This is a genomic window from Bacteroidota bacterium, assembly GCA_016718825.1.
Lineage (GTDB): Bacteria > Bacteroidota > Bacteroidia > J057 > JADKCL01 > JADKCL01.
Genome location: JADKCL010000032.1, coordinates 1 through 54097, shown reverse-complemented (window position 1 = coordinate 54097; position 54097 = coordinate 1). Strand labels below are relative to the sequence as shown.

Annotated in this window: 40 protein-coding genes and 1 pseudogene; 25 read left to right on the top strand and 16 right to left on the bottom strand. The window is 51.3% G+C overall.

The genetic code is table 11. The features are described 5' to 3' along the window. The coding region (locus tag IPN95_24225) for a hypothetical protein (protein MBK9452474.1) at positions 1-294 on the top strand (294 nt) is incomplete at its 5' end. A 68-nt stretch (positions 295-362) separates the two neighbouring features. Here the strand turns inward: IPN95_24225 and IPN95_24220 are convergent. Continuing rightward, complete coding sequence (locus IPN95_24220) at positions 363-1457, bottom strand: hypothetical protein (protein ID MBK9452473.1); 1095 nt, start codon at positions 1455-1457, stop codon at positions 363-365. A 132-nt stretch (positions 1458-1589) separates the two neighbouring features. Between IPN95_24220 and IPN95_24215 the strand changes: the two genes are divergently transcribed. From IPN95_24215 to IPN95_24200, 4 genes are all read left to right on the top strand, one after another. Beyond that, complete coding sequence (locus IPN95_24215) at positions 1590-2066, top strand: DUF1573 domain-containing protein (GenBank protein ID MBK9452472.1); 477 nt, start codon at positions 1590-1592, stop codon at positions 2064-2066. Between the two features lie 206 nt (positions 2067-2272). Further along, positions 2273-2815: a DUF1573 domain-containing protein gene (locus IPN95_24210; protein ID MBK9452471.1), complete on the top strand. Its 543-nt coding sequence runs from the start codon at positions 2273-2275 to the stop codon at positions 2813-2815. Positions 2816-2888: 73 nt separating this feature from the next. Further along, positions 2889-4433 (top strand): aryl-sulfate sulfotransferase, encoded by a 1545-nt coding sequence (locus tag IPN95_24205; GenBank protein ID MBK9452470.1) that lies wholly within the window; start codon positions 2889-2891, stop codon positions 4431-4433. 39 nt (positions 4434-4472) lie between these two features. Continuing rightward, entirely contained in the window at positions 4473-6098 is a 1626-nt protein-coding gene (locus IPN95_24200; protein MBK9452469.1) for a DUF3458 domain-containing protein, read from the top strand. A 6-nt stretch (positions 6099-6104) separates the two neighbouring features. Here the strand turns inward: IPN95_24200 and IPN95_24195 are convergent, their stop codons facing one another. Continuing rightward, positions 6105-8078 carry a T9SS type A sorting domain-containing protein gene (locus IPN95_24195; protein ID MBK9452468.1) on the bottom strand — a complete coding sequence of 658 codons (1974 nt, stop codon included), beginning with the start codon at positions 8076-8078 and terminating at the stop codon, positions 6105-6107. A 169-nt stretch (positions 8079-8247) separates the two neighbouring features. Here IPN95_24195 and IPN95_24190 point away from each other — a divergent pair, with 169 nt between their 5' ends. Then, positions 8248-8961 (top strand): SH3 domain-containing protein, encoded by a 714-nt coding sequence (locus IPN95_24190; GenBank protein MBK9452467.1) that lies wholly within the window; start codon positions 8248-8250, stop codon positions 8959-8961. A 56-nt stretch (positions 8962-9017) separates the two neighbouring features. Here IPN95_24190 and IPN95_24185 read toward each other — a convergent pair whose 3' ends face one another. After that, complete coding sequence (locus IPN95_24185; protein ID MBK9452466.1) at positions 9018-9227, bottom strand: DUF2892 domain-containing protein; 210 nt, start codon at positions 9225-9227, stop codon at positions 9018-9020. Between the two features lie 208 nt (positions 9228-9435). Between IPN95_24185 and IPN95_24180 the strand changes: the two genes are divergently transcribed. After that, complete coding sequence (locus tag IPN95_24180; GenBank protein MBK9452465.1) at positions 9436-11490, top strand: glycoside hydrolase family 97 protein; 2055 nt, start codon at positions 9436-9438, stop codon at positions 11488-11490. A gap of 90 nt (positions 11491-11580) precedes the next feature. Here the strand turns inward: IPN95_24180 and IPN95_24175 are convergent, their stop codons facing one another. Further along, a complete protein-coding gene (locus IPN95_24175; protein ID MBK9452464.1) occupies positions 11581-14217 on the bottom strand; it encodes a T9SS type A sorting domain-containing protein in 2637 nt (878 codons plus the stop codon). Positions 14218-14443: 226 nt separating this feature from the next. On the opposite strand from IPN95_24175, the gene IPN95_24170 reads away from it, so the two are divergent. Next, complete coding sequence (locus IPN95_24170) at positions 14444-15451, top strand: hypothetical protein (GenBank protein ID MBK9452463.1); 1008 nt, start codon at positions 14444-14446, stop codon at positions 15449-15451. On the opposite strand, the gene IPN95_24165 is transcribed toward IPN95_24170, so the two are convergent. From IPN95_24165 to IPN95_24150, 4 genes and pseudogenes are all read right to left on the bottom strand, one after another. After that, the gene (locus IPN95_24165; protein ID MBK9452462.1) at positions 15441-15986 is read right to left on the bottom strand and encodes an ORF6N domain-containing protein; all 546 of its coding nucleotides are present in this window, start codon (positions 15984-15986) and stop codon (positions 15441-15443) included. The two genes, IPN95_24170 and IPN95_24165, sit on opposite strands and share 11 nt — an antisense overlap. Before the next feature lie 809 nt (positions 15987-16795). Continuing rightward, positions 16796-17119, bottom strand: a complete 324-nt coding sequence (locus IPN95_24160) for a hypothetical protein (GenBank protein MBK9452461.1) — start codon at positions 17117-17119, stop codon at positions 16796-16798. A 15-nt stretch (positions 17120-17134) separates the two neighbouring features. Further along, positions 17135-19149, bottom strand: a pseudogene (locus IPN95_24155) (YgiQ family radical SAM protein). Between the two features lie 89 nt (positions 19150-19238). Continuing rightward, positions 19239-20108 carry a hypothetical protein gene (locus IPN95_24150; GenBank protein MBK9452460.1) on the bottom strand — a complete coding sequence of 290 codons (870 nt, stop codon included), beginning with the start codon at positions 20106-20108 and terminating at the stop codon, positions 19239-19241. A gap of 243 nt (positions 20109-20351) precedes the next feature. On the opposite strand from IPN95_24150, the gene IPN95_24145 reads away from it, so the two are divergent. Next, positions 20352-22379: a T9SS type A sorting domain-containing protein gene (locus IPN95_24145; protein ID MBK9452459.1), complete on the top strand. Its 2028-nt coding sequence runs from the start codon at positions 20352-20354 to the stop codon at positions 22377-22379. Positions 22380-22491: 112 nt separating this feature from the next. Here IPN95_24145 and IPN95_24140 read toward each other — a convergent pair whose 3' ends face one another. The 3 genes from IPN95_24140 to IPN95_24130 all read right to left on the bottom strand — a co-directional run bounded on the left by IPN95_24140 (position 22492) and on the right by IPN95_24130 (position 24710). Beyond that, positions 22492-23142, bottom strand: coding sequence for an SGNH/GDSL hydrolase family protein (locus IPN95_24140; GenBank protein MBK9452458.1), 651 nt, complete (start codon positions 23140-23142; stop codon positions 22492-22494). 176 nt (positions 23143-23318) lie between these two features. Then, on the bottom strand, positions 23319-24017 hold the full coding sequence (locus tag IPN95_24135) for a hypothetical protein (protein MBK9452457.1): 699 nt from the start codon (positions 24015-24017) through the stop codon (positions 23319-23321). 66 nt (positions 24018-24083) lie between these two features. Beyond that, on the bottom strand, positions 24084-24710 hold the full coding sequence (locus IPN95_24130; protein MBK9452456.1) for a DUF2306 domain-containing protein: 627 nt from the start codon (positions 24708-24710) through the stop codon (positions 24084-24086). A 242-nt stretch (positions 24711-24952) separates the two neighbouring features. Between IPN95_24130 and IPN95_24125 the strand changes: the two genes are divergently transcribed. The 9 genes from IPN95_24125 (at position 24953) to IPN95_24085 (ending at position 39325) form a co-directional block, all read left to right on the top strand. Further along, positions 24953-25300: a hypothetical protein gene (locus IPN95_24125; protein MBK9452455.1), complete on the top strand. Its 348-nt coding sequence runs from the start codon at positions 24953-24955 to the stop codon at positions 25298-25300. 25 nt (positions 25301-25325) lie between these two features. Next, positions 25326-27698, top strand: coding sequence for a T9SS type A sorting domain-containing protein (locus tag IPN95_24120; protein MBK9452454.1), 2373 nt, complete (start codon positions 25326-25328; stop codon positions 27696-27698). A 226-nt stretch (positions 27699-27924) separates the two neighbouring features. Continuing rightward, the gene (locus IPN95_24115; GenBank protein MBK9452453.1) at positions 27925-29826 is read left to right on the top strand and encodes a T9SS type A sorting domain-containing protein; all 1902 of its coding nucleotides are present in this window, start codon (positions 27925-27927) and stop codon (positions 29824-29826) included. Positions 29827-30075: 249 nt separating this feature from the next. Then, on the top strand, positions 30076-30519 hold the full coding sequence (locus tag IPN95_24110) for a hypothetical protein (protein ID MBK9452452.1): 444 nt from the start codon (positions 30076-30078) through the stop codon (positions 30517-30519). Beyond that, on the top strand, positions 30474-31448 hold the full coding sequence (locus tag IPN95_24105; GenBank protein ID MBK9452451.1) for a hypothetical protein: 975 nt from the start codon (positions 30474-30476) through the stop codon (positions 31446-31448). The genes IPN95_24110 and IPN95_24105 overlap by 46 nt, the downstream gene beginning before the upstream one ends. Next, entirely contained in the window at positions 31445-34312 is a 2868-nt protein-coding gene (locus IPN95_24100) for an ankyrin repeat domain-containing protein (GenBank protein ID MBK9452450.1), read from the top strand. The genes IPN95_24105 and IPN95_24100 overlap by 4 nt, the downstream gene beginning before the upstream one ends. Positions 34313-34516: 204 nt before the next feature. Then, the gene (locus IPN95_24095) at positions 34517-36499 is read left to right on the top strand and encodes a right-handed parallel beta-helix repeat-containing protein (protein MBK9452449.1); all 1983 of its coding nucleotides are present in this window, start codon (positions 34517-34519) and stop codon (positions 36497-36499) included. 597 nt (positions 36500-37096) lie between these two features. Further along, on the top strand, positions 37097-38443 hold the full coding sequence (locus tag IPN95_24090) for a DEAD/DEAH box helicase (protein ID MBK9452448.1): 1347 nt from the start codon (positions 37097-37099) through the stop codon (positions 38441-38443). 213 nt (positions 38444-38656) lie between these two features. Beyond that, entirely contained in the window at positions 38657-39325 is a 669-nt protein-coding gene (locus IPN95_24085) for a dienelactone hydrolase family protein (protein ID MBK9452447.1), read from the top strand. 439 nt (positions 39326-39764) lie between these two features. Here IPN95_24085 and IPN95_24080 read toward each other — a convergent pair whose 3' ends face one another. After that, on the bottom strand, positions 39765-41579 hold the full coding sequence (locus IPN95_24080; protein ID MBK9452446.1) for a WG repeat-containing protein: 1815 nt from the start codon (positions 41577-41579) through the stop codon (positions 39765-39767). Between IPN95_24080 and IPN95_24075 the strand changes: the two genes are divergently transcribed. Beyond that, positions 41579-41791: a hypothetical protein gene (locus tag IPN95_24075; GenBank protein ID MBK9452445.1), complete on the top strand. Its 213-nt coding sequence runs from the start codon at positions 41579-41581 to the stop codon at positions 41789-41791. The genes IPN95_24080 and IPN95_24075 overlap by 1 nt on opposite strands. Positions 41792-41858: 67 nt before the next feature. After that, positions 41859-42083: a DUF3820 family protein gene (locus IPN95_24070; GenBank protein MBK9452444.1), complete on the top strand. Its 225-nt coding sequence runs from the start codon at positions 41859-41861 to the stop codon at positions 42081-42083. 122 nt (positions 42084-42205) lie between these two features. Here IPN95_24070 and IPN95_24065 read toward each other — a convergent pair whose 3' ends face one another. Next, on the bottom strand, positions 42206-43459 hold the full coding sequence (locus IPN95_24065; GenBank protein MBK9452443.1) for a glycosyltransferase family 1 protein: 1254 nt from the start codon (positions 43457-43459) through the stop codon (positions 42206-42208). Next, entirely contained in the window at positions 43456-44088 is a 633-nt protein-coding gene (locus IPN95_24060; GenBank protein ID MBK9452442.1) for a TetR/AcrR family transcriptional regulator, read from the bottom strand. The genes IPN95_24065 and IPN95_24060 overlap by 4 nt, the downstream gene beginning before the upstream one ends. Positions 44089-44548: 460 nt before the next feature. Between IPN95_24060 and IPN95_24055 the strand changes: the two genes are divergently transcribed. The 3 genes from IPN95_24055 to IPN95_24045 all read left to right on the top strand — a co-directional run bounded on the left by IPN95_24055 (position 44549) and on the right by IPN95_24045 (position 49563). Beyond that, positions 44549-46441, top strand: coding sequence for a tetratricopeptide repeat-containing sensor histidine kinase (locus IPN95_24055; GenBank protein ID MBK9452441.1), 1893 nt, complete (start codon positions 44549-44551; stop codon positions 46439-46441). A 344-nt stretch (positions 46442-46785) separates the two neighbouring features. After that, a complete protein-coding gene (locus IPN95_24050) occupies positions 46786-48600 on the top strand; it encodes a T9SS type A sorting domain-containing protein (GenBank protein ID MBK9452440.1) in 1815 nt (604 codons plus the stop codon). 534 nt (positions 48601-49134) lie between these two features. Next, on the top strand, positions 49135-49563 hold the full coding sequence (locus IPN95_24045) for a PD-(D/E)XK nuclease domain-containing protein (GenBank protein ID MBK9452439.1): 429 nt from the start codon (positions 49135-49137) through the stop codon (positions 49561-49563). 516 nt (positions 49564-50079) lie between these two features. On the opposite strand, the gene IPN95_24040 is transcribed toward IPN95_24045, so the two are convergent. Both IPN95_24040 and IPN95_24035 read right to left on the bottom strand, forming a co-directional pair. Continuing rightward, a complete protein-coding gene (locus IPN95_24040; GenBank protein ID MBK9452438.1) occupies positions 50080-51093 on the bottom strand; it encodes a hypothetical protein in 1014 nt (337 codons plus the stop codon). Beyond that, positions 51090-51557 carry a hypothetical protein gene (locus tag IPN95_24035; GenBank protein ID MBK9452437.1) on the bottom strand — a complete coding sequence of 156 codons (468 nt, stop codon included), beginning with the start codon at positions 51555-51557 and terminating at the stop codon, positions 51090-51092. Before IPN95_24035 ends, IPN95_24040 begins: the two co-directional genes overlap by 4 nt. A 147-nt stretch (positions 51558-51704) precedes the next feature. Here IPN95_24035 and IPN95_24030 point away from each other — a divergent pair, with 147 nt between their 5' ends. Then, positions 51705-53303 (top strand): T9SS type A sorting domain-containing protein, encoded by a 1599-nt coding sequence (locus IPN95_24030; protein MBK9452436.1) that lies wholly within the window; start codon positions 51705-51707, stop codon positions 53301-53303. A gap of 223 nt (positions 53304-53526) precedes the next feature. Next, positions 53527-54097: hypothetical protein (locus tag IPN95_24025; GenBank protein MBK9452435.1), on the top strand; the 571-nt coding region annotated here is incomplete at its 3' end.

Below are 54097 nucleotides of genomic sequence, written 5' to 3'. Positions count from 1 at the left end.
AATTTTGACGACCTTGCAAGGCAACTTGACCAGAAACTTGCTGCTGCGGGTTATTCCCTCAAGGAAGGCAAACCCGGCGACGGCGTTTATGAACGCGGAAATCGTGTGATGCGCATCTTGTTTGGCGCATTTGTGAAATATTTCAAGTTTGGTGTGCGCATCGAAGATGGCGGCAACGGCAACTTGAAAGTGCGTGTGCACAAGCTCACTTCGGGCATGTCCGGCGGCTTGATCGGCATGGGTCAGGTCAAAAACGAAGTAAAGCGTTTGGTGGCCGACTTGTCGGTGATCTGAACCACGGATTTTGCCAAATGAATCGGTCGCAGCCGCGTTAATCGCTTGGCTGCGACCGATTTTGATGTTTATGCACTTTTCAGCTTGTACCTGCGAATCAGAAAATCTACAAGCAGCATCACAGCGCCGTGGAGGATCAGGTAAACGGGATAAAAGATGATGATGAGAAAGCTATAGCTTCCAAACCTCGAAGCGGCCGGGCCGATGGCATTGTCGATCCAGGATTCTGAGGCGACGTAAACAATGCAGGCGATCAAGGGAATCAGGATACTTCCTACCAACCATACCCAAGAAAACCATTTCTGAAAGTGTTTGCGTCGCCATGCCCAAATGGCAATGAGGTGAATCACGGCTAAGATGCCCCAGACTGCATTCATGAAACCGCTTTGTCCCAAGGAAATGAAGAACTTGCCGGTGGACCCAACCTCCGGCTTCGAGCTGATTTGAATCACGTCCAGTGCTGGAAGGCTGTCAAAATGCCATTTTGTCTCACCCGAGAGGTCGCCCATGACAGGTTTGCCAAGGTTGGTCACCACTGGGAAAGGTAAATCGCTTGCTTCCAAGGTGATGTCGAGCGCGCCAAACGATTTCCAGTATTTGGCTGGCGACAGCGTGTAGACAAAATACTCCTTTGCAACTTGCTCGCTACGGTCGCGCCATTGGGTTGCCTCGTATTCTACCTTGATTTGATGTGCACCTGCGACAAGGTCAAACTCGAAGTAATGAAGATCCTCCAGGTCGTAGACGCGGCGTCCGTCTTCGCTCCACGCAACCTCGACTTCAAGGAGTTCCGACCCAAAGCGACGGTCTAAAAAGCGTGATTTCGGCGAATTGTTACGGAGATAGGCCGCCTCGGGCAGTTTTGCCAATTCAACAGGAATACCATCCACCGTGATGCGCATGCCTCCTTCATAGCCTGTCGCAACGAAGAGCATGGGAATCCGAATGCCTCCGGAATCTGCAAAAATGTCATAGACAACATCAAAGCGGCAGGTTTTGAAATCTTTGCTTGGAACGATGCGAATGGATTCGTGTTGCACACGGACATATTCGCAGACAAAAGGGAGCCCGGTAGCCGACCCGTCGAGAATCGGCGAAGCCATATTGGCTTTGAGTGCGAGGCCCGGAAGCAGACAAAAAAGAAGCAGAAGAATTTTTTTCATAGAATCACACTGAACAAACGTTGCGAAAAACAACCTTTGGCACGAAATTTGGAAATCCTTTTTTAGATAAGGAAAAGATTTCCTAATTTCATCGTTCAAAGTACGGAAACGTCAATCACAAAGGATTAGAAAATGAAAAATCTGGTACTCAACACATTCGCTGCACTTGCATTGCTCCTGTGTTTTTCTGCAAGTGCCTACGCACAAAGCCCTGTTGATCCTGCTGCTCCTGCTCCAACAGAGGGACCCATGATCAAATTTGAGGAAGAGACCCACGACTTTGGTGATTTGATGCAGGGTGGCGACGCCTCCTACGTGTTTAAATTCACCAACAACGGCTCAGCGGATCTTTTGATCTCCGGTGCAAAAGGAAGCTGCGGTTGCACGGTTCCCAAGTGGAGCACAGACGCAGTACCTCCCGGCGGTGAAGGCGAAATCCGCGTTCAATACGATTCCAACCGTATCGGCGGTATCAACAAGTCGGTGACAATCAACAGCAATGCTGTCAATGAGCCTGTCAAGACGATCTTTATCAAAGGCAATATCCTCGCCAAGCCAGCTGAGCCCAACTACTTGGCTCCTGCAGAAGGCGCGCCGGTCAACCACTAAAAACGGATTGATCCAAAGAAAAGCCATTCGAATGTATTGAAAGTACATTCGAATGGCTTTTTTCAATTCACGATCTTCGTTTTTTGTTGAACTGACATTTTCTGTCCGTCGTTAGGCTTTTTTCACTTTTGGAAGGCTTGTATTTCACATGCGTTTTCCTCAATTTTCACTTTCCGTTTTCGGATCAACTTATGATAGGTAATACAATGAAACGACTCTTTACTACTTCAGTTTTTGCTCTTGGACTTTTGGTATCTTTTGGTGGCCCATTGATGGCGCAAAACGCCGTAGCCACACCTCCTTCTACCTCTGAGTTGAAGCCTGCCGTTGCCGCACAACCCTCACCAGCACCAGCGGTCGAGGCTGCGAAGCCAGGCGGCGGGATTTTCAAATTTGAAGAAGAAACACACGATTTCGGTGAAATGATGCAAGGTGGCGACGCTTCCTACACCTTCAAATTTCAAAACGTTGGCACCGAAGACATCGTCATCACTTTGGCAAAGGGCAGCTGCGGTTGCACCGTTCCAAAATGGAGCACTGAGCCCGTACATCCAGGTGAATTCGGCGAAATCGCTGTCAAATATGATTCCAACCGCATTGGCGGGATCAACAAGAATGTAACCTTGATTTCCAACGCTGCAGGCGGCGAAAAGCTGATCTACATCAAAGGAAATATCAGCCCAAAGCCAGCTGAGCCTGATTACACGGCTCCAGCGGCCACGCCAGCTGTACCTGCCGGAGGCCACTAAGCCTTCCCAGCAACCTTCAATGTCCAGTCAAGCCTGTGTTTGACTGGACATTTTCGTTTGTCCATCATCGACAATGCCCCAAATCTACCTTCCCAAGGTTGCCGATTCGCCGATTTTGCCCGAAATTAGGACCATGTTCAGAGCGAAGACTTGGCTGTTGTGGTGCTTGCTGCTTCCTTTTGCAAGGGTTCCTGCCCAAGCGATGCCACCCGGATTGCCCGATCTGCACATCGATTGGTACGAGGACACGACGATGTGCGATTACATTTTCCTGAGCAATGTCCGTTTCGTGCTGCCCATGACACTCTCTTCCGCTGGGATGATTTTTGACCGTCGCGGCGAATTGGTTTGGTACCTGCCTTCGACGGACAATCTCTACAATTTTTCCCCGCAGCCCGATGGTCAAATCACATTCAACGTCAATGATACTTGGTATGCACTTGACAGCTCGTTGATGCTGAATATGTTGCCAACTTGTGATGCCTCCTTTGGCGATTTTCATGATTTGATCCTCCTGCCCAATGGTCATCGTTTTGAACTTTGTTACGGCGATACCACCATGGATTTACGCAGTATCACCACCTCTTCGGGGCAAGCCGGTGACAGCGCCGCCAATGTGAGGTACAACGTCATCGAAGAACGCAACGCCTTGGGGCAATTGCTCAAACGTTGGCGCGGAATCGACCATTTTTCGCCCGCTGACGTCGATCCGGAATACTTCAGCTTTCCTTGGTACCTCGAGCTGCTGCATACCAATTCGATGGACTATGATGGTCAAAATTTACTGCTGAGTCATCGGAGCAACCACGAAGTTACCCTTGTAGATTGGGCTTCAGGCCAGGTGAAATGGCGATTGGGCGGCAACAATTCCGATTTTGTGTATATCAACGATGGTGGATTCAAGTCCCAACACGATGCCCGATTCGCAGGCAACAACCGGATTTCCATATTTGACAACCGATCCTTGGGAACCGTCACCACGCCACGGGCAGTGGTCTACACTTTGGATACAGTTTTGGGATTCGCAACCAAAGTTTATGACCGCGTCGAAGCCAATTCAGAAAGTCCAAGCATGGGATCATTCCGCGAATTGCCCAATGGCGACGGATTGGTGTGTTGGGGACAAATACTCCCTGAAAATCGCCCCAACATCAGCTATTTTCATGCAAATGGGCAAAAAGTTTGCGATTGGAGATTCCAAGACCCGCATTTGACCTACCGTGCGATGTGCTCCGAATTGCCTTTTGACATCGATCGCCCCGAAATCGTCTGCAACCAACAAAACGGGAACTTGGTTTTGAACGTTCAGGGCACCTTTTCCAATTATTTGTGGTCCAGCGGAGAGACCACGGGCATCATCCAAGCCATGGACACAGGGTATTATCAAGTTTATGTGCCCTCGGGTGCAGGTTTTGCAGGTAGCAACGTCTTGCATATCACCGATTTGAATTCGGATTGCCCTTCAACGCCAGTGGATGATCCGCGTTTGGGAGGACGTCCGCCAAAGTTGGTCGGGACCTTTGATTTGCTGGGAAGGCCAATCCAGCTGCGTCAGGCAGGACAAATTTATTTGGAGCGCTATGACAACGGGCTGTCCCGCAAAGTGCTTGAGCTATGAATTTTCCGCGAATCAGATATTAAGATCTAACTGGAATCAATGAAAAATCACCTTTCCAAAGTCCTGTTGACGCTTGCGTTGACCTTGCTTCGAATCGTTTTGCCTGCTCAAGGCGGCAATGACCGGCTCGACCTCATGGATGTGTTGCGCTACGATTTCGAATTGACCCTGAGTGACACGACGGATGAGATCAAAGGGAAAGCCACAATTCAATTGCAATTGTTGAAAGCTGCCGCTTCTGTGCGGTTGGATTTGGTGGCAGTGGGTGCAAGCAAGAAGGGAATGAAGGTGAAAGAGGTGCTGTCAGCGGGAAAATCGCTGGAGTTCAGGCATTCCGGGGAATCGTTGGAGATTTTATGGCCCGAAAATCAGCCTGCCTCCACCGAATTCAAATTGGAAATCGTCTATGCTGGTATTCCGGCAGACGGGCTGATTATCAGCAAAAACGAGGAAGATGGCCGCAGCTTTTTCGGGGACAATTGGCCCAACCGCGCCCACCATTGGTTACCGACGGTGGATCACCCAACTGACAAGGCCCCCGTCGGATTCACCGTATTGGCACCGGCACATTATCAAATCGTCGCCAATGGGAAGTTGGTGGAGCAAAAAGTGTTTCCCGATGGGCACCAAATCAGCCGTTGGAACAATGAAGCGCCGTTGCCCACCAAGGTCATGGTGATCGGTGCTGCCGATTTTGCCATCCAATCCGTCGGAAACGTGGGTGAAATTCCGGTGAGCACCTGGGTCTTCAAAAAGGATGAAGTCGCTGGTTTTCATGACTATGCCCAGGGGAAAACCATTCTGGAATGGTTTGTCAAGCAGGTCGCACCATATCCTTGGGACAAACTCGCCAACGTGCAGTCGCGCACGCGCTATGGCGGCATGGAAAACGCCTCCTGCATCTTCTACGCCGACAATTCGGTGACGGGAGACGGCAGCTGTGAAGCCTTGATGGCCCACGAAATTGCCCATCAATGGTTTGGCAATTCAGCGTCGGAGGCCAATTGGTACCATATTTGGTTGAGTGAAGGCTTTGCGACGTATTTTACCCATGTCTATTTTGAAATGGTGCATGGTAAGGAGGAGGCGGTGAAGCGTTTGAAGCGCGACCGGGCAGCCATTTTGAGTTGGCCGATGGCGGAACAATTGGCAGTTGTTGATTCTCGCATCGCCGACCTCAATCAATTACTCAACCTCAATTCCTATGAAAAGGGAAGTTGGATCCTGCACATGCTGCGCGATCGCGTAGGAGATGAGGCTTTTTTCCAGGGAATCAAGGACTATTACGCCGCATTTAAGTTTGGAAATGCCCTTTCGGTTGACCTTGAAAATGCGATGGAAAAAGCAAGCGGGTTAGATTTGGACGCCTTCTTCAAGCAATGGCTATACCGTCCTGGCTTCCCGAAGTTGGATGTCGAATGGAAATGGAGCAAGGGCAAAAAGACGGTGAACATTCAGCTCACGCAAACGCAGAAGGGCGACCCATTCGTCTTTCCGTTGGATATTGCCTTCCTCGATGCCGACGACCAAATGATTCAAACATCAACGATAGAAGTTACTTCCATGTCGCAGAAGGCAAGTTTTACGTTACCCAAGGCACCTGCATCACTTGTTTTGGACCCGAATGTCAAGCTGCTCTTTCAAGGAACTGCCCACAAAAAATAGGACGACCTACCTTTTCACGACTTTGATGGCCTTTCTCCACCCTTGGCCTTGGAAATCAAGGAGGTAGTTCCCTGCGGCTGCCGGTAACTGCAACTTCTGCACGGTACCGCTTGCCGAAATGACTGGCATCACCATTCGGCCACGCATGTCATAGACCCTGATTTCCGTTGTTTCATTACCAACAGGCAGCAACACGTTGATCCAGCCATCATGCGTCGGATTTGGATACAAGGTGAGGCTTGGCTCCGCAAATTGTTGCATTCCAATGATCACGTCTTGGGTCAGCAATTCGGCCACCAAATCCACCGATCGGTCGCTGCTGTTGTACCAACGCTCAAACCGGTCAATGTCGGGGCTGCTGTTGGCAAAAGTCTCATCCAACCATCCCGGCCGCACCGTCTGATACCAAACGCGGGCGCTTACCTGCAAGTTCCCGGCGTACCCGTTGAGCGGAATATGGTAATGCACGATGTCGCCTCCCGTACCTTCGGTAGCACCATTGTGGTTGAAATCCGGGTCCGTTTCTGCTCCGCCTGCAATTTCGGTAGTATCCGTATAGTTGGGGTGACTGCTCGAAAACCCTTGAGGCACAAGGCGATTGTCCTTGATATGGGTCACGGCGCGCTCCAAGGTGGTCGTCACGTTGCCATTCACATCCCCCATGATAAACTCATAAATTTGCGCCTGCCCCGGATCGTTGATGATGTTGTGGTGGGGTTCAAATCCCGGATCCTGTCCCTTGACTTCGTAATTGGAGCCCAAAACACCCGATTGAAACAGGGTATCGCCATTTGCCTCTCGAACGACAAATTCGACGAAAATGCGCCTTGAGGGATAGCCTGATGGGAATTTATGTCCCACGCGGTTCAGGAGATTGAGGTCGTATTTGACGGTGTCGGATGTGCGTTGCATCTGTGTCAATGTCATCGTCAGACCATCCCGCAGGCTTCTTTGGGTGCGGGCGATCGTCGTGTCAAAATTGGCTGCCGTCGCTTGAATGTCAAGACTGTCGGTATAGGCCTTCATCATCCTGAGCATAAACGCGTTGCTGCCGACAAAAAAGTGCTTGGAATAGGGGGACCTGGGAAGGGTCGAACTGACATCGGGCCCGGAAAGTAAAACGCCATCATCATAGCGTGGCATGTGACATCCTTGGCAACTGATATCCCCATTTGGATAATCAGAATTGAGCCACTCATGGTATGTGGCCTGTTCGACAAACTCTGAACCGGTGTATTGGCCTTGAAGATCAACGCTTTCCGTGATGAGGGTGTGGCAGTCAGCACAAACTTTGGATTCTTGGATATGGGGACCATAAGCCACCACCAAATGATAACTGGTAAACATCGGTGCCACAATAGGCCCGGGATATTGCCCATAAACCGTGCGACCGGAGTCCAAAAAGAGTTGTCCCGAGAAGGAAATTCCGAACGAATCGGAACGTTGGCTATGGCAAGACATGCAGCTTACACCGTCCAAGCCGAGGGTATCTGATTGCAGCATCGCCATGCTGTAATCGGCTTGCCCGTGGGATTCGAAAAAATGCGTGTAGCGCCCAAGCGGCGCATGGCAGGAGAGGCATTTGTCTTCCAAGGCCGTTTTGTGCGAAGGATTGATCAATCCCTCATGGCTTACTTGCGCCATCCAAAATGGATCTTTTGCCGAAAGCGCCATCATCGTCGCCCGCCAATCATCGACCATGTTGATGTCCCTACCCAGACTGTCGACCAAGGCAACGCCATTCGGATCTTTTCCATGGCAGTTTTCGCAAGTTCCAGCACTTAAAAAGTAATGCCCATCATAGTCGGGAAGGCTGTCAATCGCATGGATTTTGAGCAATTCGGCCATTGTTTCCTTGCTCAACAGGGTGCCGCGCTGTGCTTGCAATTCGCCTTTGGGGCGCAGAATCGGGATCAGTCCTGAGACCAACAGGAATCCGCCAAATGCAAGAAGGATAGGGGAAAGGCGTAACTTTTTCAATTCGGAACCTATTTTGCCCTTAAAGTAATACTCATTCGCTGCTTTTTCAATGTTGAATCTTGAAGACCGCGAGAATTCGTTGCACAACTCGGCATTGAATTTGTTTGTTGCAGCAAGATACATTTTCTTTGAGTGGCCCAAGTAAGGGCCTGAAAACGATTCGAATTCAATGCAAAAAGCAATTTTTTCCCTGTTGGTTTGTTTTTCCTTTGCCCTGAGCCTGCATGCGCAAAAGCCGAAGGGGACCTATTACGTCGGTGCCAATGCCGGGCTGAACTTGCGAGCTGTCGCCACGACGACAGGCGATAAATTGGCGACAGGACTTTATGGCGACGCGGTCGAAATCATCACGCCTGCCAAAGATCAAAGCATGGTCGTCGATGGCATCACGGGCGGAATGGCCCAAGTCAACCACAACGGCAAAACCGGATACATGTTTGACGGGTATTTGTTGGCTTTTCCCGCGCCCAACAAAAGTGTCGAGGTCGAGAAGTATGTTGGTGATCTTTGGACGGCAGAGGCGGATGTATTGCACGAAGTCCTGCGCCGCGATTGGGGTGGCTATGCTCAATACACGCAGACCATATTCTTTAAAGAGATTCGCTGGGCGGATGCCTTTGTCATTGCGAAGAATCTTTTCGGGATTCCCGCGCCGCTCCAATACCATGGCGACAAAGGCAAAGGCGTTGTGACCACCAAAAATCCGAATGCAATTTCGGAGGCTTGGACCGACGAATTGCAAACCACCTACACCGCGAGCGGCACCATCGAGAAGATCGTGTATTCCTACCGCGCAGAAGGCGGAGGCCACGTCATCAGCATCGAGCCGACAACGGAAACGGGCTTCACGCTCAAAATTAGCGAATTGCAGATCGCAGACTGAGCCAAGGCAAACTGATATTCAATTTGCCTTGGCCCAATTTGCCTGAAATCGATGCCTCAAGCCTTTTTGACCGGGCAAGTCGAAAATCCGAAAATGGTGTACAGCGGGCAGAATCCCAGCAGGCTCGTGAGCACGAAAACGCCGCTCAGGCCCAGCAATACATAAGCCAAAACGCCGGAAATGACGTTGGTAACGAACAACACCGTGACGACCAACGCAATGAGTATCCTCACGCCGCGGTCAATGTTTCCCATGTTTTTTTTCATCGCCTTTAAATTTCTTGTGTAGAATTTGGAACAGATACTGCTAGTCCAGCCTGCAATACAATGTTCGGGGTTCCAAGTGAAGGCTTGGGCAACCTATGTTACAACATGGATTGACCTTCGTCAGAAAATTGACTGACAATTCGCATCTTTCGGTTTCAATCACTGTCGAATGAAAACAGAAAAATTCGGTTCGCTTGCCTTGGCGTTGATGATCCTATTGGGATTGGCGGCCTGCAAATCTTCACAATCCAACGATGTGCCGCTTTTGAGCTCGCCCAACGGCCAAATCACGGTCGGATTCGCGCTTTCCGGGATGGGAAAACCGCAATACTGGGTCAAATTCCGGGACACCTTGGTGGTTGACACCTCCTCTTTGGGCTTGTCGCTGAGTGGATTGCCCTCCTTGGAGAATGGTTTTGAACTGGAAAAAGTGCAGGCGGATGCGTTTGACGAAACCTGGGTATTGCCATGGGGCGAACGTGGGCATTTACGAAATCAATTCAACCGGCAGACGATTTTTCTACGGGAAAAAGCTGCTCCCAAACGGCAGTTGCACCTGATATTCAGGGCCTACGACGATGGAATTGCCTTTCGCTACCATATTCCGCAGCAAGACAGCCTCTCCGAATTCAAATTGGCCGACGAAGCCACGGAGTTTGACATCGTGGGTGATCCGACCTGCTGGTGGATTCCCGGCGACTGGGACAGCTACGAGCGCCTGTTCAACACCACCAAAGTCTCCGAAATCAATGCCCTCGCCAAGCAGCGGCATCCCAATTTGGTTTGTTCGACGATTCCCTACAATGCCGTTGCGACCCCGCTGACACTGCGCCTGCCTTCGGGCGTGCACATGAGCATCCACGAAGCCGCCTTGGTCGATTATCCCGAAATGACCCTGCGACTGGACCCCAAAAACCCGGGTTTCGCCACCGAATTGGTCGGCCGCAAAGACAGCCTCAAAGCCGATCTCAAAGCCCCTTTCAGCACGCCGTGGCGGTCCATTCAAATCGCGGAACGTGCAGGTGGCCTGCTGGAATCGGGGCTGATTCTCAATCTGAACGAGCCCAACAAGGTCGGAGACATGAGCTGGTTCAAACCCACGAAATACATGGGTATCTGGTGGGAAATGCACCTCGGGAAGGCAAGTTGGGACATCTCAAGTGGCAAACATGGCGCCACGACCGCCAATGCCAAGCGTTACATCGACTTTGCAAGTGCAAACGGCATTCCGGCGTTGCTCATCGAAGGTTGGAATACCGGTTGGGAGCGCTGGATGGGTTTCCCCGACCGAGAAGGAATCTTTGACTTTGTGACACCTTATCCCGATTACAATCTGGAGGAAGTGGTGGCGTATGGCAGGTCAAAAGGCGTCGAATTGATCATGCACCATGAAACTTCGGCTGCGCCGCGCACTTATGAGCAACAATTGGATACTGCCTACGCCTTGATGCAACGCTTGGGCATTCATGCTGCCAAGACCGGCTATGTCGGGCCGATTCTTCCGGAAGGCGAACACCACGGTGGACAATGGATGGTGCGGCACTACCAGAAAACCGTCGAGGCAGCGGCCAAACATCAAATTGCATTAGACATCCATGAACCGATCAAGGATACGGGTTTGCGCCGTACCTGGCCCAATCTCGTTTCGCGTGAAGGCCTTCGCGGGCAGGAGTTCAATGCGTGGAGCAGCGATGGCTGCAATCCGCCGGAGCATTTGACGATTGTTCCCTTCACTTGTGGATTGGCCGGTCCGCTCGACTATACGCCAGGCATTTTCAATTTGAGTCTCAAGCCCTTCAAGCCTGACAATCAAGTGAAGACAACCTTGGCGCATCAGCTGGCACTCTACGTGGTGATCTACAGCCCTGTCCAAATGGCCGCCGATCTTCCCGAGCATTATGAAAATCAACCCGGATTTCAGTTTATCAAGGAAGTCGGCGTCAATTGGGAGCAAACAAAGGTTCTGCAGGCTGAAATCGGCGATTATGTCGCCATTGCCCGTGAAGAACGCGGTACGGGCGCATGGTTTGTTGGCGCGATCACGGATGAAAATCAGCGCGATATGGAACTTTCCCTTGATTTCTTGAAGCCGGAGGTGCGTTATCAAGTGACCATTTACCGAGACGGTGCAGGGGCAAACTGGAACCAAAATCCAACGGCATTGCAAATCGATTCTGCCTTCCTGACTTCCAAGGATGAACTGAAATTGCATTTGGGCGCAGGCGGTGGCGCTGCAATTTCGATCTTCCCCGTGCGAAAATAGATTGGAAGCCAATCGCTGTTCAAGAGAGCTAAACAAAGCAACGCCCCCGACAACATTGCCGGGGGCGTTGCTTTACAAGTAAATCAAGCCTTAGCGCACAATGATCTTCTTGGAAACCGTTGCGTCGCCGATATTGATTTTCAAGAAGTAGGTGCCTGCTGCGGGACGTTTGATCCGCACAGCTTCTTCGACATCGCCGCGTCCGGTGACTTTGCTGTCAAACACGCGCTGCCCTGCTGCGTTGAAAATCTGCATTTCCACATCGCTTTCCAAGCCTTCGAATTTCACTTTGAAGCTACCATCATTCGGATTCGGATAAACCGAAATTGACAGGCTGCTGGGCAAATTGAGTCCGACAAGGCAGTTGACAGAAACCGATTGCGTCGAGACATCCTGACCGCAGAAACCTGACGAAGTCAGTGTAACTGTATAGGTTCCGTTTCCGCTGTAAATGTGGATTGGGCTCATTGCAGCAGAGGTTCCGCCATCGCCAAAGGTCCATGACCAAGTGTCTGCGCCAACTGAATTGTCGACAAAGACAATTTGTGGACAGAATGAAGTGTCGATGGTGAATGCGCTTTGAACTGCCGCGAATTGTGTGACGACAATCGTATCGGCGCCATCGCAGCCATTTTGTGCAGTACAAGTCACCGTGTACGTGCCTGGCGTGCCGACAGAGATGCTTGGGGTGGTGGCGCCTGTGCTCCACAAATAGGTGTTGTTGCCGGGGAATCCGCCCAAAGTCACTGTACCACCTTGGCAATAGCTCGTGTCGTTGCCCAGCGAGATCGGCAGGGTCGTGACAAAAAATACAGCCACCGTGTCACGGCTGATACAGTTGTTGATGTCAGTCACCTGCAACCACATCAGTCCGGAATCAGGCGTACAAGCAGAGCTTGAAGTGGCCCCGGTGCTCCAGATATAGGAATTGAGACCCGAGGGAGCGTTGAAGCAGGAGGTATCGTTGTCGCAAACGAAGCGGTCCGGACCAAGGCTCAATGTTGGGGCAGCAATCATGGTGATGGCGACCGGAACACGGTTGCTGGTGCAAGCTGTACTTGCATCGGTTACTTCGACATAATACGTCACATTGGCCGTGATGGGCGGTGTACTGTAAGCAGCTGTAGAAGCCAGCAATGTGCCTCCTACGGGCGCATCCCACCATTTGAAGTTCGGTATTGTCGCGCCGCTGCTTGCTGTGAGCAAGGTTTGCGAACCTTCGCATACGTTGACGTTGCCGACGACCGTGGGTGAATTGGGACGGTTGTTGCGGAAGACGATGACCGTATCAATCGATGGCGGGCAGACGCCATTTGAAATCGTCCAAGCAAGCAAAGTGGTACCGATGGGTACGTTACTCAACGTCGTATTCGGGTTGCTGGGCGCAGCAATATTGCCGGATCCGGAAAGGATTGACCATTGTCCGGTTCCAGTGGTTGCAATGTTGGCGTTCAATGTCGTCGTCGAATCGCACATCACGATGTCGGGACCCGCGAATGCCGGCGTCGGCAATGCATCGCGGGTGATCACCACTGTATCATTGCTCGGTGGGCAAACGCCGTTGGTGATCGACCAAACAAAGGTATTGACACCAGGTCCGATTGCAGTAAGACTCGTATTGGGGCCGGCGGGCGTCACAATGGTGCCTGATCCACCCAAAAGGTACCAAAGTCCCGTGCCGACTACCGGTGCATTGCCCGTGACCGACGTGGATTGTGCGCAGATGTCTTGATCTACGCTAGCCGAGGCAGTCGTTGGCACTTGTTGGCGGAAAATCGAAACCGTATCAGCGGTGAATCCGCAAGGACCATTCGCAACCACCCAACGCAGCGTCGTCGTCGAACCAACAACCAGACCGGTAACGGTGGTATTGAATTGATTGACAGAGGTGACTGCGCCTGGGCCCGACAAAATTGTCCAAGTACCCGTACCATAAGTTGGTGAACTTGCATTCATCGTTGCCGTGGCGCTGCAAACGTTGAAGTTGCTGCCGGCATTGGCAATGGACGGTGCACGGTAGACATCAATGCCTTGCGTGGTCGAGCAGTAGCCAAAGTTGTAGGTGACATTGTAAGTCTGCATGCTCGCCGAAGGTTGCGGAGCAGTGAAGATCGAGTTGCTGACCCCCGTGCCGGAAAAGGAGCCGACGTTGCCGGAGTTGGGTTGTGGTACGCCACCCACGGTTGCAGGCGTTGCAGTCAAAGACCGCGACTGACCAGCACACATCGCAGCACCGGAAGAGGTGATTACCAAGTTATTGTTTTGGCGCACGTTGACGGTGATCGAGGAGGTGCCGCCGGCGGAGCAGTTAAACTCGCGCACGTCCACACGGGCATAATCCGTGAAGTTGGGAACCATCGTGATAGAGGCAGCAGTGCCGGCGCAGACAGGGCCATTGTCATCATTGTAGGCAAATGGCCCTGATGTATTATTGCCCTGAAAAGCAAGAACTTGTGTGTTGATCGGCGCGCCGCAGGTTGAGACCGTGTAGCAACCGCCAAGAAGAACCGGAATGCGGAAGTGTGTGCCAGGGCTGTAGTTCACCACGGCCACGAAGTTGCCGCAGCCTGCATTGGGAACAACCTCACCGTAGTAGGTGGCGCTCCTTGTACATGTTCCGCCCGATGTGGTGTTGCCAGCGCATTGCGCCTTCAAACCATGGTTGATGGCCGAAAATGTCAGCAAAAACAAGAATAATGTGAATACAGAGTAAGTGTTCTTTCGCATACCAAACGCTTTGTGGGCCAAGTTCCCCTGCAAATGATTGAATTCAAATCGATAATTTCCCAGCGAACAAGTTACGAAAATAAGACAGATTTTCAATTTCTCCGCTCATTTGATCCCTAAATCCATCAATTATGATTCCCATTTTCCACGATTCGGGCCTATTTTTGACCTAGACGATCCGGGTCTTGCTGGACCGTCAAGGATTCGCTCGATGACATTCATGGCAATGAAAACAATGATTTGGGGAAATAAGGGCTTTTTTGAAGCGCTTTTCGGGATTTTGATGGTGCTTCTCGCTTGCGATACAGCCAATGCCCAAATTGTTGAAAAAGATTCCACCCACTGGGTCGGCGAATGGCGTGACGATGGCAACCTTCAGTACGGTTACAATCTCCATTTGAAGCCGCTCAGCGATGGAAAAATGGGCGGCTACTTCGAATGGAAGCTCATTTGGACCTCACTTCCCGACCACATGTCCAAAGTCGGTGCTGTTGCCCGCGAATACCTCATCGGCACCTATGACCCTGCCACGCACGCGCTTAATCTCAAAGGATATCGACGGGTCGATCCCTCAGACATCATCAGCATGGATGTTTACATCCTCAAAGTCAGCCCTGACAGCAAATCCCTCGAAGGTATCAATGTCAAACCGGGAAACTACCATGGCAGCATGTTTGGCATTTACCTGCCGCCCAAAACCCCGCCTGCGAAGCCGAAACCCACAATTGCCGCAAAAAATGAGCCTGTAAAAACGGTGACCAAGGCGGGAGCAAATCCAGCTTCGAATCCCGATGCAAAACCTTCCGCCAATCCGGTAAAACCCACAAAGCCAACCCCCGTTCAACCACAACCGACCGTGACCACTCCCATCGTGACGGCTGCCCCCGACAAGGAACTGGCTTCTCGCGAAATTGTGACGAAAAAGGAGCTGAAATCGGCTGACAGTCAAGTGCGCATCCGTGTGTACGACGAGAGTATCATCGACGGGGACGTGATTTCCCTGAATTGGAACGGCGAATGGGTGACCCGCTACTACCGCGTGGCCAAAATGCCCAAGGAGATTGTCCTCGACCTGCACCCCGGCGAAAACACCTTGGTCATGTTTGCCGAAAATCTCGGGCGCTATCCGCCAAATACGGCATCGATTTCCGTCCAACGAGCGGGCAAAACAGAGGTTTTTGTGCTCAATTCCGACATGGGCAAAAGCGAGGCCATCAAGTTTTTCAGGGAATAGGCACTGGATGTTGCTTCGTCAAACCTTTTTTGGGCTTGAAACCTTCGACGATCGTGCGTCCGCCATTGCCACCCAAGAGGTGCTGCAAAATCTGAAATACGTCCTGGAACTTCATTCCCATCTCCTGCTCAATGCGTTCCACACGATCATGGAGTTCTGACAAGCCTAGGGCAAGTTGGCGCATCAGAACAAATGCCCGCATGATGCTGATGTTGATTTCGATGGCTGTCGCCGATCGCAAAACGCTGGAAAGCATGCCGACGCCGAGTTCCGAGAATACAAACGGCAGGTATTTTGAGTGTCGCCCGGTTTTGGGTTCTTCGGGATCCATATCGTCAAGGTCGAGTTGAAGAATCTTGAATTCCTCGGGAGTCAATTGAAACATAAAATCTTCGGGAAATCGCTCCATGTTCCGTCGGACTGCCTGTTTCAGCGCCCGTGTTTCCACTTGGTAAAGTGCTGCGAGGTGGTAATCGAGCATCACACGTTGCCCGCGGACTTCGAATATGTTGTTCTTGATAACGGAGACATCCATTTTCTGAAAGTGTTGGTGAAAAGTTGTTTTGAATTTGCTTCACTCAGTGTTGAGAATACAAGATTCGCGATTCATCCAGCCTTGTCAATGGAAGAATTTGCTAAAAAGTAACGCAGAAATGAATGGATTGCGCTGTTTTTACGCCAGAAAATGTTGAGTTTGCTATAAATGAGGTTGTTTTGTGTCTTTTGTTGGTAACGCAGCTTTTCCGTTGCTGGATGTGCAATCATCCTTTAAGATCACAATTTGTGATCTTAAAGCCGTCATCCCCCTCCAAATTGAGCAGAATCGCCGATTCCCGATTCCTCTAAGATCACAATTTGTGATCTTAAAGCAGTCATCCCCCTCCATTTTGGTCAGAATCGCCGATTCCCGATTCCTCTAAGATCACAATTTGTGATCTTAGAGCAGTCATCCCCCTCCAAATGGAGCCGAATCGCCGATTCCCGATTCCTCTAAGATCACAATTTGTGATCTTAGAGCAGTCATCCCCCTCCAAATTGAGTAGAATCGCCGATTCCCGATTCCTCTAAGATCACAATTTGTGATCTTAAAGCAGCGCAACCCTCCAAATGGCGCAGAAGGGCCGATTCCCGATTCCTCTAAGATCACAATTTGTGATCTTAAAGCAGCAGACCCCGCAAAATTGAGTAGAAAAGCAGGTTTCCAAATCCTCTAAGATCACAATTTGTGATCTTAAAGCACCGCACCCCTCCAAATGGCGCAAAATGGCCGATTCCCAAATCCTCTAAGATCACAATTTGTGATCTTAAAGCCTTGCCCCTCTGAATTGCATCCAAGGATTCCCCTCAATGGCCCCGTTGCATCAGGGCCACAAGATCCATCCGACCCGAATTTTCTGCGAGTTCAATCGGCGAAGGACCTTTGCCCTTGCCATGGATGCTGTTGGAGCGGAGATGCGGATCGGCCCCTTTCTCCAGAAGAAAGGTTATTACGGGCATTCGATTGTAACGATTTTGCCTATCCTCGCACGCATAATGCAACAAGGTACAGCCATCCATATCTTGTTGATTGACTCCAAGCCCGTCATTCATTGCCGCCTGAATCTCGGCGATCGAAAGCTTGAGACCGTATTTGCGAATGTTGTAGCTGCGGCTTTTCAGCGGTTTCATGGGGCAGCCGTTGGATCAGCCCCGCTTTCGGGGCGCGTGCGTTTTGGTTTTTACCTTTTCAGGTCGGGTTTTTCCGACACGTTTTCCCGTCGGAGCTTTCACTTTTTTGCCAGTAGGGCCTTTGACAAAAGCGACGGACTTTCCCTTGTGTCCGACCGTTTCCTTCACGGCAGTGTCCGCGGCTTTTGCTTTGGGTTCATCCAACAACCGCTGCGCCAAATCTTCCCGGCCCGCCTTCCGAAGGGTGTTTTTGATCCATTCCCGGTTTTCAGGTTTGTACCAAAAGAAAAATTTATGCTGCAATTCACGTTCATCCTTGGATTTGGGCGTGTAAATCGGCTCCAAAGTATAAGGATGCAATCCTGTATAATAGATGACCGTCGCCACCGTCATCGGGGTAGGGGTGAAGCTTTGTACCTGCTCCAATTGGAATCCCATCGCTTTCGTTTCCGCCGCCAAGTCGGCCATGTCTTCGCTGTTGCTCCCCGGATGGTTCGAAATGAAATAAGGGATCAACTGCTGATTCAGGCCATATTTCTTGTCGATTTCGTCGAATTTTTTCTTGAATTCGTGGAAATGCTTGAAGGAAGGCTTGCGCATGATCTTGAGCGTGGCGTCGCTCGTATGCTCGGGCGCGACCTTGAGCCTGCCGGAAACGTGGCGGCGCAAAACCTGCTCCATGTATTCGTCGAGGCTGTCGTCACCTTTTTTATTGTAGCTCTTGACCAGCAAGTCATAACGAATGCCGCTGCCCACAAAAACCTTTTTGACCAGCGGATGCGCATCTACCTTGCGGAGCAATTCCGTCATGGGGCGGTGATTGGTGTCCAGGTTGTCGCAAATCACGGGGTGGATGCAGCTGGGCGCCACACATTTTTTGCAAATCGCTTCGTCCTTGCCCTTCAGCTTGTACATGTTCGCGGAAGGGCCGCCCATGTCACTGATATAGCCTTTGAAGCCCGGCATTTTGGTGACTTGCTCCACTTCGCGCAGGATGCTTTTCTCGGACCGGCTCGAGATGAATTTCCCCTGATGCGCCGAAATCGTACAAAAACTGCATCCGCCAAAGCAGCCGCGGTGCATGTTGATCGAAAATTTGATCATTTCGAAGGCTGGAATCGCCTCCTTCTTTTCATATTTCGGGTGGGGGAGACGGGTGTAGGGCAGGTCAAAGCTCGCATCCATCTGCGATTCAGTCATCACGTCACAAGGCGGATTTACAATCAACACCTGCTCTCCGACATCCTGCAAAATGCGGCGTGCCTGAAGCTTGTTGCTTTCCTGTTCGACGATCTTGAAATTGCTGGCGTAGTTGCGTTTTTCTTCCTGACAGGCTTCGTGTGAGGCGAGGCGAACGTCTTTCCAAAGTTTGTTTTTGGGTGCTCCTTCTTCCTTCGAACGCAAAATCGCCGTTTGAGGAATGTTGTGCATCGAGCTCACCGGCACTCCCCGTTTCAAGAGGCGGATGACCTCGCGCAGCGGTTGTTCGCCCATGCCATAGACCAAAGATCCGCGCCACTGCTCACCAAAATGCTCGGCAACAAACGATCCTGCCAATAGTCGTAGTGGCTTACCCGCCGCAAGGAGGCTTCGATGCCCCCAATGATCACGGGCGTATCGGGATACAATTCTTTGAGAATCTGCGAATAAACCGTCGTCGCATAGTCAGGTCGGAAACCTGCTGCGCCGCCCGGCGAATAGGCGTCGGTTGTGCGACGGCGTTTGTTGGCGGTGTAATGGTTGATCATCGGATCCATACATCCGCCGGTAACGCCAAAAAACAGCTTGGGTTGCCCGAATTTCTTGAAATCACGCAGGTCATCCCGCCAATTGGGTTGCGGGACGATGGCAATGCGAAGTCCTTCGCTTTCCACAATGCGGCCAATTACAGCGGTTCCAAATGTAGGATGGTCCACATAGGCGTCTCCGCTGATGAGTACCACATCGACTTCTTCCCATCCGCGAAGGTCCAATTCTTTGCGCGTAATGGGCAACCAATCCGTAATCGGGCGTTGCGGGACTTTGATCATGGGGCAAATCTAGGAATAAAAGGTCAGAACCGATGGCTATGCCTTCGGTGCCTCCTTACAACTGCCTCGATCCAAAATTGTTGGCTTGCCTAGCGGCCACCGTCTGAGGATTCTTCCTCGGAATCCCATTCTTCATCAACGGGCTCGGTGCTTTCCTCTTCAACGGGAAGGGGTTCTTCAGCTGGAACCTCTTCTGGCAAGACTTCTGCAGGCGTTTCTTCCACAGCCGGCTCCTCAATTACTTCTGCCGGGCTTACGGGATTTTCAGCCTCATCGATCGCTTCTTCCAGGATTTCAGTTCCTTCGGGGGTCTTTTCCTCAGCAGGTGCGACGCCTTGAAGCACGGAATCCGAAAGCTCCTCTGCCGGCGTCTCCGCGGGTGCTTCCTCGGGTACCACCTCCTCGGTGCTTGTTCTGCCACCCAAAACAATATCGTCTACAAACAAAAAGCAGCAGTTGGTTTCGCCATGCATGTTGCAATGGCCGTTGGGCTGGAACTGAAGATTCACAAAATCGGGAACGCCTGATCCTGTTGCACTTACCGCAATGCTGAACTTGTCATATTTTTTGTTGAGCTTGAGTTCCGTGTCTCCGAATGCCAATGTGTCGATACCACCTTCTGCAGTTCTTGCACCCAAGATATAGCTCACGGAGGCTTTTTCGCATTCGGCCTTGTCACCAATGTACTTGTAGTAACCCGTGACTTCAGCGGCATTGCCGACTTCGGGGCTGATATTGCTGTTCCAAATGCCGGGTTGGTAGTTTTTGTACACCCAAGATTTGGCGGCAAGCTTGCCAATGTTGGCATCCTTGCAAACGGCAGCACCACTTGGGTCTGCGACCGTCCATCCCATCGGGATTCCATTGGGTGCCAATTGTTCAAAACCCCCGTTAAAACCTTGGCCAAAGCCCCAAAAGGGTACAGCCAGCATCAATGCAAGTAGAATTCTTTGCGACATATTCCGTATAAAAGCGTTCGAGCTTCTTAATTCAGGCGTTAAAAAAGCACAAATTCTACCAGATTACAGCAACAATTCTGAGTAAATGATTTTTTTTCATGTCAAACGCCCTTCATCCGCCAAATTACATTGTTGATTCAAGGTCGATTTTCAACCGTTCGGGAAATTAGTTGACACTTGGCATAGACGGTTGCCGGACTTTGTTTAGCTTGAGTTGTTTTAATTTCAGCGCCAGAAAAGTCTATGAAGAAGCTACTTTACACAGTCCTTTTGCTTTTGATTGTTGTGGTTGTGAAAGGCCAAAATTCCTACACGATTACATCGATCCCGTTTAATCCAGATCCGTTTTCGTCGGGCACGTCGGCTAATGTTGCTTACGACGACATGTATGGCAGCGTAGTTCCATTGCCATTCAGTTTCTGTTTTTACGATGCGCCTTACAACTTTATCGTGATCGGCTCCAACGGTATCGTGACTTTTGACACGACCGTCGCCAATAGTTACTGTCCGTGGCCGATCAATACCCCGGTTCCCAACGTGGACATGACCAACAAAAGCATCATGGCGCCGATCCAAGACCTCAATCCTTCATTTGGGGGGACGATCAAGTATGATCTTCAAGGTGTTGCACCTTACCGCCGCTTTATCATTTCCTATTTTGAGGTGCCCATGTTCAGCTGCTCCACAATGTTGTTTTCTGAGCAGATCATCCTTTATGAGACCTCCAATATCATTGAAACGCATATCATGAACAAGCCGCTTTGCTCCACTTGGAATGGAGGTGCAGCTGTGCAGGGCATTCAAATTGACTCTTTGATTGGATTTGTCGTGCCAGGGCGCAACCATCCTTCGCAATGGACCGCAATCAATGACGGCTTCCGCTTCCAGCCTGTTGGCAATTGCGCAGGTCCCGTGCCTTCTGACTCGGTTTCAGGAAAGGTTTTTGTGGACTACAACAACAACTGTCTTCAAGATCCCAACGAATTCCCGATTCAGAACAGGGCTGTCCTTGCCAACAACGGTCAATTTTACGGTTGGTCCAATGGCACAGGCCATTACGCCATCGGCATGGTTCCCGGCAACTACACGATTTCTGAATACGTCACCGGACCTTACTTCGCAAGCAATTGCGTCCCCGGTGGGGCCTACAACGTGACCGTTTCTGGCAATACCTACAACAATGCTGACTTTGCTGACTCAGTTGCCGTGATATGCAGTGACATCATGGTCGACGTCGGCACCGGACCTATGCGTCGCTGCGGTACATCCTACGCGGGCATCACGTACTGCAACAATGGCAATTATCCCGATTCGAATGTCGTGATCAACCTTTTCCTCAACGATTCGCTCACAATCGACACGACTTCGATGCCCTACACTACGACCGGCATCAACGCCTATCAATTTGCCATCGGTACCTTGATGCCAGGCCAATGTGGCAACATACAGCTGGTGCTCAACGTCGGATGCGACAGCGCAGGCACCGAATATTGCCTCTCCGCCCAAATCGTAGGCACCTATGCGACCGACTGCGATCCAATGAACAATTCTGGTTCTGAATGCCAGGTACTCGTCGCTGCTTGTGATCCCAACGAAAAGCGGGTCGCCGCTCAAAATGGCCATGGCTACGTTTTCCAAGACGACATCGATGCCAACGACGAACTCACTTATCAAATCAGTTTCCAGAATTTGGGAACTTCCTATGCTGAGGATGTTGTGATTCGCGACACGCTTGACGATACGCGTTTGCGTTTGGAGACCTTCCAGGCAGGAGCCGGCAGTGCACCTTATAATTATGTGCTGATCGGCAACGTAGTCATTTTCAGGTTTGAAAATATCATGTTGCCTGCGGCCTCGGTCAACGAACCCGGCAGCCATGGCTTCGTCAAGTTCTCGATCCAGCAGGAGCAAGGGCATTTGCCTGGAACGGTCATCCAAAATGATGCCGCCATTTACTTCGATTTCGAAGCGCCGGTATTCACCAATCAGACCGTCAATACCATCCCGCTGAACTCTGCTGTGACCATCGGAATGCAAGATGTGGCCCAGATTTATCCCAATCCAGGTAAAGATCAACTGATCGTGCAGCGGATGATCGACCAAGAAATGGAATTCGTTTTGTATGACCTCGCAGGCAAGGAAGTGCGTCGCGCGACGTTGAACAGCATGCGTACTTCGGTCAACACCGCCGATCTGAATGCAGGAGTCTATCTTTACCGCCTCCAATCCAATGGGCAGCTGTTGGAAGCCGGCAAATGGATGAAACAATAACAGCTTTTAAGGCATGAAAACGGGCAAATGGTGCTTTCCATTTGCCCGTTTTCATTTTCGTTTTCCGGGAAACAGAACGCCCCATAGAAGACCCATGCAGGCTATTTTCCACTCATCGGCCAAGCATTTCCAAAACGATCGGCTCCATCAATTTTACCCAAGCAGAATATTGTTTCCCCGAAGGATGTAAACCATCACCGGCGACCAATGATGGGTCTTCCAGTCCTTTGCGGGAAATTGGCGTGATATCGATGAATTGGACCCCAGAGGCAATGCTCACGCGTTTGGCGATCGTATTAAAGTCGTCGATGCCGCGGCTGATGGATTCGTGGTGGTCCTTGTAGAGCGGTGTGTAGGAATAATCGGGAATGGAAACCACGAATACCCGCTCCTTGCGCCCTTTGGCCAGTCGGATGGCGGTCTCGAGCAAACCCTGAAACCTTTGTTTGTATTCATCGATGCCACGGCCCTGGAAAAAGTCATTAACGCCGATACAAAGGCTCACGAGGTCATAGTCGGCATCGACCGTGGAGGCGGCGATGGCTTCTTTCAAATCCTTGGTTTTCCAACCGGTCCGGGCGATGATTTTGTACCATTCGACTTCAATGCCGGTCGCTTGGAGGCGATCGCGCAGCAGCATCGGCCAACGTTCAGCCTCAGAAACGGATTCGCCAATCGTATAGGAATCCCCCAAAGCCAGGTAGCGGATGGAAGCCGGTACCGCACCGGTGGTATTTCCCGAATGGGGTTGAAAAGCCAACATTCCCAATCCCAAACCCGCCAAAGCCAGTCCGTAAAGGGCAAATCGTAACTTTTTTGAAAATCTTCGAATCGCGATCATTTCCTAAACTAACGGTAATTCCCCGAATTTGGATGACCTGCCCCAACAAAAAAGCCCCCAGCTAAACCGGAGGCTTTTTTTATGTTCGAATCATTCCTTCAAACTTTCGCAGCCTTCAACAACCGCAAAAACTTGTCGATCGGTAGATATCCAAGTTCGCCAGCGTCGGCCTCGACGGTTTTTGCTGCGAAATCGTAGCGGAATTTGGTGACTGGACGGTCCCAACAGCCGGAGTCTTCGGCAATCCAGCCTTCGTTGGTGGGCTGCTCATCTTTGGTAACGACAAATACATGGTAGCCACTCGGGCAACGGCTGAATTGCTCGGCGAGGTTCAGAGACATGGGATTGGAATCCTCGAGCCGTGTTTTGACTTCTTTGAACAGCCAATTTTTCAAATCATCATTTTCCTCATCGTCATAGATGTACATCCGTTGGCTGTAGTCATGCGCGTCATATTCTTCGGCGTCGCGATTTTCGGCGATCAGTTTGCGAATGGAGGCAATGGCGGCTGATTTTTCGTCGGAAACCTTGGAACTTACCGATTGCTGCACGGGTTCCGATGCCGTTTGGGCGGATTGTTCCTCGGATCCTGCAACAACATTTTGGGTTTCACTTTGAACGGCAACCTGTTTAGCCTCCGAAGACAGGATCGCTTCTTCGGTCTGCGCCACGGTTTCCGTCGCTTCAGTTTTACGTTTTTCCTTTCCACCGCCATCGGCGGCTGGACTGGTCAGCTTATCCGTCGCAAAAACTGCAACCGGGATCAACAAAAGCAACGCGAACATTTTGGGATTCATAGGGCAATCAAATTGAAGGTGGATTTGCTGTATAACGTACAGGCTCTCAAAAAGGTACAGTTGCGATCAAATTTTTATTGCCTTCGTGCGAATCAAAATTTCGGCAACGATCAAATTGGGAATCCAACTGAGCCACGCCGAACTTTCAACGACAAATTCAGGATGCCAATGCCAGACGCTTGAGGCCAGGGGCACATAAATACGCAGGGTCACCGCGGCCAATGTCAGGGCAAAACTCCGCGTCATCCAGTCACGGTGTGCGAGGATGTCTCGTTTTCGGATGGTCGCATAGGCCATCCATGTCGTCCAAAGCCAAAGCACCGACATGATCAGGAAGCCAATCGTAGACAAGATGCCGCCTTCTGAATAAAACGCCATGAATTGCCCCGAGGGGCCGGCTACAAGCAAAATGGCAGCGAGATAAACCTTGCCCAACAACCGGTGCACCTGCATGAACTTTCTCCGGAAGGCCCTCAAAAACTGCCATGGCCCCGTGATAATGGCCAGCATGCCGCCCGTGATGTGAATGTAAAATGCTGTGCGCCAGTAGGGATTGAAAACGACATCCTGCTTTTTCAAAAGAAAATTGCAGTCACTGCAAAAGGAAAAGTAGAGCGTCGTGATGCCAAACAGGAATATAGAAAGCAGGGTCAGGGTCGCCCAACCCGAGAACAATCCCAACTTTTGGATCATTTTGCCTCCCATTCGCCCGGAAATTATAAGCCTATCAACGGAAACCTCGAAGGAAAGATACAACCATTCAACACTGCTTACGGACCACTCAAGCAAAATATCTGACAATCTTGGCATTCCACCACTAAAATAATGTCTATTGAATCAATAGAATTATGTATCTTCACATGTAGGTGTTTGTTTACGGATTCGGGCCAAAAGAAGGAATTGGTGTGGCCAAAAGGAACAATTGCAGGTGCATTATGAAGAAGATTGGATTGTCAATTTCAGTTTTGCTATTGCTGACGGGGATTGGAATGGGATTGAATGCCCAAAACTTAACCGTCAAGATCAAGTTGGAGAAGGCGCTTCCAGATGCCAATGAGTTTATCCTTACATGGGAAGGCGGCGATTACAAAACCACATACTACGCTGTGAAAGAGGTGCTTGAGGCTGAGCCAATGGTGCGCCAACAGATATTTCTCTATCAGCAGCAGCGCATCAGTGCGATTGTGAAGCAACCTTGGACCTTTGAACACCTGCGTACGCTGTTTGAATCCAAGGGATTTCAGGTGATGGACAAGTCCAATACCACTGCCGAACACCATTGAGTCTAACCTTAACCCACAATCGACGATGAAAACGTTTAATCATTGGCTTCTCGCAATTTTTCTGCTCCTTCCTTTTGGGCTGGGTGCACAAACGTTTACGCAGACCAACGGAACCGTCAATGCCTGTTCCGGCAACTTCTACGATTCCGGCAATGTCGGCGGAACCTACCTCAACGGTGAAAATTCGACATTCACAATTTGCTCCAATTCGGGAAACTGTGTGCGGGTCTCATTTTCAGCGTTTGATCTGGAAAGCGGATGGGATTACCTCTATATCTACAACGGTCCCTCGACCGCTTCTCCGCTGATCGGCACCTACACGGGCTTGACTTCGCCCGGTGTCGTGACATCGACCACAGGCTGCTTGACCTTTCGTTTTACCTCTGACGGATCGGTCACATATTCAGGATGGGCAGCGTCAATTTCCTGTGTTCCCTGCGGGGGCGGCGGTGGTGGTTGCCTCCCCAACATCGGGAATTGTTCCGATGTGGCCTGCTCCGGCTCCTTTTATGACAATGGCGGCGCTGCCGGAAACTACACCAACGGCGCCAACCTCACCCATACAATATGCGGTACACCGGGAAACTGCGTTCGCGTGGCATTCTCCTCCTTTCAACTCGAATCCGGTTTTGACTACCTCTACATCTATGACGGCCCCAACATTGGCTCGCCTTTGATTGGTACTTACACTGGTACGACGTCTCCGGGGACCGTGACATCCACTTCGGGTTGTCTTACCTTCCGATTTACCACAGACGGTTCCGTGGTCCTTGCCGGATGGAACGCCACCATATCGTGTACACCTTGCGGAGGGGGGCCGTGCCTCCCCAACATTGGCAATTGTACGGCATCGGTTTGCTCGGGGAATTTTTACGATTCTGGTGGCGCAGGGGGCAATTACGGCGTCAACGAATCGTTTACACAAACGATTTGCTCCAATTCCGGGAATTGCGTGCGTGTCAATTTCACAGCATTCAACACAGAGTCCGGGTTTGACTTGCTCACCATTTACGATGGCCCAACCACGGCTTCGCCCGTGATCGGCACCTATTCCGGCGCGGTGTTGCCGGGCGCTGTGACCTCCTCAACGGGTTGCCTCACATTCCGATTTGTGACTGATGGCTCTGTTGTTTCCTCAGGGTGGCAGGCGACAATCTCCTGCGTGACCTGTCCAGGGAATTTTAACTGTTACATCAATCCCGTGAGCAACGGGCATGGATTGCCTGCCGGATTCACCCAAGGTTGTGACGATGTGTGTTCTTCAAGTTTAATTCCTTTGGGGTTCACATATAATATATGTGGCGGTGCCTATACGGATATGTATGTGAACATGAACGGCAACGTCACATTTGGTGCGCCATTCTACACGTTCACATCAACCGGGATGCCCAACAATACTTCGGCGGTCATGGTCGCCCCGTTCTGGGCAGACGTCGATACACGCAGTTGTGGTACGGTGTATCACCGGGCCAATGCCACCAATACGATTGTCTCGTGGCACAACGTCGGGTATTACAGTTCGCAGTGCGACAAGTTGAATACTTTTCAGTTGATCCTGTCCAATGGCACGGATCCTCTCATCGGCGTCGGAAACAACACTGCTTTCTATTATCAGGGAATGTCTTGGACGACGGGGAGTGCCTCCAGCGGCGTCGGCGGATTTGGTGGCGTCCCTGCCACCGTAGGCATCAACGCCAATGACGGCATCAATTATTCGCAGATTGGCGAATTTGATCATGCAGGCGCAGGTTACGATGGCCCACATGCGACGGCCGATGGGGTCGATTATCTCGACAACCGTTGCTTCACATTCCCTGCAGGTGGCTGCAACATCTTGCCGGTCAATTACACAAGCATCACCGCCACACCCGTCGACGGCAGCTACATTTCCGTCGATTGGTCGACCAATTCGGAGTCCAACAATGCCGGATTTGAAGTCGAGCGCTCCACGGATGGAGTCCATTTTCAAATGCTTGAATTCGTAGAAGGGCTGGGACAAAATGGCGATGAAGCTGTTGATTATCAATATGCCGACCACGACGTCCGGCGCGAGGTGATCTATTGGTACCGCTTGCGGCAGCTCGACGAAAATGGCCTTGCGCTGTATTCGCCCGTCGTGCAGGCCATGCTCACAAGTGCCTACAAAGGCCATGTCGAAGCGGCTTATCCCAATCCATTTGAGGACGAGATTTCCTTCGAATTGGATGCGCAAGTGAATGCCGTTTGTGAAATTTCGTTGACGAATTCGATCGGTCAGGTCGTGCACCGCGAAGTCAAGAATGCCTACCAAGGCGTGCAGACGCTGTCGATTTCGACGGAGAATCTTGCATCCGGGATTTACACCCTTTCGATTAAACTCGATGGAAGGCAAATTTCAGCACAGAAGGTAACGAAGTGATCCTTTAAGCGGTAGGGGGGGTATCTTGTCCGTTGCAGGTTGATGCTTTTTCTTCCTGTTGAGGGGCATTCAGTTCCATTGGATTCATCTTCGAAGGACTTTCCGGCAGGCAGCTTGGAATAATTAACCTTTGCGATTTCGTCTGAAATGTCATCCTGTGGAGGGTGTCATTTCGGGAATAATCATTAACTTCAGATTCGCCCTTTCTAAAAATATTTCGACGAAGATGAAATTGAACTCTACGCATCTTTTGCGCTTGGCTTTTGGCCTGTTGCTATTGTCTCCCTTGGCTGGGAAAGCACAATCCACGACTTTCAACTTCACGGGTGGCCCGCAGATGTTTGTCGTCCCGCAAGGATGCAATACAGCTGTGCAGGTAGATGCTTTTGGCGCAGAAGGTGGCGGCAATAGCGTGGCTGCAGGCGGAATGGGCGGGCATACACAAGCAACCATCCCCGTTACGCCTGGCGAAACACTCTACGTATATGTTGGAGGCACGGGTGATGTCAATGGCCCTGCCGGCTACAACGGTGGTGGTACCGGTATTGGCGGCTCGCCTGGAAATCCAGGTAGCGGGGGAGGAGGCGCCTCGGATGTGCGTAAATCGGGGAATACATTGGCAGACCGATGGGTGGTTGCCGGCGGTGGTGGCGGCGGAACCGAAAATGGCGGCGTCGCAGTTGGGGGAGCAGGTGGCGGATTGATCGGCGGCTCGGCAAATCCGGGTGGAAATCCATGGGGCTGCACGCCCTTGGTGGTCGCGACAGGCGGCACGCAATCTGCTGGCGGACTCGGCGGAACTTCCGTTTCATGCGCTTGGGATGGCTTTAACGGTGCATTTGGACAGGGTGGCAACAGTCATAACAATTACCGTTCATCGGGAGGCGGTGGCGGATGGTATGGCGGTGGTGGTGCACACAATGGCACTTCAGGCGCCGGTGGAAGCAGTTATGCCCATCCCTCGGCAACCAGCGTCACCCATATCCAAGGTGCAAGAACGGGCAATGGAATGGTCGTTTTGACATTGATTCAGTCGGTCCCGGTCAACCTTGGGCCTGATACCTTGGCTTGCAACGGATACGTGCTCAATGCGGGGCATCCAGGTAATACCTATCTCTGGAGCAACAACGCAACAAGTCAGACCATTTCCGTCACCAATAGCGGTACTTATTCCGTGATCGTAACCGACTCGTCGGGTTGCACAGGAACGGATTCTGTTATGATCAACGTAGTACCGGCGCCGATTGTGAATCTTGGTGCGGATACGAGCATCTGCGTCACCGCTACCTTGGACGCGGGCAACGCCGGAAGCACTTATTTATGGAGCACCAATGCGACCACCCAATCGATTGTGGTCGCCGCCGGAACTTATGCTGTGACGGTCACCAACGGCGCGGGCTGTACGGGCAGCGATTCCATTACATTGACACAGGCACCGTCCCCGATTGTCAGTCTTGGCGGCGCTTTGACGGGTTGCGACAGCCTGATTTTGGACGCTGGCAACCCAGGGGAAGCCTACCTCTGGAATACTGGCGCGACCACGCAAATCCTTCTCGTGACCGCATCCGGCATCTACGAAGTCACCGTGACGCAAGTAGGTGGATGCCAATTCGAAGCCGAAGACAGCGTGGTAGTAACCCTCGGATCCACATCCAACGTGAGTTTTCAAGGACTCGACAGCACATATTGTACGGTGGATGGGCCGGTAACCCTCAGTGGAATTCCAGCAGGAGGTACGTTTTCCGGAACGGGGATCTCGGGAAATATTTTTAATCCGACCCAGGCTGGTATCGGCTTGCACACGATTACTTACACCTTTTCCGACAGCCTTGGCTGCACAGGAACGGCTGTCAGCACCACCTTGGTGGACGTTTGCTTTGGCATTTCCGATAATTTCCTTGCCGAATGGGTGCTTTATCCAAACCCGAACAACGGGAAATTCAGCATTCAAGGCCTTCCTTCGGAGGCAACGATCGAGGTCTTCAACGTCTTGGGCGTCCATGTTTTGACCGTCAAGGCAGAAGATGCAAAAGTCGATCTGGACCTTACCCAAAATGGCAGCGGCGTTTATTTGATTGAGGTTGTCTCCAACGGAAGTCGATCTACCAAAAGGGTCGTGGTGCAATAACTCAGACGGTACCCGAAAGGGAAATGGAACACTGCTTCTGAACCGCAAAGGAAGGTCGCGCCTGCCGTAGCCTTTCCTTTGCGGTTTTTCTTTTTGCCCGGCGTCAAAAACGAACTTGCGGCCCCGAACGACAAAGCGACCGCAAAATGGACTTTTGTCATCCTTCCCCCTGACTGCCGTCATTCGATGCGCAGGAATCCACGGCCAATTTTGCAGTATCCAAAAGTGTCGATGTCGTTGCTGCCGAATATGAAGAAAATGTACAAAGCCTTGCTGCGGACTGCATGGGTCGCGCTGATGCTCCTGCTGACGGTTTGCCATACCTCCGCGCAATCCGCATTGGGGCAGTTGCAGACCATCTACGGCGGAAGCCTACCGTATTTTGCGCCGCCCGCGATGCCTTCCGGACCTTCGGAACCTGCCGTCAATTCCTATTCGAAGTTTGATGCGGCCGACAACAACCGCAATTTTTCTGGGTCGATGGACAATTATGCCGAGGCATTGCGGCAACGCAGCGCCCAGCAGTTGCGACAAGGCAATTTCGAGGCGGCGGAACGTTTGTGTCGACGGGCTGCCAAGGTTGCAGGACAGGGACGGGGCAATGCACACAATCCGCGGCGAAAAAAGTTGCGGAGCGGAAGGCCGAAGTGGAAGCGCGGCTGGAATCCGCCCGCCAAAACTGGCAGGCTGTAGCTGCTTCGCCGCCGGTCGCAGCACAGCGCATGGACGACTTGAAAAGCCGCGCCACGCCATTGCTCAAGGTTGCGCCACCAATTCCGAATTTGCGTGACGCCGTCGCTTCCGTGCCCGACCGGTCAGGCAATCAGGGACTTGCCTTTGGCACAGGCGCTCGGCCGCAGGCACTCACGAAGGTAGGCGGGCTCACAGCCGCAGAATGGGCAGAGGCCCGCGAATGCCAAAATGCCATCGATCGGCTCGCTGCCGTTTGGCCCGTTCCGAGACAAAACATTGAATTGCTCGAAAAGAATCTCGCTCGCCGCAACGAACTTTGGGAAAAGGCGATCACGGTGGACGGTTTGCAGCCCGAGGACCGCGAAAGAATGCGCTTGCTCCTGCATACGCCCGGATTGATGGCTGCACCACCGCAATATGCCGCCCCTTCCAATGCAGCGCTCATTCAACTCAAAACCACCCCCTCGCCGATGCCTGCCGAAGTCAATCCCATGTTTGGTGGTTCGGAGGCGGACTTCGAAATGTCGCTCAATGATTTCCATGCCGACAAAGCCGTCAAATGGATGGAATACAAGGCGAAAAACTATGTCGAATTCCTGAAGGAGGGCGCCGGGAAAACCTTTTCCAACCTGTTGCCGCTCGGAAAGCTCTGTTATTCAGCGGCCACCAAAAGCGAAGGTGCGGTGCGGGCAGATGCCGCGGATTTTATGGTCGGCATGCTCCAAACTCCTCGCGCCACAATGGCCAAGGAAGGCGGGAAAATTTATGCCAATTACACCCTCCGATTGGCCGACAATTTCTTGCATTCCACCACCGACTTCATCAATGCCAACGGCGGCAGGATGTACCACGAAGACATTCCACTGATTTGGTCAGACGTACAGAAAAAGCAGGAGCCCGTCTTGCGCTACCTCGGAATCGTCAAATGAAAACATCCCTGATCCTTCTTATTGCGGCTTTCATCGCCTTGGGCAGCAGCCTGCACGCGCAAGGCAATGCCGAAATGCCGTTTTATCCGGCCTTTCTAAAATTGCCGGTGAATACGGAAATGTCGGTCGATTGGGTGCTTGCGCCGATGGAATCCGAGACGGTCGAGAAGCTCACTGCCGACGAATGGGGTAATTCGCAAGGTATTCAGGCATTCGAAGTGGACGCCAAGGGGAATCCTTTGTTCTTGTTTCGGGATGATTTGATTTTAAGCCCTTTGCAAAGGCAATTGACGCAGCTTTCCCTGCCTGAGATTCCCGACGAGCGTGACATTCGCGGCATCATTGCCTTGGAATCCGGTGCGACCTTCTACGCCTCCAATACCGAATTGCTCTTTTGTCCCTTTTACCCGAAATCCGATTCCGGCCATATTGTGTTGGAGCTGCAACCGCTCGCACTTTTGCCAAGTCCCGGTAGCAGGGTTTGCAAAGGGAGCGGGAACAATCTGTATTTTATTTCCACGGAGGCAGAATCCGGGCAATATTCCGTGTTTTTGCTCAAACCGGAGCGCCTCAGACCCGATGGTCCGCTGATTCCGCTCGGATATCGCCGGATTTTTTCAGCGCCAACCCCGATTACGGCCGTGACGGGTGACGAGGAGACCACCTGGTTGGCCATGGGGAATGTCATTTTCAAACTCGCGGGCGGTAAGGTACCGGAACCGCTGCCTTTTCGGCCTTCGCAGGCTGTTCATACCCTTTATCCCAATACCACCGGCGTACTTTACGTCACGTCCTCGGAATTTGGCTATGCGAATGCAGATGGGAACTTGAACATCTGCGGCGCTACGGGCGATTTTTTGAGTTTTCAGGGGAGCAATGCCTATTGGATGGATCCTCAGAACCTTGCCGTCATCAAAATTGCGCGGCTCGATGAATTGTCCAAAGTTCCGTTGGCTTGGCAGGAAAACCGAAAGGGTGAGGTTGCTGCTGCGCGCATCGCTGACCTGAAATTGTATGCGACCACAGCGCCTGCCTTCAAACCCGGTACCGATGCGCGGACTTTTCCGACAGAATCCACACAATTTGTCGCCCTCGCCCTGAAGCTGGAAAACCTCCAAAAAGGCAGCCGACACATGCATGAAATCAATGTGCATTGGAAGCGGATCGAAGGCGGGATTTCCTTTTGGAGTTATGCGCAAGGCCTTGTTTTCGAGGCGGGTACGGCGAGTCTCCCTGTCGGATTTTCTTGCGGGGACAAGCGGGCGGGGAATTTGCTTCCCGGTACCTACAAAGCCGAAATTTACCTCGACGGCATTGAAATTCAGACCGTGGAATTTGCCATGTCGGGGAAAGCGGATCCTTATTATTATGTATTTGGCAAGGACAATGCCGGACTTCAGCAGTGGTTGAGAGATGGAGGTTCCCCCGACTATTTGGCGCCGGAAACTCCGCCACTCTTACAATGGGCAGTGATGTCAGGCAATGCCGAGGCGGTGAAAATCTTGCTGGACGCGGGGGCCAATCCGAATATTGTCGACAAGGAAAGTGGCAACACGCCGCTTTTTCGTATCAGCCGCAACAACGGCCTCGCCATTGCCAAGCTCCTGATCGACAAGGGCGCAAACGTCAATCAGGTGAATCCTTTCGGTGCGGAGACGCCGTTTGTACGCGTGTTTACCAATGCACAGGACAATGTCGACCTGGAATTGGCCGACTATCTACTTTCTCGCGGAGCAGATATCGGCGCCTCACCCAATCCTAAATGGTCCGGGATGAACCTTGTGAGCCGGCATCTCAATGCGGTACAATGCGGCCTGGAAAACGCTTCGCCGCAGAAACTGGAATTCCTGCTCTCCCGCGGATGCAAGCCCGCTTTCCCTGGTTATTACCTCGAAGGCATCCGTGAAAATCCCGAATCCTCGATCCTGCAGGACCTTGTCTCCCGCAATCTTCAGCCGAGCTACCTTGGCCTGCTGCTCCAACATGGCCTCGACCCCAATATTCTGCTGCGCGACAATCGCAACGCGGCCAACGAGGAGGTCAGCCTGCTCTACAGCACATTCTTGACCTACAACGAAAATTACATGTTTGACATTCCCAAGGCCCAAAAAGCCCGGGAAATGGCCGGAATGCTTCTTCAAAAGGGGGCCACCCTCCGCGATTCCGAATGGGACGTGCTGCTTGTGACCGACATCCTGCAATGGTTGCCGGATCGCTACATGATTCCTTGGCTAGAAGGGAATCCGACCTTTCGGCAGGAGTTGAAATACACCCCTGACCCGCGGATTCAGCGTTATTGGGTGATTCAGCTGTTGTCGGAGGTGGGCAATCTTTTGCAGCATGCTTCAACGGAAGTCGATTACCGTGCCGCCTTGCTCGTCTGCGAGGACGCCCGCCGTATTGCCGAAGGCAGCTACTGGATCCAAAGCACAACCGTACGCCCAGCAGGACCCAAAGGTTCGCCGACGTTTTTGGGATTCAGCCTCGTACATGTCGGCGACCAAGCGTATGTCTACCAGCTCAATCCTGCGATTCCAGCGCTTTCCGAACGAACCCCAGCCGCCGTTCCCATCCAAATTGGCGACATTCTGATCGATGTGGAGCAATTCGGGACGACCGAAAACATACCTGACCTCCAAGGCAAATTGGCTGTTCTCAAATCGGGTGCAGCCGTCACACTCACGTACAAGCGTCCCTCGGACCTCAGATTCCCTGAAGTCTACTATTATTGCGGCCTCGTCGAATATACCTTGGGCCTGAAGGAACGCGCGATTGTGGACTTTACGCAATACCTCAAGGAAGCAGGGGAGGGCAGTTCCGGCGCCAAGGCGCAGGTGGAGACGATTTTGAAAGGGTTGCATTGAGCGGGGAAATTCAACCCACAGTGTGGTTGGCTATGTTGATTTTCAATTCTGTGAATGAGCTTAGCTGGTCAAAAGACGCTGATTCAGGCAGCTCCCAGAATTCAACCGACGTTTTTTTTCTGAGAATTCTGTGAATGCTGCTCAATTCTGGAAATTCTGTGAATTCTGGTAATTCTGATCCAGATAAAATGTCGAAATTGAAGTATGCAATGGATCCTGCTTCGACGTTGCCTGCTTGCTTGTTGGGTATTTCTACTTTCGGCTGCGGCCGGAAAATCAGTCATTTTTACGGTTACAAGTGCCTACACCTCCGGTGCGGGCTCTTTTCACGAAATGGTCGCAGCCGCGGAGGCGACCTTGGAACGGGATACCATCCGGTTTCAATTGCCGAGCACGGGCCCCTTTGAGATATTCCTCGACTCGGCCCAAATTGTTGGCGAACAATTTACGCGGCCGCTCTTCATCGATGGAAATTCGCAGCCCTTCAGCTCCTTCCCGAATCGGCTTGTGACCTTCAAAACGAATTGGCAGTTTGCGCGTTTCACGATCAGCAGCAGTGATGTCGAAGTCTCCGGCCTCTCCTTTGCCGATTTGGGTTACGCCATCACGTTTGAACATCCGCCCATGCCCATTCCTGAATTTAAGAACATCCGCATTCACGGAAATGCCTTCTTCAGGACTCCCGCGGTTACCGTGCACGTCAACCAAACTTGGGTTCACGGCATTTATTTCGAGCAGAATTACTCCGAGGGCAGCACCGAATTTCTCTACATCGGGCCTTGCTGTGGCAGGATGGATTCGATTTTTGTACGCCATAATTGGGTGCTTAATGACGACCAAGGCAACCATTCCCAGTATCCCGCCATTCAAGTCGAAAGCGTATTGAATGGGGTATTCAGCTATTTTATCGTCGAAGACAATGTTTTTGCGGGACAATCTTACGGCTATCAATCCGCCATCACCATCCACGCAAGCGCTATTACGCCTTCCCCGCAACGGGACACCCTACGGGATATATGGATCACAGACAATCAGTTTCTCAACGATTCGATGATGCCGGGTATGGTAGCCATCGAATTGTTGATCGGCCCGAGCGGCCGCGTGGCGGATTCGGAAATCTCTGACGTTCACATTGAGCGCAACACGATCGGAGGATTCCGCACCGGCATCAGCATTGAAAATGTCGGCGGTGATTCGATTTCCTCTGCCATCCGGAATGTGGTGATCGCCGACAATGACCTCTCAGGGATCAGAACTACCGGCATCAACGTTCATGCCTTGTCTTCTAGCCGCGGATCAGCCTTGATCGAGGGACTCAATGTGCACCACAATCAGATTCATCACGGTGCCGGAACGGGCATCCTATTGCAAGGCGATTGGCGCTTGATTCCGCTGCGCTTTCCCGGAATTTTGAACGATAACCTATTCGCAGACAACGAGATCCATGACAACGGCGGTGTGGGCATTCAATTCTATTACAACTCAACGGATACCGCAACGTGGCCCGGCGAATTGATGCGCAATACCTTCGCCCGCAATCGGATTTACGCGCAGCCACGGGGAGGAATCGCAACCCGCTACACGCCCGTGCAACTCGGCGATAGTTGTGAACTCCCGACACCTGAATTGTCTTTTGTGAGTCCTTTGCCACCCTTCACCGTTTACGGCCGCCTCGCCGCAGCACCTGCCGACAGCTACCGCATCGAATATTTTGCGAATCCCAATGCTGGTGCCGCTACCTGCTGTCAGGCCGAATCCTACCTCGGGGCAGATACCGTTGTCGTGTCCGCCAATGGATTCGCCAACATCGCTTGGCCCTCCGGAGGCAGTCAACCCTTTCACGTGAGCGCGACCGCGACGCGCCTCAGCGACGGCACCACCGGCTGCATCAGCAATTTCGTGGATACCCTCACGGTGGCCATTTTAGATCCCTTGGAGGATTTGCCCAAGTTTCAGATCTACCCCAATCCGCATTCCAAGGGCCCACTTTGGCTGGAATGCAAAGCCCCCATCTCCGAAATCCAGCTCTGGAACAGCCTCGGGCAACAAGTTCCCTGCGAATTGGAACGGGCTGACTTTCCGCATTATCAGTTGAAAATTGGAGCCTTGCCCGATGCGATGTACCACTTCCGCCTCCGATCCGGAATGCGGTGGCACAGCCAAGCCTTGGTCATTCGGCAGGAATAAGCTTTTCCTTGCGCTCACGCTCCCACGCACGCTGGGAATTCAGCCTGCGGTGTGTCCCGATCGTGTTCTGCATCTCCAATTCCTTGATTTTGAAGGCAGCCCGCCAGGGCGGGCTGGAAACTTGGGGGGGGGCAGCCCATCCGGCCGAGCCTGGCGCCTGGCCAACAGACTGGCCCTTCAGGAAAGCAAGGTTCTAAGGTGTTCATTTAGAGTGCAGTGTTTTTTTTGTAATAGCTTTACGCTATAAGAAATGGCGTTCACCGAAGCTAATTCTGTAAGCTTCAAATTCGGACAGTCCCCAGAATTCAACCCACGGTGTGATTCTGGAAATTCTGTTAATCCTGAAAATTCTGATCCAGCCCACCAGAATTCAACCCGCGGTGTGATTCTTCGAATTCTGCTCATTTCCGCTCCAACCTACGCCAGCCGGAGGCTGAAATGCAGCATCGGCGTGTCGGCGGGACGCCGACGCCTCAAAATCCAGAATTCAACCCAAAGTGTGATTCTGCAAATTCTGTAAATTCTGCTTCAGAATACTGCTTACCTTTGCACCCAATTCGGGGCCGAAAATGCCTGTTGCATCGAAAAAACGATTTTATGGAGACTTTTCAGGACCTCAACCTCACCAAATCCCTCGCCAATGCCGTCGCTGACCTAGGTTTGGTGAATCCAACCCCCATGCAAGTCGCTGCTTTTCCGGTGATTGCGGGCGGAAAAAACGTCGTGGGCATCGCGCAGACGGGTACCGGCAAGACCTTGGCTTACCTCTTGCCCATCTTGCAGGGCTTCAAATTCTCCGCCGAACTCGATCCCAAAGTCCTGATTTTGGTGCCGACCCGCGAATTGGTCACGCAGGTGGTCAATCAGATCAATGCCCTCGCCAAGTACATGTCCGTGCGCGTGATCGGCGTTTTTGGTGGCTCCAATATCAATGTGCAGAAGATCGCCATCGCGCAGACCGGTGCGAATATTGTGGTCGCAACCCCCGGACGCCTCTACGATTTGGTCCGTGCCAAAACCATCAAACTGAATGCGGTCAAGAAATTGGTGATCGACGAAGTGGATGTGATGCTCGATTTGGGCTTCCGGTTCCAATTGACCAATATCTTCGAATTGTTGCCCGACCGTCGGCAGAATATTATGTTTTCGGCGACCATGACAGCCGATGTCGATGCCTTGATTACCGACTTTTTTGTGGCTCCCGTCCGCATCGAAATTGCTGTCAGCGGTACGCCCTTGGAGAATATTGTGCAGATGGCCTATCCCGTGCGCAATTACCATACCAAGGTGAATTTGCTCACACACTTGCTTTGGGACCGGTCTAAATTCGCAAAAACCCTCGTTTTTGTGCAAAGTAAACGTATTGCGGACCGCCTGCATGCGACCCTCGCAGATACATTCGGCACGGAAATCGGATTGATCCACGCCAACAAATCCCAGAACTTCAGAACGCAAGCCATTGAGGATTTCCAACGGGGATTTGCTCGGGTTTTGGTGACCACCGACGTGATGGCGCGCGGACTTGACCTCGAAAAGATTACGCATGTCATCAATTTTGACACGCCGATTTTCCCCGAGAATTACATGCACCGCATTGGCCGCACAGGTCGCGCCACAGAATTGGGAACCGCAATCTTGTTTTTCACTGAAAAGGAAATCCCCTTCAAGGAAGCGATCGAGACCCTCATGAAACGTGAAATTCCCCTGATGGAATTCCCCGAGGAGGTCGAAATCGATTTTACACTTGCACCCGAAGAACGGCCGGCAGAAATCAATACAGGGCCTTCGCCGCATAAACTCGTGCAGAAGGGCGCCGCCTTCCACGAAAAAAGCGCCAAAAACCAAAAGACCAATTCCACCCGCGCCGACCGCAAAAAGAAACGCGAATCCAAACACAAAAAGCCCATTTCAAGGGGCGATAAGTTTGCGAAGAAGAAGAAGTAGGAGGGGGCCCCAACGAAGAATGCTGGATCTATCAAAAAAGTTCCAAGCGCCTTGTTGCGTTGAGCAGAGTGAATAGTGAGGGTGTCTTTGAAGCTTAGGGCGTTCCGCCGTCATCCGCCGCAGGTTGACCTTTTGGCAAGATGGATTCCGCGGAAGAAGTTCCCAATCCCCAATAACCCTTATCTTTACCCCATCAATGGATAAGAACGCAAAATGACGCAAAAGCTCAACATCAAAATCTCCCCGGAATTCGGATCCGTCTCGGCCATCTTGCAGAAGCCTGCAGGGGCGACGGCCTTGCTTGTGTTGAGCCATGGCGCCGGTGCGGGCATGGACCATCCCTTTATGCAAGAACTTGCCAATCAATTGGCCCTCCTCAAAGTGGCTACCTTGCGTTTCAACTTTCCCTTCAAGGAAAATGGCGGGGCACCGGACCGTCCACCCAAGGCGCAGGCCACAATTTTGGCGGCGATCCAAGCAGCCTTGCCCGAAGCGAAGGGCTTGACGCTTTTGGTGGGCGGCAAATCCTTCGGTGGCCGCATGACCTCGTTGTTGGCCGCTACCGGAACTTTGCCACCGCAGGTCAAGGGAATCGTGTATGTCGGATTTCCCCTCCATGCCCCCAACAAACCCGGCAGTGACCGCGCCGCCCATCTTCAATCGATCGCGCTGCCGCAGCTTTTCCTGCAAGGCACCCGCGACACCCTCGCTCAATTTGACCTCATCGAGCAAGTCTGTAACGGCATCAACAACGCCACGCTGATCAAATTGGAAGGTGCTGACCATTCGTTTCAGACCCTCAAACGCGCCGGGGTGAGCGCTGAAGCCGTGATGACGCAACTTGCGGTGGAGATTGCGGAATTTGCGAAAAAGGTCGGGTGAGGCGGATGCAGCTCCAAGGAAAATCCAACCAAAATTTTTAACCTCTTGCTCCAGGCCTGTCCCGAATGAAGCCAAGGAATTGGTACAACGTTCACGAAATAGCTGGCCCACATTGGTTGGTGTGCAGTGCGACCCCTCTGGGGTCGAATAAAACTTGCGGCATCTTTTTCTATAAATGTGAGACCCCTCTGGGGTCCTATTACAATTCAATGCCAGTAACAGGACCCCAGAGGGGTCAAACCTTTATAGAAACACGGATCCAATTGTGATTCGACCCCAGAGGGGTCGCACATCGCGAAACATTTATCCATCTCAGTAGACCTGTAATTTAGCAAATGAAGTACTTTCGATGGAAAGGCCAACGCATCGCTGACCAAGCTACTGATTGCCTGACAACCATCCCGATAGGCATGCTACCAACCCGTTGCCCCAATATCCATTACTGCGCTTTCTGAGCAGGTACATCCGCAATCTTGATGTATTTCTCATTACGCAGGCCATAGTAGGCATTGTTCTCACGTTTAATTTCGGAAAATACACCTTTGTGAAGCCGGTTGTTGTTTTGATCGAAAAGTACACATTCAGAATAGCCATTGGTGAAAAACAGAAATGTATGGGTATAGGTATTCCAGCCTTCGAAGAATCCATTGTCGTAGCGCGACAAGTTATCAAATCCGTCCTGACCGATTCGAATTCCTTTTTTGTTGATTTGCACCCATTGCCTACCGTCCTTTACCCACGCCTTGCCACCTTGGAAAGAATAGCAACCTTGGTATTTTTTTGCATTCAAAACCTTTCCTGCCGTATCAACATAATTATAGGTGAGGGCGGATTGATCCCCGATCAGTTTGAACGCTTCCGGAGAGGACGGTTCGTAGGTACAGAAGATCGCATACCCCTCCATGAATAGCTGCTTTACATCCGGTACCATCACCTCGTAACTTGTCTCCGGTGTGCTGGATGCTTCGCCAAGATTGCCGAGAAGACCACGCACCACCGTCATACTTTTCCCTCCGGTTGGGATGGCAAGCAAGGCGCCGGCAGTCACCACAATGGGCAACATCACGAGGGTGGCAATTGCCTTGAGGATTCCGCCGCTACCACCTGAAGACTCACTCCGCTTCTGCGTATACAAAATCGGATACTCCATCGGCAGTTTTTGGTAGGTGCGGTCATTGATATAGCCGTAATGAGATGCATCGGAGACAATTCGGAATCCGTTCACTGCAACCGGGGAAATGCGGGGATAGCCACTACTGAGGGTATCTCCATTTTCTTTGCCGATGTACTGCAGGCGGTTCTTTTGAAACAGCATTCTGCCATCCTCAAATTCATGCAAAATCACCAGCTCCCGTTGCAATGGACTTCCTTGGTAATCATAGATCTCCACGGGGAGTCCTGCGCCCGAATTCTCCTTCTTCACCGCATAAATCACCTCCGGCCGAAACTCATAGCGTTCGCAATCCGTGCGAATCAACAATTGATGCGCTTTCCACAAATAGAGACTTTTTTCCTGACCTTTTTTACTGATGAAATAGGCGCTGTCGAGCAGCTCAATCTTGTCCAGCGACTTCACCCATTTTTGCGTGCTTTTCTCATAAAGCGTTGTCTTTCCATCATACTTCTCCAGGAAAAAATGGCCCATCGTATCTTTGACGGCGACGACATCCTCCTCTAGCATCTCACCTGATTGGAGGTCAAAATAAGTGCGTTCCGTTGGATGCGTGAATCGATCGTGGTGTTCCTCAGCAATCAACAAGTTTTGGAAAGTGGAAACAGAACGAAGGTCCTTCTTCACCAAGCCTGTTTCCCTGTAGAGACAACCGTTTTTGTCTGAATTGACATAAACATTGGTTTTTCTCTCCTGCCAAAAGACGAATCTGCCGTATCTGACAGGTGATCCAGCGACAAAAGTGGGCGCTGAGACCATTTTTCCCGTCCGATCCAAAATCGCATACCTGCCCTTCTTATCCTGAACAATGCCCGTCCCGTCCTCGAATTTCCCACTTCCCCGGATGAGGTCTTTGTGGATTTGTTCTCCTTCGGCATTCAAATAGAAGATCTTGTTTTTCCGGTAGCCTGTCAGAATGACCTTGTCCGCCTGCACGAGACTGTCGTATTTGGGCTTGATCAACCATTCGCCGTCCTGCTGCACGCCCCAGAGATTTTTCTTCTGAACCACCTCCAATTCCCCCTGCGCATACCCGGACAGGCAAACCAAGAGCAAAGAAACCAATGTTATCATCCATCTCATTGGATAAAACTATCAAAAGGGAGCGTCTGGAGCAAGTTTGGTGTTTCGAAGATGGCGCGGAGGTCTGCAACGGCATCAACAACGCGACGCTGATCAAATTGGAAGGAGCAGATCATTCGTTTCAGACACTCAAACGCTCGGGCATGAGCGCCGAGGAGGTCATGCCCCAACTCTCCGAAGAAATCGCCAGATTTGCCGCGCAGGTTGACTGAGGGAATCCTACACAGCCGTAAGTCCCAATGCGCACGCTGTTTTCGAGGAAAGTCAAAAGTGTCAAATATGCAGGAAAATGATCTCATCCAACTTGTGACCATGGAAATGCCCTTTGGCAAATACAAAGGCCGGCTTTTATGCGAGCTTCCCGAGCACTACCTCGTTTGGTTCCATTCCAAAGGATTCCCCGCCGGGCACCTCGGTCATCTCCTCGGCTTGCTCTATGAAATCAAGCTCAATGGGCTCGAGTATTTGTTGGTCGAGCTACGCAAGAACCATTTGCCGAAGTAGATCATGCTTCGTCATTCATCACGATTTTGAATGTTGACGGTCGAAAAATGATTCCCCATGGTTGTCACGTGCGTGTCTGCAAATCTCGGGGAGCTTGCGTGGGTGACTTCAAAAATGAATGTTTATTCTGTGACGGGAACGCTCAATGAACCAACCTTCTCAATCTCCCCCACAATATTGTCCTTCTTCGAATCGGCCACAATCCGTTCGCCCAGCTTTTTCGCATGGTGACGGTAGCTGGGTTGATCGAGAATTTGCTGCACAGCTTTCCGGATGCTGTTTGCGCTGGCTTTGGGCGAAAGCTTGATCCCGGTTCCATGGTAGGCAACCTTCGCCGAATTGTCGCCTTGGTCCCTTCCCATGGGCATACAAACCATGAGCACGCCATTGGCTAAGGCGCGCATGACTGTTCCGTGGCCGGCATGGGTGACCACGCAATCCGCCTGCGGGAATACCTGCGCATGCGAGGCGTCCTTGACGACCTTCACATTGTCCGGAATGCGGAAGACTTCATTTTCCATCGCGATACCAAGCGTCACCAATCCGCGTACATCCAATTGCGCCAAGCCATCGATGCAGTTTTGAATAGCCTGTTGCTGGTTTTGAAAGGTCGTGGACATGGCAACCACCACAAGCGGTCTTTTGTCCCCCGAAGAAAACGGGTTTTGCCATTCCTGCACCCAATCCGGATCGTCGAGCACAGGGCCGGTGTAGACCACATTCTTCGGCGTCGGCAAAATGGGGAAATCGAAGGCTTCGCTCGTTTGAATAAGGCGCAGGTCACAATGGCGAAAGAAATCTGCGACATTCTTTTGCGCAGGGAGGTCCAAGGATTTCCGGATCGCATTGATTTTGGGCAGGTATTTGTTGAAGATCTTGTCGAAGACCTTGCCCAGCAATTTGTCCCGCAATTTCCCGAAAAGACCTTTCCCCGGCACCAAACCCAATCCCCCCGGCGGACGGTTGGAACCGGGCAAATATTCGGGCATGTGAAACAAGCATACGGATGGAATTTTTTGGGATTCACCTGCAATCAAGGCAGCAGGAAGCACCACGTCGGCAACCAAAACATCGGGTTGATGTTCTTGGATGGCCCTGATCGTTTCCCTGACCACAATCTCAGCCGGACCGAAGATGACATTTTCAAAGCCATTGTTCTTGTTTTTCCAATCCTGGAACATATCACGGGTGCGGTCGGTCTTCGTAAAATATTCCGTGAAGGCAGTAAATGTTGCTCCCGTTCCTTCCACCAATTCCTTGAACCAAGGCTCGCTCAGGATCGTCACCGCATGGCCGCTCCGAATGAGTTGCTGTGTGAGATTCAGTACCGGAGGCACATTTCCTCCACCTTCGATGGTAACAATAAGGACTTTCATGACATTTTTAGTTGGGTGATTGCATTCAGTCTTTGATATAGGATCTGCGCTGTTTCTTCCTGTGAATAGCCCAAATCCTTGCGCAGCAGTTTCCATTGATTCACATCCGTGGACGCATAATACATTCCGAGCAAAAGACGATAATGAGGGTCCGATTCCGCGGGTAAATACGGCGCAAAAACACGTGCACACCAGGCCGTATGGATCTTGCGGGCATGCTGCAGCACTTGGGCGATGATCGGGAGTGTATGCTCAAGTGCCAAGGTGCGGACCGCGGCCTCTCCGGTCAGTTCGTACTCCTGCATCAACAGGTCCACCGCAAGCGGTATGTCGCCTACCTTGGCGGCATCCTTGATGGCCTCGATGCCCGCGACATCTTGCCCGATCGCCGCCTCAAACACCCCTTCGCGCGAACCAAACTTTCTGAGAACTGTCCGGACCGTTGTCTCCGCTTTTTCGGCGATCCTTTCCAAGGTGATCTCGTGGAGGGGATACTTCATCCAAAGTTCACCCGCCGCCTTCAGGATATTCGCTTCCGTCTGCGCCGCCGATTCAGACCGCGCCTTCATTTCGTACTTTCTGCTCCCTTGCATATTCATGTCATGAATATAGACACGAAATTGATTCATGTCAATAGGGGTGACATGAATAGTTGGGGGGTTGCTATTGGAGATGGACTAGTGGAACGATTTCAAAATACCAATACTATCTCCGAATACTATTTGGGCCAAGGTTCGACCCCGCTGGGGTCGATGGAATCAGGGGGATTTTTTAAGCTATAAAGGTTTGACCCCTCTGGGGTCCCAATGGATCAAAACCATTGCTGGCCAGCGTATAACGACCCCAGAGGGGTCCAACGTTTATAGAAAATTGCACCACCACAGACGCTCGACTCCAGCGGAGTCGCACTTTTGAATTTTCCTTGATGATACCAACGGTACAGTAATTTCGGACTCACTGCACTAGGTATATTCTCCAGAGCAAGAAGCCGGCGATCCCCAACAATTTTCCTCCCAATTTGCCCGATTGCGAAAGAATCGGCATTTTGAGCCGCCGAAGTAAGGACAATCTCCTTTTCGTCCCCGATTCATGAAGACGCGCTATTACCGATTCCTTTTCTTTCTCGTTTTTGCCGGATGTACCGTCCCTCTGCTGTGGAGCCAACCCGCTGATGCTGCGGGGAAAGCAAAAATTGCCACCCTCTTGACCAAGGCGGACAGTCTCTTGACGACTGCCCCGGACAGTTCGATGCGTCTGGCGGAGCTTGCCGTGGCAAAAGCTGAGGGAGAGGGTTTGCCTGACTTGAAAGCGGATGCAGAATTGATCTTGGCGAGAGCCTATATGAACAAAGGCTATTATAACCGGGGCTTGAAGGCGGGGTTCAATGCATTGCGGTACTATGAATCGGTAAGGGATACGGGCGCGATGGGGGAAGCCAAACACCGCATTTCGACGATTTACCTGGAAACGGATAACACGGTCTTGGCGCAACAATATGAGCAAGAGGCCTTGGCATTGCTGTTGCTGGAACCTGAAAGGGATACGCTTGCCTTGTTCTGGACGTATTTGGGACTAGGGAATCAGATGGATCGTGCCGAAAAGTTGGACTCTGCCCTGCACTATTATTTCACCGCGCTGGAATTGGCCAAGGCCGTGCAAAACGATCGGGCATTGCATTCCTGCTACAACAACATCGCCCTGATTTACAAGCAAAAAAAAGATTTTGACAATGCCTTGGCCTATTTTCAAGAGGGAATCGCGATCACGCGTGCAATTCAGGATTACAGTTCAACTGCCTTTTTGCTGGACAATGTGGGCTGCATGTACTTCCGAATGGGGCAGCCCAAAGAAGCCTTGCGGTACAGCGAGGAAGCTTATGGAATGGCCCTTGAGCATCAAAGCGCCTCTGGTCTCGTGAACATCCATTCCAATCTCGCAAACGCCTACGCGGCAAACGGTAAATGGGAGAAGGCCTATTTTCATCAACATGCCTATACCGAGCTCGTGGAATCCTACTTCAATGAACAAAGCTCCGCATCGATGGCGGATATGGAGGGCAAATACCAAAATGAAAAGAAACAGGCTGAGATTGCCTTGCTCAACAAGGACAATGAATTCAAAGCCCTGAAAATTGACCGCCAAAGTACGATCCAAAACCTGTTGATCGGGGTTCTGGCCCTGTTGCTGCTGTTGGTCATCGTGGCGGTGGTGGCCTACTTGGACAAACGAAGAACAAACCGGCTGCTCCACGACCAACAAGAGCAAATCAAACGCATCAATGCGGGTTTGGAAGAGAAAGTGCTGGAACGGACACAGGCCCTGGAAATCGCGAACAAGGAATTGAATGACCTGTTGTACAGGAGTTCGCATGACCTGCGCAGCCCAATCACCAAGATCCTGGGCCTGTTGGGGCTGGCCGAGGCGGGCGCAATGCCCACTGAAACCGTTTTGGAACATATCGGTCGGACCATGGAGGGCTTGAATGCGCAGAATTTGAGCATTTGTGAGCTCGGATCGATTCGGGACCATCGTTCGGCACCCGCATCCTTGCACCTTCAGGATACCCTCGAGGAGGTATTGGCCGAATTGAAAACCAGCTTTGATGTTGACACTTCCGCGGTTCTGCTGGAGGTGAATGCAGGAACCGTCTGCACAGTGGATCGTTACCTTCTAAAAATCGCAGTGCGGGAAATCGTCGCCAACGCCCTTGCCTACGGAGGCAGCGGCAAGGTCCGCATTGTGGCCCAAAATGAAGGTGGCCAATTGCGGATGGCCGTAGAGGATCAGGGTCCGGGTATCCCCGCAGGCATCCAAAAGAACTTGTTTGATATGTTTGTGCGGGGAAACAATTCCCCCAGCCATTTTGGCCTGGGCCTGTACAAGGCAAGGTTGGCGGTACAACGGATGGGAGGGAACCTGTCCTACCGGTCAGCGGCGGGTGGAGGGACGGTTTTTGAGATTTTGGTGAGAGGTGCGGTGTAGGGGGATTGTTTGATTTTCGAGGTGATCTCCTCCTTTGCCTGACGGCTACAGAAATGTTGCAGTGTCCACTACTTCCCTAAACGACAATTGGATAAAGAAATTGAATTTTCTAGGATTATAGTATCTTCGTGAATTGGCTCTACCCTCCTGATGACCAAAATTGATGCTTGGTTGATAGATTGCGATGTATACCGTTTGCATTTTGGATGTCAGCAAGTAAAAGCCTGGAGAATTTTCATGCCATGCTATTCTGAAGATGGTTCGCAACGCTTTTTTGATTAACTAATTCATATCCAATGAGAAAATTACTTTTTTATGCCGTTTCGCTTTTTGGGTTAGTGCAATTGGCACAGGCCCAAGCGACGAGAATCCATCCTGACCCAAGCCAAGGACAAACCAATGCCGCAAAATCGGAAAGCTATTCAGTCCTGTGTGCAGGTGAAGGAAATCCGCAAACGGTTGATCTCAAATGGCGCCCGATCTTGTACACGAAGTTTCAATCATTTGAGCCGCAATCACCTGACGAAGAACTTATTGAGGCCGTGAAGGAAGAAAAGCTGGCGGTAAAGAGGGCTTCCTATGTTGGAATCGGCATTGAATCCACATCGACTGTGACGCCAGAGGTCGGAACAAACTTCCTCGGAAATGTGAACAACGGATCTTCTCCGCTTGACAACGGGATCGCAGTTTCAAATGGAGGTATCATTGTTAGCGTGGCCAATGCAACACTTGAGATAGACAATGCCGCAGGTACCAATTTATATTACAACGATCTTGCTTCGTTTATCAATGATGTTTCTATTTCTAATGTTTGTGACCCAATAGTTAGTTATGACAAGCAGGCAGACCGCTTTGTCATGTTTGTCCAAGAATGCAGTGGAAACTCATCCAATTCTTATATTTTCCTATTCTTCTCCAAAACCAACAACCCGGCCACTGGAGGATGGTGGAAATACAAAATTACAGGCGATCCACGTAGCGATGCTTCTTGGTTCGATTATCCGAAGATGGCGATTTCAGACAATGAAATATGCGTGACGGGCAATTTGTTTAGCAATACTGGCACCTTCCGTCAGGCTGTGGCCTATCAAGTGACGAAGTCAAGTTGTTATGCTGGCGGTGCGCTCAATTATTCCCTTTGGTATAATTTTTCCGGGGCTCCATTTACGCTATTGCCTGTCACTGATGGTCAAGGCCTATCGTTTACGCCAGGCTTTTTTTTGGTATCCACAGATAATTCAGGGGCATCAACGGTGAATTTGTATGACTTGACTGATGATCGAACCGGTAGTCCCGTAATCAACTATTATTCTGTTGCTACCACAGCCTATTCACCTGCTGCGGATTCTGACCAATTGGGCACTAGTTGCCAGTTGGACAATGGCGATTGCAGGGCTTTGAGTGGGTTTTACCAGAATGGGTATATTCACTTTGTCTTTCATTCGGATATTGGAAATGGTTGGAATGGCATCAATTACAATCGTATGAACCTCAACTCGTCGATCGTAAATCAGTCTATTTTGTACGGGTCATCTGGAAATTTCGATTATTCCTATCCGTCTGTCGCATCGTTCAGCAACACAGTTAGTGACTTATCGGTAATGATTGGCTTTGGGCGCGTCAGCAGTGCGGTCTACCCGCAGGTGCGTGTCGTCAATTGCGACAATGGCTTGAATTTTTCGGGCTCGACTTTGGTGAAGGCAAGCGATAGTTATGTGAGCTATACATCCACTACCAAAGAACGGTGGGGCGACTATACAGGCATTTCTCGTCGTCACAATTCGGCTACCCCTTCCGTATGGATGAATGGCATGTACGGTACGAATTCCAACAAATGGAATACGTGGATCGCCGAAATTCATGGACAAGGTTCAGTAGCCATTGAACCTCTTGGTTCAACCATAGGAGTGAAGGCCTATCCCAATCCAATACAAAACCATTTTGCTCTAGAGTTTGTGTTGGACGAAGAAACCGACCTTGAGATCAAGCTCATCGACAATTTAGGCAAAGTTGTCCAGCATCTTTATTCTGGAAAAGGCCGTTCAGGCCACAACGTATTCACGTTCAACCAGGAAGGCCTGGAATCAGGAACGTATTATTTGCAAATTTTGAATCGTTCAACGTTACTGAAAAATGAAAAAATCATTGTGGTTCATTAATCTTTTGGCCTTGCTATTGGTCTTCGGATCATGCAAGAACCAAGGCAATCAAGACCCAACGTCAAAAACGGACCTAAGAATCCATCCTTCAGATTCGGCTACCGCGGATACAACGCGAATCGATGGCAATGCAATTGGAGTGGGGTCAGTGGGTGCCGATGGTGGTGTCCCGAAGGACTCCGTTCATGTTAGTCCAAATGGCCATCCCCATATACCAGGTAGTCCCGACCAGGCAAAGCTAGATTCCATAAAGGACGCAAAGAAGAAAAGCAAGTGATATTGCATTGAATGTGAAGGTATTGCCCTATTTCGAAATGAGTCGGTCAATGCGATTACACTGGATAAGGTTCCATGTCGATGGATTAAAGGAAGTCGGCTTGGAAGTTTTCAGCTTCTTGGACCGCATTGCTTCAACACAAGGAGATATCCTTCAACGCCTTCAACAGGTTTGACCTTGAAAAGATCGAGATCAACTCCTTGCTGTTTCAGACGGGCTAGCTCACCATCAAGGAAAGCAACAATGAGGAACAATATGTGGCCCTCGATTTCCCCAACCGAGAGGTTGCCAATGCGCTTTCCATTCACCCCCTGTCGGAGTTTGCCGAAAAGAGCCAAGAAGGCACCGACAGCCTCATTCGCAAGATGAACGGCTACCTGAAAAGTTGTCAAGTCAACGGCTTCATGGAAAACATTATCGCACTCTTTGCAGACATCGCCAATCCCATCCAGCCAGCCAAAAACTCAAGCATCGGTAATATGGAGAAGTATTACCACGGCATGTTTTACCTCGTGTTGCGATTGTTGGGGTACAACATCCAGGCAGAGGTCTTTACGAGCAATGGCCGAATCGATGCAGTGATCACCGCGGGGGAGTATGTCTATGTCGTCGAGTTCAAACTAGGCGTTGCAGCGTCTGCCCTAGCGCAGATTAAGGCGCTTGCGTATCACTTGAAGTATTTGTGATCAGGGAAGAAGGTGATTTTGCTAGTGATCGGGTTCGATGTCACGACGCGGAATGTTGGGGATTTTTTGGTAGAGCAAGTGGGCTGAGTCGGCATGTTTAGGTTTGTGTAGGCCAGTAATTGCGATATACTTTCCAGTTGGATGCGGGCTTTGGGGTGGATGCTAGGTTGCGTTTGTGCCGTGCGTCTTGGCGCAGGCGATGACGCTTGAGGCAGGGGATGTGGTTGTCAATGCCAATAAAACGTTGACCGTAAAATCTCCATTATATCCTTAAATGCTTAACGGCAACTCTGCCTGTAAATCGTGTTGTCTAAAGGTTCGCCTGCTGCGGATGACTGCCAAGTGCTGTGAAAAAGCATCGAAGATGCTAAAATTAACAGCTGTGCGGTCATCCCGTAGAAAAAGCGTGTCGAAGCAGCTTTCTTTAGGCAACACGGTTAAGTCACAAATTTCCCGACAAACAGTTTTTTGTCACCCCCCCCCAAAAAAAAAGCACCACAACCTACCAACCAGAGCTCACGGCACATTCGGATAAAAATACAACCGCTTGTACGACACAAATCCAACATCCGCAATCGAAGCCACCACCAAATAGTCCCCAAACAACCAAATTTTGAGCAACAATTCGCCGGGAACATTGATCCGCCGCACTAGCACCGGCGAAGCGGGCGTTCCAATGTCATAGATATACAGGCTGCTTTCGCTGACAGCATACAGGTATCGGTCCCGCCATTTCATGTCTTTCGAATGAATCTCGTCGATGCGCGCCACAGGAAGCGGATGCGCGGGGTCGCTCAAGGATAGAATGTCAATGCTCGCATTCCCCCGGTTGTAAAGATGGCCACCATAAACGGTCAATCCATTGCTGAGTTGAACCTTGAGCGCAGACAACACCCTTGGCCGAATCGGGTCCGCAATGCTCAAGACATAAATCGGATTTCCATTTCCGCCGACGTAGGCAAATGTGTCTTGAAAGGCCGCAACATGCACAAAGTTGATTTCGTCGAGGCTTACGGCACCCACTTCCATGTCGGCTTCCAAAATGGCATTCTGCGGATCCAACAGCGACAGATCATACACCCCGAGCAGATGCGCATCCTTCGTCGCATACATATACCCGTTGTGGATGCCGGCGCAGGTCGTGTACACCCCATTGGGCTGGAATTTGCCCAAATAAATCACATCCGGGGCATTGCGCAGGTCGAGCACATGGCAATAAGGATCCAACGTCGTCGAGGAATTCCAAATCAGCACCGTGTCGCCGGTGGGGGAGGTGAGATAATTCGAATAGGCAAACAGGTTCGGCACCGTTCCTTCGCAGGGACCAAAAACTTCGGGCTGCACAAACGTCTGCGCGCAAATCGAATCCCCTTGATTGAAGACCCAATTCCCCTTTTGCAGCCAATTGAATTGCGCCGACGGCATGGATTGCAGCAGCTCCAAATCCTTGAAGGCCTTGGACGGATCCTCCGACAAATGGCATCCTGCCATCAGCAGCACGAGCAACAGGGGGAAAAGCAACTTTTTCATCGGCGTTCCAGGTAATACGTGATGGATTCATCGCCCTCCCACGTGGTATAGGTCCATTCCATGCTGTTGGTGGTGCGGTCCTGGACTTCCCATTTTTCCAATTCGAAGTTCCAGAATCCGATGTCGTTGCCGGGGGAAATGCCCGTTCGGGTGCTCGCATTGAACCATTTCGTCGTCACCAAAAACGTCGGCAGCCCATCCAACACCGCAAATTCCGGCGCCGTCATATACCCCTCGAGCATCCATTCCTTGAGATCGCCATCCCGTTCATCCGGACTCCGCTTCTCAAAATGAACCTCGCCCGCATCCGTAAACACCGTGTCCAGCGTAAAATCCCCCGTCACATGGTATTCCATGGAAGCGATGTCCCAATACCCGCCATCCTTGACGAGATAATGCGCCTTGGGAGCCTTGCAAGCCACCAAGCACACGGCCAAAATCAACCATCCTGCCAATCGTTTCATTGAACTAAAGTTAGGGAAAGGACCGGGAATTGCAAGGAGGGGGCAGTCACCTCCGGGAGCCGGACATTCGATGTCGCAATCACCAACTTCCAAAATATTTTGCTATCTTGGAGCATCAAGAAAACGTTACCACCCACACCCTCTACCATGAAAAAGATCCTCACCGCACTTTTCCTCCTCTTGGGCCTTATCCCATTCGCCTCGGCACAGTCATTCACCAACGCGAAATCCTTTGGCGCCGGTGGTTATGAAATTGCATCCGGCATCGTCTCCGATCAAGCAGGGAATGTCTGGGTGCTGGGTGGGTTTTCCGAAACGACGGAAATCGCAGGTGAAAGCCGCACATCCGCAGGCGGGCAAGATGGATTCCTGGCGAAATTCAATCCCAACCAGGAATTGACGTGGCTCCAAACTTTTGGTGGCCCGGAGAACGACGGTGGGCGCGCACTTGTCCTTGATTCCGCTGGCAATGTTTATGTCCTGGGTGGGTCTAAAAAGAACCCGCAATTCGGCGCCCTGACCTTGACGGGCTTTGGCGATTGGGACATTACCCTTTCGAAATACGACACCGATGGCAATTTGGTCTGGGCCAACGTTTACGGCGGCGCCGGCGTGGACTTTGCGGAAGGAATCCTCCTGCAAGATGGGCAACTTTACCTCACGGGAACCTTCGAAGGCACCGGAACATTCGGCAGCCTCAGTGCTTTTTCCAATGCCGACCGGGCCGCCTATGTATTGAAAGTGGATGCCGCTGGCAATTCCGTTTGGCTGAAAAAGGGGATATGTTACGACCATTTTTGGGACAGCCAAATTGTGGGCGATGGCCAGGGGAATATCTATTATCTGGGGCAATTCGCTGGATTGGGCTATTTCGGAACGATGTCCTTCGAAGGCAATGGCTTCCGCAATTATGTCCTGATCAAAATGACCGCGGATGGCAGCACGCTTTGGGCCAAACAAATCCGGAAGGTGCCCAACCTGATGTCCGCTTGGGCCCCCGACGGCGGAATTCTCCTGGCTGGAACCGCAGGCTACGACTTCGAAATCGACCAGCAGATTTTTCCCGGCGGCGACCGAATGTGGGTCGCAAGAATGGACACCGCCGGCCATTTGGAATGGCTGAAAACTTATGCCGAAGGGAATGCGCCGAATCCCCGCAAATTGGTCGTGGCATCCGACAACAGCATTTACCTGTTAGGCGCGTTTCATGACTCCCTGACCATGGGCACGGAAAAACTTTATTCTGCCGCCGAAAACCAGAACAAACTATTTCTCAGCCATCTCGACGAATACGGAAACGTCCTCCACAGCATTCAATCCGGAAATTTTGGTACCACTATCCCCCAAGACCTCCATTTTGCGACCGATTCGACACTTTGGATGGCCGGAAATTTCCTGCAAACCGTCACCATGGGCCACCAAAAGCTCAAGAGCAACGGCAACAACGACATCTTCATCGCCAGCCTCTCCACGAAGTTTATACCCCAAGCGCCCTCGACAGCAGCACCGACCCACGTCCGCATTTACCCCAACCCCACCGACGGCTTCCTCAACCTCGACACCGGCGGCTACACCGGCCAACTAGAATTCGAATTGTACAGCCTGGAAGGGAAACTGCTGCAATCGACGGTCATTTACCCCGGCGAAGACTGGGTTTTTCTGGAGGTTTGGAAGCCGGGGATGTACCTGTATCGGGTGACGGCGGCGGATGGGAAGGCTTTTGGGGGAAGGGTTTTGAGGCGGTGAGGGGGGGCAGGCTTGCTTTTGTTTGCCGTCCAATAAATGTTGTATTTGTCACAGGGGTCGTTGTCGCGATTCAAATAGGACTGTCCTGATAACCGCTGTTCAACCCAACGATAAAACGCGTTTCAAGGAGGGAAAACATGGTGCTTCGATTTTGTGCACCACCATTCTTTGCACTGGGTTCTTCGGTCAGGCACCGGAATGTTTTTACAATAAATGGATCATCATGAATGCCTACGAATTCATCCTTGCGAAGCAAATTGCCTGGGCAAGAAGAAACCAAATCGCCTTGCAGGGAAGTGCCATCGACCGAGGTCGTGAGGCCTATACGACCGTCCTGCAAGACAACTTGTTTCAAGATTTGCATCCCGACACGAAAGCAGAGATCGAGAAAGGGGATGGCGGCGAATTGACAGGCAATGCTACAAAGGCTGCGAAAATGTCTGCCGTACACTCTTCCTCGGCCATTGGCGTGAATGTCTTTGATTATTGGAAGGACAAAACGATTTCAGAGCTCGCCTACCTTTTAGGCCTTTGCAGCAAAGACAATCAATCTGCGCAGGAAATTCATTTCGAACAGAAGTTCAAGATCAGTTCCAAATTCAGCTTTGATCCCAACATCGACGTTGTGATCCAAAACGATCCCGAAAGCAAAATCAAAGCGTTTGGGATCGAATGCAAATTCTCGGAGGCCTACGGATCACGAAAGCATCCTGGCTTAAAGGAGGCCTACCTCACCGATATTCCTGAGCAGTGGACAGACATTCCAACTTTATTCGAATTTGCCAAAACGATCA

Bases quoted from the DNA above. Each gene is read 5' to 3' on its own strand.
- IPN95_24200 (MBK9452469.1), top strand. From the start codon at position 4,473: ATGAAAAATCACCTTTCCAAAGTCCTGTTGACGCTTGCGTTGACCTTG.
- IPN95_24205 (MBK9452470.1), top strand. From the start codon at position 2,889: ATGCCCCAAATCTACCTTCCCAAGGTTGCCGATTCGCCGATTTTGCCC.
- IPN95_24150 (MBK9452460.1), bottom strand. From the start codon at position 20,108: ATGTCGCAAAGAATTCTACTTGCATTGATGCTGGCTGTACCCTTTTGG.
- IPN95_24135 (MBK9452457.1), bottom strand. From the start codon at position 24,017: ATGAATCCCAAAATGTTCGCGTTGCTTTTGTTGATCCCGGTTGCAGTT.
- IPN95_24185 (MBK9452466.1), bottom strand. From the start codon at position 9,227: ATGAAAAAAAACATGGGAAACATTGACCGCGGCGTGAGGATACTCATT.
- IPN95_24070 (MBK9452444.1), top strand. From the start codon at position 41,859: ATGCAGGAAAATGATCTCATCCAACTTGTGACCATGGAAATGCCCTTT.
- IPN95_24035 (MBK9452437.1), bottom strand. From the start codon at position 51,557: ATGAAACGATTGGCAGGATGGTTGATTTTGGCCGTGTGCTTGGTGGCT.
- IPN95_24080 (MBK9452446.1), bottom strand. From the start codon at position 41,579: ATGAGATGGATGATAACATTGGTTTCTTTGCTCTTGGTTTGCCTGTCC.
- IPN95_24065 (MBK9452443.1), bottom strand. From the start codon at position 43,459: ATGAAAGTCCTTATTGTTACCATCGAAGGTGGAGGAAATGTGCCTCCG.
- IPN95_24055 (MBK9452441.1), top strand. From the start codon at position 44,549: ATGAAGACGCGCTATTACCGATTCCTTTTCTTTCTCGTTTTTGCCGGA.
- IPN95_24190 (MBK9452467.1), top strand. From the start codon at position 8,248: ATGCAAAAAGCAATTTTTTCCCTGTTGGTTTGTTTTTCCTTTGCCCTG.
- IPN95_24220 (MBK9452473.1), bottom strand. From the start codon at position 1,457: ATGAAAAAAATTCTTCTGCTTCTTTTTTGTCTGCTTCCGGGCCTCGCA.
- IPN95_24085 (MBK9452447.1), top strand. From the start codon at position 38,657: ATGACGCAAAAGCTCAACATCAAAATCTCCCCGGAATTCGGATCCGTC.
- IPN95_24030 (MBK9452436.1), top strand. From the start codon at position 51,705: ATGAAAAAGATCCTCACCGCACTTTTCCTCCTCTTGGGCCTTATCCCA.
- IPN95_24165 (MBK9452462.1), bottom strand. From the start codon at position 15,986: ATGGATGTCTCCGTTATCAAGAACAACATATTCGAAGTCCGCGGGCAA.
- IPN95_24180 (MBK9452465.1), top strand. From the start codon at position 9,436: ATGATCCTATTGGGATTGGCGGCCTGCAAATCTTCACAATCCAACGAT.
- IPN95_24140 (MBK9452458.1), bottom strand. From the start codon at position 23,142: ATGTTGGCTTTTCAACCCCATTCGGGAAATACCACCGGTGCGGTACCG.
- IPN95_24095 (MBK9452449.1), top strand. From the start codon at position 34,517: ATGCAATGGATCCTGCTTCGACGTTGCCTGCTTGCTTGTTGGGTATTT.
- IPN95_24125 (MBK9452455.1), top strand. From the start codon at position 24,953: ATGAAGAAGATTGGATTGTCAATTTCAGTTTTGCTATTGCTGACGGGG.
- IPN95_24120 (MBK9452454.1), top strand. From the start codon at position 25,326: ATGAAAACGTTTAATCATTGGCTTCTCGCAATTTTTCTGCTCCTTCCT.
- IPN95_24210 (MBK9452471.1), top strand. From the start codon at position 2,273: ATGAAACGACTCTTTACTACTTCAGTTTTTGCTCTTGGACTTTTGGTA.
- IPN95_24060 (MBK9452442.1), bottom strand. From the start codon at position 44,088: ATGAATCAATTTCGTGTCTATATTCATGACATGAATATGCAAGGGAGC.
- IPN95_24110 (MBK9452452.1), top strand. From the start codon at position 30,076: ATGAAGAAAATGTACAAAGCCTTGCTGCGGACTGCATGGGTCGCGCTG.
- IPN95_24040 (MBK9452438.1), bottom strand. From the start codon at position 51,093: ATGAAAAAGTTGCTTTTCCCCCTGTTGCTCGTGCTGCTGATGGCAGGA.
- IPN95_24130 (MBK9452456.1), bottom strand. From the start codon at position 24,710: ATGATCCAAAAGTTGGGATTGTTCTCGGGTTGGGCGACCCTGACCCTG.
- IPN95_24175 (MBK9452464.1), bottom strand. From the start codon at position 14,217: ATGCGAAAGAACACTTACTCTGTATTCACATTATTCTTGTTTTTGCTG.
- IPN95_24090 (MBK9452448.1), top strand. From the start codon at position 37,097: ATGGAGACTTTTCAGGACCTCAACCTCACCAAATCCCTCGCCAATGCC.
- IPN95_24215 (MBK9452472.1), top strand. From the start codon at position 1,590: ATGAAAAATCTGGTACTCAACACATTCGCTGCACTTGCATTGCTCCTG.
- IPN95_24115 (MBK9452453.1), top strand. From the start codon at position 27,925: ATGAAATTGAACTCTACGCATCTTTTGCGCTTGGCTTTTGGCCTGTTG.
- IPN95_24170 (MBK9452463.1), top strand. From the start codon at position 14,444: ATGAAAACAATGATTTGGGGAAATAAGGGCTTTTTTGAAGCGCTTTTC.
- IPN95_24100 (MBK9452450.1), top strand. From the start codon at position 31,445: ATGAAAACATCCCTGATCCTTCTTATTGCGGCTTTCATCGCCTTGGGC.
- IPN95_24145 (MBK9452459.1), top strand. From the start codon at position 20,352: ATGAAGAAGCTACTTTACACAGTCCTTTTGCTTTTGATTGTTGTGGTT.
- IPN95_24160 (MBK9452461.1), bottom strand. From the start codon at position 17,119: ATGAAACCGCTGAAAAGCCGCAGCTACAACATTCGCAAATACGGTCTC.